Below are 55806 nucleotides of genomic sequence, written 5' to 3' on the forward strand. Positions count from 1 at the left end.
TTCATCGGCACCGGCGTGTCGGGCGGCGAAGAGGGCGCGCTGCGCGGCCCGTCGATCATGCCCGGCGGCCAGCGCGACGCGTACGACCTCGTCGAGCCGATCCTCAAGCAGATCGCCGCGAAGGCGCCGTCGGACGGCGAGCCGTGCGTCGCGTACATGGGCCCGGACGGCGCGGGCCACTACGTGAAGATGGTCCACAACGGCATCGAATACGGCGACATGCAGCTGATCGCCGAAAGCTACTCGGTGCTGAAGAACGTCGCGGGCCTGACCAACGACGAACTCGGCGCGGTGTACACCGAATGGAACCAGGGCGAGCTCGACAGCTACCTGATCGAGATCACGTCGAAGATCTTCGGCAAGAAGGATGAAGAGACCGGCAAGCACCTCGTCGACGTGATCCTCGATCGCGCCGCACAGAAGGGCACCGGCAAGTGGACGAGCCAGAACGCGCTGGATCTCGGCGTGCCGCTGCCGCTCATCACCGAGTCGGTGTTCGCGCGCGTGCTGTCGTCGCTGAAGACCGAGCGCGTCGCGGCCAGCAAGATCCTGTCGGGCCCGGCCGCCGCGCCGTTCGACGGCGATCGCGCCGCGTTCGTCGAAGCGGTGCGCCGCGCGCTGTACCTGAGCAAGGTGATCTCGTACGCACAGGGCTTCGCGCAACTGCGCACGGCGTCGGAAGAATACGGCTGGAACCTCGATCTCGGGACGATCGCGAAGATCTTCCGCGCGGGCTGCATCATCCGCGCGCGCTTCCTGCAGAAGATCACCGACGCGTATGCGAAGGATCCGGCGCTCGCGAACCTGTTGCTCGACCCGTACTTCAAGGACATCGCCGCGAACTACCAGACCGCGCTGCGCGACGTCGTGGTGGCCGCGGTGAAGGCCGGCGTGCCGGTCCCGGCGTTCGCATCGGCGGTCGCGTACTTCGACAGCTACCGTTCCGAGCGCCTGCCGGCGAACCTCGTGCAGGCGCAGCGCGACTTCTTCGGCGCGCATACGTTCGAGCGCACCGACAAGCCGGGCAGCTTCCACGCGAACTGGTCGTAACCGGCTGGCGGCGGCAGCATTGTTGCGAAAATCTATTCTTTGAATAGGGTTTTTCTATCCCGGATGCCGACATTGTTGGCTCCGGGGAAACAGTGTTTTCGTTCTTTCATGGTTTTCCCTAGGTGCCGTCGGGACTAAACTCTGTTCCATCGCTGCAGACATGGTGTGTGCGGCGGAGCAAAAAAATCCCGGAGGTAATCATGAAATCGCTGATCGCAACGTTCGCTGCTGCTGCTGTCCTCGCCGTCCCCGCCGTCTCGTTCGCCCAACAGAACGCGCCCGTCACCCGTGCACAGGTGAAGGCCGAGCTGGTCCAGCTGCAACAGGCCGGCTACAAGCTGGGCAGCGACCGGACCAACTACCCGGAAGGCATCCAGGCTGCTGAAGCGCGTGTGAACCCGCAACAGAACGTCGCTGCTGCCGACACGACCGGCTACGGCGCACAACCGGCCGCTGGCCAAGAATCGGGCGCTCCGGCTGCTGCGAAGACCGGCTGGCAAGTCAAGCGCATCTCGGACGGCGCACCGGTCTACAAGGGTCGTTAATGGTACGGCCGCGCTGGCGACCTGATCCGACCCCCTGTAGTACAACAGCCCGTCGCACCGCATAGCGGTACGACGGGCTGTTTTCATTGGCGGCGCGCCATGCGCCGGCGTTCAGTGCAGCGGGCGTCTGCCGCGCCCGATATCCCGGAACAGCGCTTCGGCCGGTTCCAGCACCTGCAGCCACGTTTCGTCGTAACCGCTCAGCGTATCGAGCGCGTCGCGCAGCCGTTCGATCGCGAGGACCGGCAGCTCGACGCTGTGGCGCGTGGCGCCGGTCAGGTGCGTGACGCTCGCCAGCTGGACGAGCGCATCGGCCGCTTCGGCGACGTCGGTCGCGAACAACAGGTGCCGGTTGAGCAATTCGACCAGACCGCTGGAACCGGCGAAATCGTCGGCGTCGAGCTGCACGGAAAGAAACGTCGCGTTATTCATTGTCATGCTCCTCGTTGTCGTTGGATCGCGTTGCGCATCACCGAGTATAGGCGGCGATCGAAGCGGACAATATGACGGCGCCGATACGGCTGGCGGGGGCGGCTGCCCCCGCAAAACCCCCCAAGCGCCCGCCGGGCGGCCCGCCTGGCACGGCTCACGGCCCACTGGCATACCCGCGCGATGCCGCAAGATTGTTTCCGGATCGGCCAACTGTCGGGGCCTCGACCGCGACAAATGGTATCTTTGCCGGTCGGGACGACGCGAAAAAGGGGCCGGTGAGCTCATTTACGCCGACGTTCCGCTGTGGAAACTGACGGCCGCGATAGCGGTCGGATACTGATTGATCCGGCCGTTCGGCCGGACATCGTGCGTCGCGCGCCGGGGGGCGGTGGGCGGCGCAACGACGCAAATCCGGGAGGACCCTTGAGAGAAACTATTCCCATCCACGATGCGCTCACGCGCTGGCTGCCGCAGGCGGCGCTCGTCGCCGCGGCCATCGCGCTGACGGGCTGCACGATGACGCCGTGGACCGACAGCTGGCAACCCACGCGCCAATCGGCGCCCATGTCGGCGGCGACGCCGGGCGTGATTGCCGGTTATTACCGCGTGAACCCGGGCGATACGCTGGCGGGCATCGCGAATGCCTACGGGCAGCGCGTGCAGGACGTGGCCAGCTGGAACCACATGGCGCCCACCGACGCCGTGTCGCCGGGCCAGGTGCTGCGGGTCGCGCCGCCGTCGGCTGCGACCTCGTACGGGCAGCCGCCCGCGGGGGCCGCCCAGCCGGGCTCGCTCGCATGGCCGGCCACGGGCGTCGTCGCAGCGCCGTTCTCGGCCGGCAAGACGCGCGGCGTCGTGATCGCCGCCTCCGGGCCCGACCATTCGGTGCGGGCCGCGGCGAACGGGCGTGTGGTGTACGCCGGCTCCGGCGTCAAGGCGTACGGTCCGCTCGTGATCCTCAAGCACGACAACGGGCTCATCACGGCCTACGGGCACAACGGCAAGCTGCTCGTCAACGAAGGCGACGCGGTGCGCCAGGGCCAGTCGATCGCCGAAATGGGCACCGATGCGAGCGGTCGTTCGACGTTCGAGTTCGAAGTCCGCCAGAACGGCAAGGTCGTCGATCCGATGAACTTCCTGCCGCGCAACGGCGGCTGATCGTCGGCATCGCCACGTGTGCGCCGGGCGGCGCACACGTTCCCGCCTGCTTCACTTTCCCACCTTCATCCTTCCTTCAGCGTCGCGCTGCCAGACTGTCTCGCATGATTGCCGAGCCAGCAAATACCCAGTGCGAGCGCCGCCGCGCCGAGCGCGATCAGCGAACACTGGATCGCGACGGGCAGGTAGCCGTGCGGCCGCGGATCGACGAACGGGTAGGGATACCAGTTCTCCACCGCGCCGCGCACGAGCGTATAGCCGAGATAGACGACCGGAAAGCCGAGCCACGCGACCGCACTGCGGCGCGGAATCGGCGAGCGCGGTTCGACATACAGCCAGTCGCACAGCATCACGAGCGGCACGATCCGGTGCAGTACCCAGTTGTTGAACGCCGGCGTGACGTGGCGCAGCGCATCGAGCCGCGCGAGCAGCAGCTCGTAGACGATCGCGGTGATCAGCACGTACAGCACCGCCGCGCCGCGCATCGATTCGTAGCGGGCCGAGCCGGGGCGCGCGATGCGCCATAGCCCCGCGGCCAGTATCGCGGCCGCGTAGAGGCTGCTCAGTTGCGTGAAGTAGCTGAGGTAGTTGCCGAGATGAAAGGTCGGCAGGCGCCAGTAGTCGGCGACGCTGTGCAGCGTGGTGGATACCGCGAGCAACGCGGCGATCAGCCGGTAGGCCGCAACGAAGAACGCTTTGCTCATGATGCCCGCGCACTGTCGCACCAAAGCTTCATCGTGCCACAGCCGCCCACGCGCGCGATGCGGATTTTCCATAGGGCGGCCTTGCGCGGCGCGCGTTGACGATACGTCGGATATTTGACCGCGTCGTGCAAAACCGGACGCCCGTGCGGCTACAATCGTCACTGCGTTGCCGGGCACAGGCCGGTTGCAGCTGGCGCCCTCCCCGAAAACAACACGAGACGAAGCATGAGAAACATCCTCGCGAAACAGACGCGCTACAGCTCGCCCGCGATCTTCTTCCACTGGGCCATCTTCCTGCTGGTCGCGCTGGCCTACCTCGCCATCGAGATCCGCGGACCGAAAGGCAGCGACAGCCGTGCGTTCTGGATGAACGTGCACCTGATGGCCGGTACGTTCGTCCTCGTGCTGTCGGTGCTGCGCGTGCTGTGGCGAGTCGTCAGCCGCGTGCCGGAAGCCATTCCGCAGGCGACGCTGCTGCGCTGGCTGTCGAAGCTCGCGCATGTCGCGCTCTATGTATTCATCATCGCGCAGCCGCTGCTCGGCATCATGATGGTCAACATGGGTGGCAAGCCGGTGTCGCTCGACTGGCTCGGCGTGTCGTTCACGCTGTTCGGCCCCGACAAGGCGCTGCGGCCGACGATCAAGGAAGCGCACGAGCTGATCGGCAACGCGTTCTACTTCGTGATCGGCCTGCATGCGCTGGCCGCGCTCTACCATCATTTCATCCGGCGCGACGGCGTGCTGCGGCGCATGGCGCCGTGATCGTCGCGCTTCCGGCGCGTGCAGCAGGCGGGGGCGCATGGTTGTGTTGACAACCATGCGCCCCCGGTTCGTTTACCGTCGCCCGCACTGGTCATCGCGTTGAACATTCTGTAACATCTCGGCTGTTTTTACATTCCGTTTACGCGTTGCCGTACATGCTGCACCGACATCGTCACCTGACTGCCTGGCTTGGCCTGCTCGCGATCTGGATCGCGATCGCGGCGCCGCTGGTGTCGCAGTGGCGTATCGCGCAGGCGGCCACGCCCGAGGCGATCGTCTGCAGTACCGAGCATGGTGCGCATCGTTCGTCCGATGCGGGCGGCATGCACGATCATGCGCTGCATCTCGATGCGTGCGGCTACTGCGGCTTCTTCGCGCATAGCCCGGCGATCGGCGCGCCTGCCGCCGCGTCGGTCGGCTTCAATCCCGTCGTTTCCGTTTCCGCCGCCGCGTCGCCTGTCGTCGCGGTGCGCAGCGACCGCTATCCGCGCGCCTATCCGCGTGCACCGCCCGAGCGCGCCTGACGCGTTTCCCGCCGTTCCTACCTCCGCCGATATCCGTGCGGCCCGTCGAGGCCGCGTGGAGGGCGTCACTCGGGCTTTCGATCATGACCAATTTCCAGTTGCGTGCGCCGCGGGCGCCACGCAATGCCTGTGCGCGGCCGCTGCCGCGCATGTTGAAACTTACCGTTCCCGCGCTGGCCGTCGGCGCGCTGGCCGCGAGCGCTGCCGCCGCCGAAACCACGCATGCGGCCGGCGCGACGGCGAACGACGCGGCCGTGCTCCTGCCGCCCGTCGAAGTCGTCGCGTCGCCGCTGTCGACGCCGCTCGTCGTCGTCACGGATCCGAAGGCGCCGCGCCAGCCGCTGCCCGCCAGCGACGGCGCCGATTACCTGAAGACGATTCCCGGCTTCACGTCGATCCGCAGCGGCGGCACGAACGGCGACCCCGTGCTGCGCGGAATGTTCGGGTCGCGGCTGAACATCCTGGCGAACGGGATGCCGACGCTCGGCGCGTGCCCGAACCGGATGGATGCGCCGACGTCGTACATCGCGCCGGAAAGCTATGACAAGGTCACCGTCGTGAAGGGGCCGCAGACCGTGCTGTACGGTCCGGGCGCGTCGGCCGGCACCGTGCTGTTCGAGCGCGTGACGCCGCGTTTCGAGCGCCCCGGCATGCGCTTCGACGGCAGTCTCGTCGGCGGATCGTTCGGCCGCAACGACCAGAACGTCGACCTGACCGCCGGCACGCCCGACGTCTATGGCCGCGTGACCGCGAACCACGCGCATTCGCAGGACTACCAGGACGGCAACGGCAACACGGTGCCGTCGCAGTGGGACAAGTGGAATGCCGATGCGGCGCTCGGCTGGACGCCCGACGACCATACGCGCGTCGAGCTGACCGCCGGCACCGGCGACGGCTATGCGCGCTATGCGGGCCGCGGGATGGACGGCGCGCATTTCCGCCGCGAGACGTTCGGCCTGTCGTTCGACAAGCGGCATCTCGGCGACGTGCTCGACCGGATCGAGGCACGCGTGTACTACAACGAAGCCGATCACGTGATGGACAACTATTCGTTGCGGCAGCCCGACCCGACGAGCAGCATGCCGATGCGGATGGCCGCGGACGTGCGGCGCCGCACGGTCGGCGCGCGTGCGGCCGCGACGTTGCGCTTCGGCGGCGACTTCAAGCTCGTCACGGGTGTCGATGCGCAATCGAACCGGCTCGATTCGCGTTCGTCGATGGGGCAGCAGAACTACCGCGACCAGCCATGGGATGCGCAGGCGACGATGTGGAACGCGGGCGTGTTCGGCGAGCTGACGTGGTACGCGAGCGACGTATCGCGCGTGATCGGCGGCGCGCGAATCGACTATGCGAGCGCACGCGACAAGCGCGCGATGAAGCGCGGCATGATGATGAGCAAGCCGAATCCGACTTTCGACGACGATCGGACGAAGGTGCTGCCGAGCGGCTTCGTACGCTACGAGCGCGATCTCGCGTCGCTGCCCGTCACGTGGTATGCGGGGATCGGCCACGCGGAGCGTTATCCCGACTACTGGGAACTGTTCTCCGCGACGCGCGGGCCGGCCGGTTCGGTCAATGCGTTCTCGGCGGTGCAGCCGGAGAAGACCACCCAGCTCGACATCGGCGCGCAATACAAGAGCGACCGGTTCGATGCATGGGTGTCGGCGTACGCGGGCTACGTACAGGACTTCATCCTGTTCAACTATGCGGCCGGCATGATGGGCCCGACCACGCAGGCCACCAACGTCAACGCGCAGATCATGGGCGGCGAAGCCGGCGTGTCGTGGCGGCCGGTCGCGCCGCTGCGCATCGAGACGTCGCTCGCGTATGCGTGGGGGCGTAACGTGGCGAGCGGCGATCCGCTGCCGCAGATGCCGCCGCTCGAGGCGCGCATCGGGCTCGAATATACGCGCGGCGCATGGTCGGCGGGCGGCCTGTGGCGCATCGTTGCGCCGCAGCATCGCTATGCGCTGAACGAGGGCAACGTGGTCGGCAAGGACTTCGGCCCGAGCGCCGGATTCGGCGTGCTGTCGCTGCATACGCAGTACAACGTCAGCAAGACCGTGCAGATCTCGGTCGGCGTCGACAACGTCCTGAACAAGGCCTACACCGAGCATCTGAACCTCGCTGGCAACGCGGGCTTCGGCTATCCGGCGAACGCGCCGGTGATGGAGCCGGGGCGTACCGCGTGGGTACGCGTGAGCGCGAAACTGTAGCGCGCAACGCGCGTGTGCGTCGCAGCATGCGCATGCGTGGACGCCGCACCGCCCGAACGGGCCGTGCGCGTCAACCGATTAGAGAACCGTATCTAGTCGGGGCGCAAACGTTCACGAGTCGTGCTTCACTCCCGCATTCGACACACGCGGCGCGCGCAATGCGGCGTGCGTGTCGATCCGGTGTCATTCGCACCGGCAGCACAATAACCAGGAGACATGCATGGCCAGATCGATGCGTTCCAGGGTAATGGCAGGGGCAGGGGCAGTGGCATGCGCGATGAGCGTCGCGCCGTTCGCGGGGACGGCCGCGCTGACGACGCTCGCGACGACGCACACGGCGATGGCGGCAACCGCGCCCGCCGACAACTATGCGACGACGCGCTATCCGATCATTCTCGTGCACGGGCTGACCGGCACCGACAAGTATGCGGGCGTACTCGAGTACTGGTACGGCATCCAGGAAGACCTGCAGCAGCATGGCGCGACCGTCTACGTCGCGAACCTGTCGGGCTTCCAGAGCGACGACGGCCCGAACGGGCGCGGCGAACAACTGCTGGCTTACGTGAAGACGGTGCTCGCCGCGACCGGCGCGACCAAGGTCAATCTCGTCGGCCACAGCCAGGGCGGGCTGACGTCGCGCTATGTCGCGGCCGTCGCGCCCGATCTTGTCGCGTCGGTGACGACGATCGGCACGCCGCATCGCGGCTCCGAGTTCGCCGACTTCGTGCAGGGCGTGCTCGCGTACGATCCGACCGGGTTGTCGTCGACGGTGATCGCCGCGTTCGTCAATGTGTTCGGGATCCTGACGAGCAGCAGCCACAACACGAACCAGGACGCCCTCGCGTCGCTGAAGACGCTGACGACCGCGCAGGCCGCCACCTACAACCAGAACTATCCGAGCGCGGGCCTCGGCGCGCCCGGAAGTTGCCAGACCGGCGCGCCGACGGAAACCGTCGGCGGCAACACGCACCTGCTGTATTCGTGGGCCGGCACGGCGATCCAGCCGACGCTTTCCGTGCTCGGCGTGACGGGCGCGACGGACACGAGCACCATTCCGCTCGTCGATCCGGCGAACGCGCTCGACCTGTCGACGCTCGCGCTGTACGGCACGGGCACGGTGATGATCAACCGCGGCTCGGGCCAGAACGACGGGCTCGTGTCGAAGTGCAGCGCGCTGTACGGCAAGGTGCTGAGCACGAGCTACAAGTGGAACCATATCGACGAGATCAACCAATTGCTCGGCGTGCGCGGCGCGTATGCGGAAGATCCGGTCGCGGTGATCCGCACGCATGCGAACCGGTTGAAACTCGCGGGCGCGTGATCGATGGCGGCACGTGAAGGGCGCGCGCCGCTGGCGCGGCGCGCTGCGATCTATGGTGTCGTGGGGCTGGCGGCGATTGCCGGCGTCGCGATGTGGGGCGGGGCGGGATCGCATCGCGGCATGGGCGCCGCGGGTGATGCGCCGGAGGCGGCCGCGGTGGGCGGCGTGGCGGCCGCCGCGCCGCAGCCCGCCGTGCCGGCGAGCGCGGGCCTGCCGCCGTCGCTGGCCGGTTCCAGCGCGCCGCGGTTGCCGCTCGATGCGGGCGGCCATCTCGCGAAGTCGCGCGCGGTGCGCGATTTCTTCGACTATTGCCTGACCGCGCAGAGCGACCTGAGCGCGGCCGCGCTCGATGCATTCGTCGTACGCGAGATCGCCGCGCAGCTCGACGGCACGGTCGCGCAGGCCGAGGCGCTCGACGTGTGGCACCGGTATCGCGCATATCTCGATGCACTCGCGACATTGCGCGATGCCGGTGCGGTCGACAAGTCCGACCTGGGCGTGTTGCAGCTCGCGCTGGATCAGCGCGCGTCGATCGCGTACCGCACGCTCGGCGACTGGAGCCAGCCGTTCTTCGGCGCGGAGCAGTGGCGGCAGCGCTATGACCTGGCACGGCTGAAGATCGTTCAGGATCGCTCACTGACGGATGCGCAGAAGGCCGAGCGGCTCGCGGCGCTCGAGCAGCAGATGCCGGCCGACGAACGCGCGGCGCAGCAGCGGGTGGACCGGCAGCGCGCCGCGATCGACCAGATCGCGCAATTGCAGAAGAGCGGCGCGACGCCCGATGCGATGCGCGCGCAACTGACGCAGACGCTCGGCGCCGAGGTGGCGGCACGCGTTGCGCAGATGCAGCAGGACGACGCGTCGTGGCAGGGCCGTTACGCGGATTATGCGGCGCAGCGTGCACAGATCGAATCGGCCGGCCTGTTGCCGCAGGATCGCGACGCGCAGATTGCCGCGCTGCGGCAGCGTGTGTTCACGAAGCCCGGCGAAGCCGTGCGCGCGGCGTCGCTCGATCGTGGCGCGGGAAGCGCGCATTGACGAACCGGGCGCCGCCGTGTGCGGCGGGCTTCACGCCGCGCGCGTGATGTCCCGCGGCAGATGGTGCTCGATGGTATTGGCGAGCGTATCGAACGCGGGGCGGATGCCTTCGTGCGCGACGCAGGCATAGCCGAGCAGCAGGCCCTGCCGCGCGGTGTCGAGGTGGCTGTAGTAGCTGGTGAGCGGGCGCACGATCACGCCGGCGTCGAATGCGCTCTGCGTGACCGCGCGATCGTCGCACGCATCGGGCAGGCCGAGCACCAGATGCAGGCCGGCCTCGTCGCCCATCACCGGCAGCGCGTCGCCGAAGCGCGCGCGGATCGCGTCGATCATCAGTTGCCGGCGCTCGCCGTACAGCGTGCGCATTCGTCTGACGTGCGAAGTGAGGTGGCCGTCCATGATGAATTCGGCGAGCACGGCCTGCTGCATCAGCTGGCCTTCCCGATACAGCTCGGACAATCCGGTGCGGAAGGTATCGACCAGATGCTCGGGCACGACCATGTAGCCCATCCGCAACCCCGGGAACAGCATCTTGCCGAGACTGCCGACGTAGATCACGCGGCCGCCGTCGTCGAGCCCCTGCAGCGACGCGAGCGGGCGGCTGCCGTAGCGGAATTCGCTGTCGTAGTCGTCCTCGATGATCCAGCAGCGGTGCTGGCGCGCATATTCGAGCAGCATGCGGCGCCGCGCGAGACTCATCACCATCCCGAGCGGGTACTGGTGCGACGGCGTGACGAGCGCGAGCCGCGGCGGATGCTGCATGTCGCTCGCGCGCGGGTCGAGCCCTTCCTGGTCGACCGGCACCGGCGCGAGCGTGAGGCCGGCTGCCTGCAGGACGCTGCGCACGCCCCAGTAGCAGGGCTCCTCGACCCACGCGCGATCGCCGATGTCGGACAGCAGCCGCACCGCGAGATCGATCGACTGATGAATGCCGGTCGTGATGATCACCTGGTCCGGCGAGCATTTGACCGAGCGCGCGACGCGCAGGTAGTCGGCGAGCGCGCGCCGCAGCGGCCGGTAGCCGCCGCCCGGCGCATAGGTCAGCAGCTCCGGATTGGCCTCCTTCCACAGCCGCGCCTGCAGGCGGCTCCACGTGCGGCTCGGGAATTCCGACACGTCCGGCACGCCCGGCATGAACGCCCCCCACTGGCGCCGCGAGACGCCCGCATGCTCGACCAGCTGCCGGCCGCGCATCGACAGGCTGCCCTGTGCGTCGGGCGGCGGCGGTTCGTCGGCCGCCGACGGCGGCGGCGCGGCGCCCGGCACGCGGATCGCGGCGGCGTCCGGCCGCGTGTCGGCCACGTAGGTGCCGCTGCCGGTCGTCGTCAGCACGTAGCCTTCGGCCGTCAGTTGGTCGTACACGTGCAGCACCGTATTGCGCGCGATCGACAGGTCGCCGGCGAGCGTGCGCGAACTCGGCAGCTTTGTCCCTGGCCCCAATTCCCCGGTCAGGATGGCCTGCTGCATCAGTTGCAGCAGTTGCCGGTACATCGGTTCGGGCGAGCTGCGGTCGATGCGGGCGGAGAGCCAGTCGGCGACGATCACGGTATCCAAAGTGGTCCTACTAGTAATATTGAAATGGTTCCCTATTGTAGAACCGTGCGCACCGTATAGTGGCTCGCATCTCAAAAAGCGATTGTCGCGGAGCAAGGGGACAGCACGATGAAGTCCGATGATGTGATCGTCAGCTTTCGCGGCGTGCGGAAGACCTACGACGGCGAGACGCTCGTCGTCAAATCGCTCGACCTCGATATCCACCGAGGGGAATTCCTGACGCTGCTCGGGCCGTCCGGCTCGGGGAAGACCACCTGCCTGATGATGCTGGCCGGCTTCGAGTTCCCGACCGGCGGCGAGATCCGCCTCGACGGCGAACTGCTGAACACCGTGCCGCCGCACAAGCGCAACATCGGCATGGTGTTCCAGAACTACGCGCTGTTTCCACACCTGACGGTCGAGCAGAACGTCGCGTATCCGCTGACGGTGCGCAAGCTGTCGGCCGCCGAGCGCACGGAGCGCGTCGCGCATGCGCTGAAGATGGTGCAGATGGAGCGCTTCGCGAAACGCTATCCGGCGCAACTGTCGGGCGGCCAGCAGCAGCGCATCGCGCTGGCGCGCGCGCTCGTGTTCGAGCCGAAGCTGGTGCTGATGGACGAGCCGCTCGGCGCGCTCGACAAGCAGCTGCGCGAACACATGCAGTACGAACTGAAGGCGCTGCACGAAAAGCTCGGCGTGACCTTCGTGTACGTGACGCACGACCAGGGCGAGGCGCTGACGATGTCCGATCGTGTCGCCGTGTTCGACAAGGGCATCGTGCAGCAGCTCGACACCGTCGACCGCCTGTACGAATCGCCGTGCAACGAGTTCGTCGCGAACTTCATCGGCGACAGCAACCGGTTGCGCGGCACCATCGCGCGCGTCGACGGCGAATTCTGCGAATTCCGGCTCGACGACGGCACGAAGCTCGTCGGCCGCCATATCGGCGAAGCCGCCGAGGGCGCGTCGGCCGTCGCGTGCATCCGCCCCGAGCGCATGAGTCTTGCCGCACACGGCGCGAATGGCGCGAACGGCGCCGCCGCCAATTGCGTGAGCGGCGAGGCGCGCAGCCTCATCTATTTCGGCGATCACGTGCGCATGCGCTGCGCCGTGCCGGGCCAGGACGAATGCTTCGTGAAGGTGCCGCTCGGCACCGGCGCGCTCGACGCGTTCTCGCCCGGCGCGCCGGTCTCGCTTGCATTCTCGCCCGAACACCTGCGCGTGTTCGCGTGAGCATGGTTTACCCGGTTTTCCGTAGTACGTCGTCAACAACAAAGCCCACTTCCACCACGAGAGGAGAGGAACCATCATGAAACGAGCAAGCTTTACGGCGCGCCGCACGGCGCTCGCGCTGGCACTGGTCGCGTTCGGTGCATCGGTATCGGCTGCGGAACTCACGGTCGTCAATTTCGGCGGCGCGAACGGCGACGCGCAGAAGGCCGCGTTCAACCAGCCGTTCGAGAAGGCGACCGGCAACAAGGTCACGGCCGTCGAATACAACGGCGAGCAGGCGAAGGTGAAGGCGATGGTCGAGGCGAAGCACGTCAACTGGGACGTGGTCGAAGTCGAATCCGGCGACCTGAACCGCGGCTGCGACGAAGGGCTGTACGAGAAGCTCGACTGGTCGAAGATCGCGAAGAAATCCGACCTGATTCCGGAATCGCCGCAGGTGTGCGGCGTCGGCTTCTTCGTGTGGTCGACCGCGCTGTCGTACAACGCGGACAAGCTGAAGTCGGCGCCGACCGGCTGGGCCGATTTCTGGAACGTGAAGAAATTCCCCGGCAAGCGCGGGATGCGCAAGGGCGCGCGCTACAACCTCGAATTCGCGCTGATGGCCGACGGCGTCGCGACGAAGGACGTCTACAAGGTGCTCGGCACGAAGGCCGGCCAGGATCGCGCGTTCAAGAAGCTCGACGAGCTGAAGCCGTACATCCAGTGGTGGGAAGCGGGTGCGCAGCCGCCGCAGTTCCTCGTCGCCGGCGACGTCGTGATGTCGACCGCGTACAACGGCCGCATCGACGCCGCGCAGAAGGAAGGCAAGAACCTGAAGGTCGTATGGAACGGCAGCATCTACGACCTCGACTACTGGGCGATTCCGAAGGGCTCGCCGAACAAGGCGCTGGCCGAGCAGTACATCGCGTACACGCTGACGCCGAAGCCGCAGCAGGCGTATGCGCAGCACATCGCGTACGGCCCGGCCAACGTCGCCGCGATCAAGTCGCTCGACGCGAAGACGCTCGCGAACCTGCCGAACTCGCCGGCCAACGGCAAGAACGCGGTACTGGAGGACATCGGCTTCTGGACCGACCACAGCGACGAGCTCGAACAGCGCTTCGCCGCGTGGGCAACGAAGTAACCGGTCAGGCATCCTCACGGGTGTCGTGATGCAACCGGCCGCGCGACGCGTCGATCGTGTCGCGCGGCATTCCGCCGGAACGTGCCCGGCCGGAGAGAGCCGTTGAATACGATGACGATCGCGCCTTCCTCGCAGTCGACTGCCGCGCTGAAACGCGAGCTGAAGGCTGCCGAGGCCCGCAAGCGCACGATGGCGCTGCTGCTGGTCGCGCCGCTCGCGATTTTCCTGCTGCTGATTTTCGTCGTGCCGATCGGCACGCTGCTCACGCGCGCGGTGCAGAACCCGGAGATCGCGACCGCGCTGCCGAACACGGTCGCCGCGTTGTCGGGCTGGGACCGCAAGACGCCGCCGGCGGACGCCGCGTATGTCGCGCTCGCGGCCGACATGACGAAGGTCGCCGACAGCGAGGCGATGGGCGCGCTCGCGCGGCGCCTGAACACCGAGATTCCCGGCTATCGCTCGCTCGTCGCGAAGACGGCGCGCGCGATGCCGCTGAAGGGCGACGGTAACGCGGGCGCCGCGCCGCTGACGCCCGCGCAGACCCGCGCGAGATTCGTCGACCTCGACTCGCGCTGGGGCGACGTTGCGTACTGGCAGGCGATCGCGAAGAACGGCAGCCAGGTGTCGCCGTTCTACCTGCTCGCGGCGCTCGATCACAAGCAGGACGGCTTCGGCCACATCGTGCAGGCCGCTCCCGACCAGTCGATCTACCTCGCGATCTTCGGGCGCACGCTCGTGATCGGCGTCGCCGTCACGCTGTTCGCGCTGCTGCTCGGCTATCCGCTCGCGTACTGGATCTCGACGCTGTCGGAACGGCGCGCGAACCTCGTGATGATCCTCGTGCTGATTCCGTTCTGGACCTCGGTGCTCGTGCGCGTCGCCGCGTGGATCGTGCTGCTGCAGAGCGAAGGGCTCATCAACACGGCGCTGATCGGCAGCGGGCTGATCTCCCATCCGCTGACACTGCTGTTCAACCGCGTCGGCGTGTATATCTCGATGACGCACATCCTGCTGCCGTTCATGATCCTGCCGCTCTACAGCGTGATGAAGTCGATTCCGCCGACCTACCAGCGCGCGGCCGTGTCGCTCGGCAGCCATCCGTTCGCCGCGTTCTGGCGCGTGTACGTGCCGCAGACCTATCCGGGTGTCGGCGCGGGCGCGCTGCTCGTGTTCATCCTCGCGATCGGCTACTACATCACGCCCGCGCTGCTCGGCGGGCCGAACGACCAGATGGTCAGCTACTACGTCGCGTACTTCACGAACGTGACGATCAACTGGGGCATGGCGTGTGCGCTCGGCGGGCTGCTGCTCGCGGCCACGCTCGTGCTGTACGCGGTGTACGGGCGCTTCACGCGCTCGAACGTGAGCCTCGGCTGAGCGCCGGGCACAGGGAAACGGGAAGGGGATGCCGACCATGAAACTCGCCAGGCCGCTGTTCGCGCCGCACATGTCGTTCGTCGAGCGCGCGTGGTACGTCGCGCTGCGCGTGCTCGTCGTGCTGACGCTGCTGTACCTGATCCTGCCGGTGCTCGCGATCGTGCCGCTGTCGTTCTCGTCGAGCACGTTCCTCGTCTATCCGATTCCAGGCTTCTCGACGCGTTGGTACGAGAACCTGATCGCCTCGGACGAGTGGCGGATGGCCGCGAAGAACAGCTTCATCGTCGCGCCGTCGGCGACCGTCGTCGCGACCGTGCTCGGCACGCTCGCGGCCATCGGCCTGACGAAGGCCGACTTCCGCGGCAAGGGGCTGCTGATGGCCGTGCTGCTGTCGCCGATGATCGTGCCCGTCGTCGTGGTCGGCGTCGGCATGTACCTGTTCTTCGCGCCGCTCGGGCTCGCGAATACCTACACGGGGCTGATCGCCGCGCACGCGGCGCTCGGCGTGCCGTTCGTCGTGACGACGGTGGCCGCGACGCTGCAGGGCTTCAACCAGAACCTGGTGCGCGCGAGCCTGTCGCTCGGCGCGAATCCGGTCACGACGTTCTTCCGCGTGACGCTGCCGGTGATCGCGCCGGGCGTGATGTCGGGCGCGCTGTTCGCCTTCGCGACGTCGTTCGACGAAGTGGTCGTCACGCTGTTTCTCGCGGGCGCGGACCAGACGACGCTGCCGCGCCAGATGTTCACGGGCATCCGGGAGAACATCAGCCCGACGATCGCTGCGCTCGCCACGATCCTGATCATCTTCTCGACGAGCCTGCTGCTCGCGCTCGAATGGTTGCGCGGCCGCAATGCGCGGCGTGCGGTGACCTGACCTGATCCGACTTGACGCGACGGCGCGACGGCGGTGCACGCATGCCACGCATCGGCGCATTGCCGATGCGTGGTGTCGCCGGCAGACGCGGCCGGGCCGGCCGCTGGCGCCGACACGACGAAGCTGGGCGCGAGCCCGAAAGGCCGCGCGGCAGCCGCCGGATCGTCGATCGTTGTGCGCTCAACGATGCCGCGCGCAAGGCACGGCATCTCACAAGCTTTCGTTTCGCTGACTGACGCGGCGGCCGCCTGCAGGTTTGATGCGGCTCTGCAACAATACGGATCGCGGTAACGCGCGCGCCGGTCTTGCCGTCCGGCACGCACGCCGCCGCGCCGCTCAATCCGCGACGCCGCGCGTCGCTCGTCAGCCGAGCCCATCTTGTCCGAATTCGCTTCCCCCGCCGGCGCGCACGAGCCGGCCGTCAACTGGCGCGCGATGTCCGCCGTGCTGCTGGCCGTCGCGCTCGCGACGCTCGACACCGCGATCGCGAACACCGCGCTGCCCGCGATCGCCGCCGACCTGCATGCGTCGCCGGCCGCGTCCGTGTGGATCATCAACGCATACCAGCTCGCGATGGTCGCGACGCTGCTGCCGTTCGCGTCGCTCGGCGACATCGTCGGCCACAAGCGCGTGTATGTCGCCGGGCTGGCCGTGTTCACGCTGGCGTCGCTCGGTTGTTCGCTCGCATCGACGCTGCCGATGCTGACGGCCGCACGCATCGTGCAGGGCTTCGGCGCGAGCGCGATCATGAGCGTCAACGTCGCGCTGATCCGCGGCCTGTTTCCCGCGCACCGGCTCGGGCGCGGCGTCGGCTTCAACGCGCTCGTCGTCGGCGTGTCGTTCGCGGTGGGGCCGACGATCGCGTCGCTGATCCTGTCGGTGGCCGCGTGGCCGTGGCTGTTCGCGGTGAACGTGCCGCTCGGCGTGTTCGCGCTCGCGGTGGCGATTCCGTCGCTGCCGCAGACGGCGCGCGGCAAGCATGCGTTCGATCCGGTTGCCGCGCTGTTCAACGTGATCACGTTCGCGTCGCTGATCTTCGCGCTCGGCGAATTCGCGCAGCGCGGGCCGCTCTCCGTCGTGTTCGCGGCGGCCGCGGTGGCATTCGCGTTCGGCTGGCTGCTGATCCGCCGCCAGGCCGGACACCCGGCGCCGATGCTGCCGGTCGACCTGTTCCGCCGGCCCGTGTTCACGCTGTCCGCGCTGACCGCCGTATGCGCGTTCGCCGCGCAGGGGCTCGCGTTCGTGTCGCTGCCGTTCTATTTCGAAACCGTCCTGCATCGCAGCGCGGTCGAAACGGGGTTCCTGATGACGCCGTGGTCGGCGGTCGTCGCGTTCGCCGCGCCGATCGCGGGGCGGCTGTCGGATCGTTATCCGCCCGGGCTGCTCGGCGCGATCGGCCTTGCGTTGCTGAGTGCGGGCATGGTGTCGCTCGCCGCGCTGCCGGTGTCGCCGGGCGTCATCGATATCGGCTGGCGGATGATGCTGTGCGGCGCGGGCTTCGGCTTCTTCCAGTCGCCGAACCTGAAGGCGTTGATGTCGAGCGCGCCGCCCGAGCGCAGCGGCGGCGCGAGCGGGATCATTGCGACCGCGCGGCTGATCGGGCAGGCAACGGGCGCGGCGCTGGTTGCGCTGTCGTTCGGGATCGCGGGGCGCCACGGGCCGACGCTTGCGTTGATGCTCGGTGCGGGTTTCGCGGGCGCGGCAAGCGTCGCGAGCGGGCTGCGGCTGTTCGCGCCGTCGCATCGGGCCGGTATGCCGGTCGTGCCGGAGCGCGCGAAGGAGCCGGCGACGGAGTAGCGCGCGGGACGGTCACCACCGGCGCGCGGCAAACCCTCGCCGCGCGCCGGTCTTCATGCATCGCTCAGAACCCGCCCGACTTGATCAGCTGGTTGAGGTTCGCGATGTTCAGGCTGCCGAAGCCGGTCGTCAGATCCCAGCCGGTGCCGGCCGTATAGCCATACCCCTGATAGCCGTTGTTGCCCGACACGACGTCATAGCGCACGAGCGACGGATGCGACGGAATGTCCGCATAGAAATTGGCGGCCGGGAAGCCGAGGCCCGTGCCGTTCGCCGCGAGCAGCCGCGCCCAGAAGCCCGTGAAGATCGGGGCGGCGAGGCTCGTGCCGCCGATCTGCTGCAACTGGCCGTAGTTGTAGATGTACGCGCCCGTGCTTTGCGCGGCATCGAACGCGACGTCCGGCAACCGGCGATTGCTGCCCGACTGCCATGACGGCGCAGGCAGGATCGTGCTGACGCCGCCGCCCGTGGCCCACAGCTTGCCGTTCGAATCGAGCCCTTCGTTCCACACCGTCTCGTTCGAGAACGCGCCGGCCGACGTCGTGTAGAGCGTCGTGCCGCCGATCGCGAGCACGTGCGGCGACGAAGCCGGCCACGACACCGTGTAGTTCGAGCCGTCCGGATAGCCGCGGTTGTTGCACTCGTACACGCCTTCGTCGCCCGACGATACCGAGAACGTCTGGCCTTGCGCGGCCGCCGTCGTGAAGATCTGCTCCTCGGCGTCGAGCGTGCCGTCCGCGTTCGCGTCGGTTTCGCACCAGCCGAGCGACACGTTGATCACCTTCGCGGTGTTGTCCGATACCGCGCGGTTGAACGCCTGCGTGAGGCCCGTGTTGCCGGCGGCGTTGAGGTCCGCCATGTAGAACACCAGCTTGCCGACCTGGCCGCCGGCCGAGCCGACGATCGACTGGCTGTCGAGATCCCATTCGCCCTGGCCGTCCTGGTCGTCGGTGTAGCTGCCGCCCGTGCCGTTGGTCTTTACGGTCTGCGTCGTGACCGTGCCGTAGCCGTTGCTCGACGTGAACTGCTTCAGGTCCTGCAGCGTCTGCGATACGCCGCCGATCGTGATGATGCCGACGGTCACGCCGGCTGCGGTCGGCACGCCGGTCGCGTTGTAGAGGCCCGGAAATTCCTTCGGATAGTGGCCCGTCGCCGTGCCGGCGGCGAGCGCCTGCGGCTTCGCCACGTTGCCGATGCGCAGCATCGGCTGCGCGCGCGCGACACTTTGCAGCCCGAGCACCGAGCCGACGACGTCGCCGAGTGCACGCGGCACCTGCGCGGTCGACGTGTTGGCGAAGCCCGAGCGGCCTGCGTACTGGAAGTGCACGAGCGACGTGTTGAACGCGGTCTTCACCGTGCCGGCCGTGCCGTGCGCGGAGATCAGCAGCCGGTTCGGCGCAACCTCGACGTTCACGAAGCCGCTCTTGTGCAGATAGTCGACGATCGACTTCACCTGCGCATCGGTCGGCGCGTAGTTCGCTAGGAACTGCTCGTGCGTCAGGTACTGGCGGTAATGCGCGCTGCCGGGCCGGTTCACGTCGCGCGCCAGTTGCTTGAGCTGCGCGGCGTTGCGCAGCTTCAGGCTGACGACGACGTCGGTCGTCTCGCCGGCCGCGAGTTCGAGCGACGGCGCCGCACTGCGCGCCAGCAACTGCGGGCCGGTCAGAAAGGCCTTCGTATGAGTATCGACCCAATCCGTCGCCGCGTGCGCCGCAGCGGCGGCGAACACGAGCGGTGCCACGCACGCCAGGCGGCGGGGCGACGGAAGGGGAAGGGCAAACCAGGCGTTCCTTTTCATCGGGAGTCCTTTTTTAGGAGAGGCGACGTTACTGGAACCCCCGGCCCTTGTGGGGCCGCGAGCGGTGACGAGCGTAGGGCGTCGGTGCCGTTCGGGTAGCTGCCAGTTTCCATAGCTGTCAGTTCTGACAACGGGGGCGCATGAGTGCGTGCGCCGCGCAGTACGTGCCGGTAGTGGCGGGGTTGGTGAGCGGAACCGGTTCGCGGTACGACGGCGCGGCAACGTGCGTCGCTCGCACGCACGAGTCGTTCGTTGCGGCATCGGAATGTGCGCGGTCGTGGACGGGCGCGCCGCGTGGATGCATGGCGTTTGCGTGTCAATGGCTGCACGCCGCATCGCACTATGTGGTCATTGGAAGCGACTCGTCAGGAACGGATTCGCGCATGCACAACAACGGGGCCGGCCGAACCCAAACGTTTCCCGAACTGTGGAACAGCGCATCGGCCAGTCTTGCAGGCTGCTTTCGGATCGCGCGTCGCAATCGCGGATTAGAGGAAATGCTCGAATCCGGCGTCGGCGCGCGCCGGTGCGGCGCACGCGCCCGTCGCGCCGGATCGACCGACGCGGTTCGCGAAATCCCGCCTTGACGCGCGCCGATCAGCGGATATCCTTCAATCCATAACCGTTCGGTTATGGATTTGGGCCGATATGCAAAACACTCACGACACGCTTTTCAGGACGCTTGCCGATCCCACGCGCCGCGCGCTTTTCGAGCGGCTGTGCGCGGAGGGCGAACTGACGGTTGCCGCGCTGACTGCCCATGCGGGCGTTTCGCAGCCGGCCGTGTCGAAGCATCTTGGCGTGCTGAAGCAGGCCGGGCTCGTGAATGACCGTCACGAAGGCCGGCAGACGCACTACAGCGCGCAGCCGCAAGCGCTGGCCCCGTTGATCGACTGGACGAGCCAGATGGCAGGCTTCTGGCAGAGCCGGTTCGATGCCCTCGAAGATCTGCTCAAAAGGATGGATCAGTAATGAACCAAGCCACTACCGAAACGCGCTCCGTCGTCGTCGACCGGGAGCTGCCGCATCCGCCGGAGAAGATCTGGCGCGCGCTCACGCAACCGCACCTGATCGAGGCGTGGTTGATGAAGAGCGACTTCGAGCCCGTCGCGGGCCGTGCGTTCAGTTTCCGTGCGGACTGGGGCTCGGTCGACTGCACGGTCCTCACGATCGAGCCGCACCGCGCGCTGTCCTATACGTGGGCGGCCCACGGCCTCGAAAGCGTCGTCACGTGGACGCTCACGCCGACGCCGGCCGGCACGCACCTGCGCATGGAGCAGGTCGGCTTCCGCCCCGACCAGGAGCAGGCGTACCGTGGTGCGCAGTACGGCTGGGTACGGTTCTTCGACTCGCTCGAACAGGTGCTGTCGCGTCCTGACGAAGGCACGGAGGCCCGCGCATGAGCTCAACGGACCTCACGCCGTCCGAGCGCATCGATGCGCTGATTGCAGGCATCGCCGACTGGCGCGGCAAGACCTTCGCCGAGCTTCGCCAGACGATCCTCGCTGCCGACGACGGCATCGTCGAGGAATGGAAATGGATGGGCAGCCCCGTCTGGTCATGCGACGGGATGATCGCGGTGGCGAACGCGCACAAGGGCAAGGTGAAAGTGACCTTCATGCACGGCGCGCAGCTCCCCGATCCGGACAAGCTGTTCAACGACGGCCTCGCCGGCAATGCGCGCCGCGCGATCGATCTGTTCGAAGGCGACAAGCTCGACAAGCGGGCGTTGAAGAATCTCGTGCGTGCGGCGATCGAATACAACCGCACGCACCTGAAGAAGAACGCGCGAGGGGCGGCCGCGAAGGCGCGCGCAGACAAGGCGGCGTAAGGCCGCATGAAGCACGGTCAAAAAAAAGCCCGACACGAGGTCGGGCATCCAAATCGGCCGCAACCGCCCGCGAGGCGGCTGCGGCACCTGCAACGGCCGCGCGCTTACGCTGCGAGCAGCGAGCGCAGCACGAACGGCAGGATCCCGCCGTGCTTGTAGTAGTCGACTTCGATCGGCGTATCGATGCGCAGCAGCACCGGCACGCGCTGCGTTTCGCCGTTCTTGCGATGGATCACGAGCGTGACGTCCTGCTGCGGCTTGAAGTCGTCGCCGAGGCCTTCGATGTCGTACGTCTCTTCACCGGTGATGCCGAGCGACTGGACGCTGTCCGCGCCCTTGAACTGCAGCGGCAGCACGCCCATGCCGACCAGGTTCGAACGGTGGATGCGCTCGAAGCTGCGTGCGATCACCGCCTTCACGCCGAGCAGCTGCGTGCCCTTCGCGGCCCAGTCGCGCGACGAGCCCGTGCCGTACTCCTCGCCCGCGAACACGATGGTCGGCGTGTCAGCCGCGATGTACTGCATGGCCGCGTCGTAGATCGACTGCTGTTCGCCGCTCGGCTGGTGGATCGTCAGGCCGCCTTCGACGCGCGTGCCGTCCGCCTTCGCCGGGATCATCAGGTTCTTGATCCGGACGTTCGCGAACGTGCCGCGCATCATCACGTCGTGGTTGCCGCGGCGCGAGCCGTAGCTGTTGAAGTCGGCCTTCTGCACGCCGTTCTCCTTCAGCCACTTGCCTGCCGGCGAATCTTCCTTGATCGAGCCTGCCGGGCTGATGTGGTCGGTCGTGACCGAGTCGCCGAAGATGCCCAGTGCGCGCGCGCCCTGGACCGTCGGGATCGATGCAGCCGGCTCCATCGAGAAGTCGTTGCCGAAGAACGGCGGCTCGGCGATGTAGGTCGACTTCGGCCAGTCGTAGACCTCGCCCGATTCGCCCTCGATCTTGCTCCAGAGGTCGCCCTTCTTGGTCAGCTTCGCGTAGTTGTCCTCGAACTTCTTCGGATCGAGCGCGAACTTGAGCAGCGCGTGGATTTCGTCGCTCGTCGGCCAGATGTCGCCGAGGTAGATGTCGCGGCCGCCCTTGCCCTTGCCGACCGGCTCGGTCATCAGGTCGCGCGTGATGTTGCCGGCGATCGCGTACGCGACGACGAGCGGCGGCGACGCGAGGAAGTTCGCGCGGATGTTCGGGTGGATACGCGCTTCGAAGTTACGGTTGCCGGACAGCACGGCCGCCGCGACGATGTCGTTCTTCGTGATCGCTTCGTTCAGTTCCGGCGTCAGGTCGCCCGCGTTGCCGATACAGGTCGTGCAGCCGTACGCCGCGACTTCGAAGCCGAGCTTCGACAGGTAGGGCAGCAGGCCCGTCTTCGTCAGGTACTCGGTGACGATGCGCGATCCCGGTGCGAGCGAAGTCTTGATCTTCGGATCGACCGTGAGGCCGGCCTCGACCGCCTTCTTCGCGAGCAGGCCCGCAGCCAGCAGCACGCTCGGGTTCGACGTGTTCGTGCACGACGTGATCGCGGCGATCAGCACGTCGCCGTTCTTCACGTCGACGCCGTTGCTCGTCGTGTACTGCGTGTTGAGATCGTCCGCCTTCTTCGCGAAGCCGTTCTCCGCGACCGGCTTCGAGAACAGGTCGGTGAACGTCGACTTGACGTGGCCGATCTCGATGCGGTCCTGCGGGCGCTTCGGGCCGGCCAGCGACGGGGCGACCGTCGCCAGGTCGAGCGTCACCGTCTTCGTGTAGTCGATGTCGCCGGCCTTCGGGATGCCGAACAGCTTCTGCGCCTTGAAGTAGTTTTCGAACGCGGCGATTTCGGCCTTCGTGCGGCCCGTGCCTTCGAAGTAGTCGATCGTTTTTTCGTCGACCGGGAAGAAGCCCATCGTCGCGCCGTATTCCGGCGCCATGTTGCCGATCGTCGCGCGGTCCGGCAGCGACAGCGACTTCGTGCCTTCGCCGAAGAATTCGACGAACTTGCCGACGACCTTCTCCTTGCGCAGCATTTCGGTGATCGTCAGCACCAGGTCGGTGGCCGTCACGCCTTCGCGCAGCTTGCCCTTCAGCTCGACGCCGACGACGTCCGGCGTCAGGAAGTACACCGGCTGGCCGAGCATGCCGGCTTCCGCCTCGATGCCGCCCACGCCCCAGCCGACCACGCCGATGCCGTTGATCATCGTCGTGTGGCTGTCCGTGCCGACGAGGGTGTCCGGGTAGTACACGGTGTCGGCGCCTTCCGTCTTCTTGTGGACGCCGCGTGCCAGATACTCAAGGTTCACCTGGTGGACGATGCCGACGCCCGGCGGCACGACCTTGAACGTGTCGAACGCCTGCATGCCCCACTTCATGAACTGGTAGCGCTCGTTGTTGCGCTGGAATTCCAGCTTCATGTTCAGGTCGAGCGCGTCCTTCTGGCGGAAGTAGTCGATCTGGACCGAGTGATCGACGACGAGATCGACCGGGACCAGCGGTTCGATCTTCTTCGGGTTCTTGCCCGTGCGCTCGGCGACGCCGCGCATGGCCGCGATGTCGGCGAGCAGCGGCACGCCCGTGAAATCCTGCAGCACGACGCGCGACACGACGAACGGAATCTCGTCGACGCGCTTCGCGGTCGGCTTCCAGTTCGCGAGCTGCTCGATGTGCTCCTCGGTGATCTTCTTGCCGTCGTAGTTGCGCAGCACGGACTCGAGCACGATGCGGATCGACACCGGCAGGCGTTCGATCTTCGTCTTCAGCTCCTTGCCGAGTTGCGGCAGCGAGTAGAACTTGCCTTTGCCGGAACCGCTGTCGAATTCCTTGAGGGTCTTGTGGAGATTGTGGGCCATGGTGATTTTCCTGGGTTTAAGGCTAGGAAACAAAGAGTCCTGTAGATGACGGCTATATCACATACAAGTCGACGTACTCATCGACCGGCATCGCTTCGAGCTTTGCCTGGTCCAGCGACACGTCGAGAATCGCTTGTTGCTGCTTGGCCGGGAAACGGCGGGCGAGGTTGGTCCTGAACTTATCGACCAGCAGCGGGATGCCGTCTGCACGGCGCCGCCGATGGCCGAGCGGGTACTCGACCGCCACTTCGGCAAGCTTCGATCCGTCGGTGAACTCGATCGTCAGCGCATTCGCGATCGATCGCTTGTCCGGATCGTGATAATCCTTCGTGAACTGCGGATCCTCGATGCACACGGTTTTCGCGCGCAGCGCGTCGATGCGCGGGTCCGCCGCGGCCGAGTCTTCATAGTCGGCCGCGGTCAGCCGGCCGAACAGCAGCGGCACGGCGACCATGTACTGGATGCAGTGGTCGCGGTCGGCCGGATTGGCGAGCGGGCCCTGCTTGTCGATGATGCGGATCGCGGCCGCATGCGTGCGGATCGTGATCCGGCTGATGTCGTCGGTCGTGCGGCCCGCCACGGCGAGCTGCGCGTGCAGCTGCAGCGCGGCCTCGGCGGCCGTCTGCGCATGGAATTCGGCGGGGAACGCGATCTTGAACAGCACGTTTTCCATCACGTACGTGCCGTACGGGCGCTGGAAGCGGAACGGCTTGCCGTCGAACAGCACGTCGTAGAAGCCCCAGGTCCTGGCGGTGAGCGCCGACGGATAGCCCATTTCACCCGTTTTCGCGATCAGCGCGAGGCGCACCGCGCGGGACGTGGCGTCGCCGGCCGCCCAGGACTTGCGCGAGCCGGTGTTCGGCGCATGGCGGTAGGTACGCAGCGCATGGCCGTCGACGAACGCGTTGGACACAGCGTTGATCAGCTCGTCGCGCGTGAGCCCGAGCAGCCGGCCGACGACGGCCGTCGACGCGACCTTCACGAGCAGCACGTGGTCGAGCCCGACCGCGTTGAACGAGTTCTCGAGCGCGAGGCAGCCCTGGATCTCGTGGGCCTGGATCATCGCGACCAGCACGTCGCGCATCGGGAGCGGCTTCCGGCCGGCCGCGCGGGCCGTGCGGGAGAGCCAATCGGCCGTCGCCAGGATTCCGCCGAGGTTGTCGGACGGATGACCCCATTCGGCGGCGAGCCAGGTGTCGTTGAAGTCCAGCCAGCGGATCATCGCGCCGATGCCGAACGCGGCCTGGACGGGATCGAGCTGGAAGGACGTGCCGGGCACCTTCGCGCCGTTCGGCACGATCGTGCCGGGCACGACGGGGCCGAGCAGCTTGGTGCAGGCAGGGTAGGACAGCGCCTCGAGTCCGCATCCGAGCGTGTCGATCAGGCAATGACGCGCCGTCTCCAGCGCGAGCGCGCTGTCGATACCGGCGTTCAGCACGTAGTCGACGATATCGACGAGTACCGTATCCGGAGCAGGGCGGACGTTGGAGACCGGGGCGGACATCGAGGGGCCGGGGGGAACGCGCTTAGTTCGTTGCCGGCTTCAGCTCGTTCGACTGCGTCGGTGCTGCCGTGCCTTGCGCCATTTCCGGCGTCACGCATTCGTCCGCGAGGCGCTCGCCGCCGTTTGCGTCGGAGAACAGCATCGCCTTGGTCGGGATCACGACCAGCTTGAAGCCTGCTGCCGGATCGTAGAACGTGTCGGCGCCCGTCGTCGTGGTCTGACGCGGCAGCTTGTAGTTCTTCTTCGCCCAGTGAACCGTGACGACCTGGTCGCGCTTCATGTCGCCGGCGAGGTCGAACGACAGACCTTCCTTACAGGACCACTTGACCGCGCCGTCCGGTACCGGATCGACCTTGGCCGCCGCGCGCGCCTGCGCCTTCTTGCTGCGCGGGATGATGCGCTTGGCCGGCGCCGGGCGCTTGGCCGTTGCCTTCTTCGCGGTCGTGGTGGCCGTACCCTGGGCAAACGCGCTCGGAGCCGACACCAGCATCGTGGCGGACAAGGCGCCGATGGCGGTAGCGATCAGGAGTTTCTTCATGGAGTCAGAACCTTTCGATAATCAGTTGACAAGGGCCGGCAATCGAAACTGCCGGCCGGTTTGAAACTGCACGCGCCCCGAAAGCGCGCAGCGGCCGCTATTTTCACCTATTTGGCCGCGCATATATCAGGTTTTCGGGCTCCGTTACGTTTTTTGTCGTTTCGCAAACCTCTGTCCGGCTTGCGTCCCGGCGAATGCACGAAACGCGTGTATCGGCCGGCGGCGCGCACTCAACGCGCAGCGCCCGCGGCGGCCGGGCCGAACAGCGGCGCGGCCTCGGCCGGTACGGGCTGGCCGGTGGCCTGCGCACGGCGCAGCACCGACCAGTAATAACGATAACTCGCGCGATCGTGCAGCGTATCACCGTGGCGCGTCGGGCCCCAGTCGGCGGCCTGCGCGGCCAGCAGGATCTCGGCGGCCAGCGTGACTTCGTCGGTGCGCGGTGCGAACGCGTCGACGATCGGGCGGATCTGCGCGGGGTGGATGCTCCACATCCGCGTGAAGGCGAACTCGTCGCGCGCGCGGCGTGCGTCGCCGGCGACGACGCTCATGTCGCGCACCTCGGTCGTCACGTTGTGCGACGGCGTCTTGCCGTGCGCGTGACAGGCCGCGGCGATTTCCAGCTTCGCGCGGCGTACGAGCGGGTGGTCGAACTGGCCGGGCGAGCGCATCGCGGCATCGGGAATCGCGCCGTGGTGCGCGGAGACGAAATCCATCAGCCCGAAGCTCAGCGTGCCGACCGTCGGCAGCGCGGCGAGGGCGGCCGCCTGCGCGAGCGCGCCGTGCGTCTCGACCAGCACGTCGGCCGGAATCGGCTGCGCGATGCCGAGCTCGCGGCGCGTGCCTTCGATGAATGCGGTCATTTCGGCCGCGTCGGCGGCGCTCGCGACCTTCGGCAGCGTGATGTAGGCCGGTGCGCGCGCGGCGCGCAGCACGATGCGCACGTCGTCGCGCCAGTGGGGATGGGAAAAGTCGTGGATGCGGACGCCGACGCGGCCGAAGCGGTTCTCGGCGCTGCCGAGCAGGTCGGCGACGAGCGCCGCGTGCGCGGCTTCCTGGCCGACGGCCGCGCCGTCCTCGCAGTCGAGCGTGAGGTCGAACACGGGACCCAGTTCGGCCTGCAGCGCGAGCGATTTGCGCATCAGCTTCTCGCTGCCCGCGTAGTGATCGCAGCAGGGCAGGATCGCGGGCGGTGACGCCCCGTCGTACAGCACTTGTGCAGGAGTGAGCGCGGCCATCTCTTCTACGTCAGGGAAGCGGGTCAACGTGGAGAAAATCGGATTCGGGCAGGTTCTGGGCCGGTGCGCGGCGGGCGCGGGGCGGCAAAACGTGCGCGGATCGGATCGATCGGCAGGGCCGGCGGCATGCCGGCCCGTGCCGAAGCCGGACGCCCCGAAGGCCGCCCGGCACGATGCGTGATGCTTAGTTCTTCAGCAGGTGGGCGACGCCATCGCGCTCTTCGAGCAGCTCGGCCAGCGTGCCGTCCATCTTCTCGCGCGAGAACGCGTCGATTTCCAGGCCTTCGACACGCTTGTACTCGCCGTTTTCGCAGGTGACCGGCACGCCGTAGATGATGTCTTCGGGGATGCCGTACGAGCCGTCCGACGGGATGCCCATCGTGACCCACTTGCCGTTCGTGCCGAGCACCCAGTCACGGACGTGGTCGATCGCCGCGTTGGCTGCCGATGCGGCCGACGACAGGCCGCGCGCTTCGATGATCGCCGCGCCGCGCTTGCCGACGGTCGGGATGAACGTGTCGCGGTTCCACACGTCGTCGTTGATCAGCTTCAGCAGCGACTCGCCTTCGGCGGTCGCGAAGCGGAAGTCGGGGTACATCGTCGGCGAGTGGTTGCCCCACACGGCGAGCTTCTCGATCGACGCGACCGGCTTGCCCGACTTGGCGGCGAGCTGCGACAGCGCGCGGTTGTGGTCGAGGCGCAGCATGGCCGTGAAGTTCTTCTTCGGCAGATCCGGCGCCGATTTCATCGCGATGTACGCGTTGGTGTTCGCCGGGTTGCCGACGACCAGCACCTTCACGTCGCGGCTGGCGACTTCGTTCAGCGCAGCGCCCTGAACCGTGAAGATTTCGGCGTTCGCCGACAGCAGGTCCTTGCGCTCCATGCCCTTCGAGCGCGGACGCGCACCGACCAGCAGCGCGACGTCTGCATCCTTGAATGCAACCTTCGGATCGTCGGTGATCACGACGCCGGCGAGCAGCGGGAACGCGCAGTCGTCGAGTTCCATCACGACGCCCTTGACGGCGCCTTGGGCTTGCGGGAGGTCGAGCAGTTGCAGGATGACCGGCTGGTCCTTGCCGAGCAGGTCGCCGTTCGCGATGCGGAACAGCAGGGAGTAAGCGATTTGACCTGCGGCGCCGGTGACGGCAACGCGCTTTGCGGGCTTAGCCATTGAAAATCTCCAGGACGGGTGAAGCGTTGGACGCGAGCGAAAACGCCATTCTATGCGCGTTGTGCGTAGCGTTGCATTGAAGCAGGGCGGAGGACTCGCGATGGCAGACGCGGTGAACCTGGAGACGGCCGTGGCACGTAGCCGGGGACGCGCTGTTGCACCCGCGAACCCTTGCTCGACCGGGAGTGTAGGAGCCGTCACGCGCAAAGTCAAACGGTATCATATGTCTTATATAAGACAGATGTTTTGCGGAAATTGAGTGGACGAAAAAGTGCGGTTTGTGATGAAATGCGCGCCATGACATCGAACCAGGCGAACACCGCGAATCAGACCGGCGCAGGCGGCCCAGGGCAGCCGGGCGCGGGCGATCCCGCAGCCTCGCCCGCGGCGTCCGCGTCGCCGACGTTCAGCCCGTTATACCAGCAGATCAAGTCATTGATCACGCAAAGTCTCGAATCCGGCGAATGGAAGCCGGGCGAGATCATCCCCAGCGAAGTGGAGCTCGCGGCCCGTTACAAGGTCAGCCAGGGCACCGTGCGCAAGGCGATCGACGAGCTGGCCGCCGAAAACCTCGTGGTCCGGCGGCAGGGCAAGGGTACTTTTGTTGCAACGCACAACGAGGATCGCGCGCAATTCCGCTTCCTGCGTCTGCTGGCCGACGACGGCGCCGAGCACCCGCACGTGAGCCGCCTGCTCGAATGCCGGCGCCTGCGCGCGCCGGCCGAGATCGCGCGGCAGCTCGACCTGAAGCCCGCCGATCCCGTCGTGCAGGTGCGCCGCCTGCTGGAATTCGACAGCGAAGTGACGGTGCTCGACGAGATCTGGCTGCCGGGCGCGATGTTCCGCGGGCTCACGTTCGAGCGCCTGAGCGAGTACAAGGGGCCGCTCTACGCGATGTTCGAGACGGAGTTCGGTACGCGGATGATCCGCGCGACGGAGAAGATCCGCGCGGTCGCGGCGGAGCCGGCGGTGGCCGACCTGCTGCACGTGCCGGCCGGCTTCCCGCTGCTGTCGGTCGAGCGCGTGTCCTATACGTACGGGGACCGGCCGGTGGAAGTGCGTCGCGGCTGGTATGTCACAACCGGGTACTACTATCAGAATGACTTGAGCTGACGACGTTCGGCTCAACCGCGTGCATTCGCGTTTCCCACGCTCGCGAAGCACGTTTCGGGCCGCCTTTGTTCTTGTTCGCGCAATTATCCAGAGCAGACTTTCGCTGCAGCGCGATATAAAAAGGCGCTAAAATCGCGGATTAGTGTGACAACATAGTAGGGGTCTAGCATGACTGACGCAGTAAGAAAGCCGAGGCCGGAATACCGGAACATCGGAATCGGCGACATCACGTTGAAATATCGCATGCCGCTGGCTGCGACATTGTCGATTCTCCATCGAGTCAGCGGCGCGCTGCTGTTCCTGTTCCTGCCGTTCCTGCTGTTCCTCTTCGACCAGAGTCTCACCTCCGAGCTCAGCTTCGAAGTCTTCAAGGCTTTCCTCTCCAACATCGTCGTCAAGCTGATCGTCCTCGCATTGTCGTGGGCCTTCTTCCACCATTTCTGCGCCGGCATTCGCCACCTGCTGATGGACGTCAACCACGACGCCGTCACGAAGGAAGGCGGCAAGCGGACGGCCGTCGTCGTCTTTGTCGTCTCGATCGCGCTGACGATCGCCATGGCACTCAAACTGTTCGGAGCATTCTAAGAAAATGGCAGCCAACAACCGAATCGGCTCGAAGCGCCTCGTCGTCGGCGCACACTACGGCCTGCGCGACTGGCTCGCGCAGCGCGTCACCGCCACGATCATGGCGGTCTACACGGTCATTCTGCTCGTCCTGTTCTTCGGCGCGCACGATTTTTCGTACGAAGGCTGGGCATCGATCTTCGCCGCGCAATGGATGAAGCTCGCGACCTTCGTGATGCTGCTTTCCCTCTTCTACCACGCATGGGTCGGCGTGCGCGACATCTGGATGGACTACGTGAAGCCCGTCGGTGTGCGCCTGCTGCTGCAATCGCTGACCATCGTCTGGCTGCTCGCATGTGCGGGCTACGCCGCGCAGATTCTCTGGAGAGTGTAAAGAATGGCTGCAATCAAAACTTCCCTCCCGCGCCGCAAGTTTGACGTCGTGATCGTCGGCGCAGGCGGCTCCGGCTTGCGCGCAGCGCTGCAACTGTCGCGCGCGGGCCTGTCGGTCGGCGTGCTGTCGAAGGTGTTCCCGACGCGTTCGCACACGGTGGCTGCGCAAGGCGGTATCGGTGCGTCGCTCGGCAACATGAGCGAAGACAACTGGCACTTCCACTTCTACGACACGATCAAGGGTTCCGACTGGCTCGGCGACCAGGACGCGATCGAGTTCATGTGCCGTGAAGCGCCGAACGTCGTGTACGAACTCGAACACTTCGGCATGCCGTTCGACCGCAACGCGGACGGCACGATCTATCAGCGCCCGTTCGGCGGCCACACCGCGAACTACGGCGAGAAGCCGGTCCAGCGCGCTTGCGCGGCCGCCGACCGTACCGGTCACGCGCTGCTGCACACGCTGTACCAGCAGAACGTCGAAGCGAAGACGCAGTTCTTCGTCGAATGGATGGCGCTCGACCTGATCCGCGACGCGGACGGCGACGTGCTCGGCGTGACGGCCCTCGAGATGGAGACGGGCGACGTCTACATCATGGAAGGCAAGACGACGCTGTTCGCGACGGGCGGCGCAGGCCGGATCTTCGCGGCATCGACCAACGCGTTCATCAACACCGGCGACGGCCTCGGCATGGCGGCCCGCTCGGGCATCGCGCTGCAGGACATGGAGTTCTGGCAGTTCCACCCGACCGGCGTGGCCGGCGCGGGCGTGCTGATCACCGAAGGCGTGCGCGGCGAAGGCGGTATCCTGCGCAACGCGAACGGCGAGCGCTTCATGGAACGCTACGCACCGACGCTGAAGGATCTGGCGCCGCGTGACTTCGTGTCGCGTTCGATGGACCAGGAAATCAAGGAAGGCCGCGGCGTCGGTCCGAACAAGGATCACGTGCTGCTCGACCTGTCGCACATCGGCGCCGAGACGATCATGAAGCGTCTGCCGTCGATCCGCGAAATCGCGCTGAAGTTCGCGAACGTCGATGCGATCAAGGAACCGATCCCGGTCGTCCCGACGATCCACTACCAGATGGGCGGCATCCCGACCAACATCCACGGTCAGGTCGTCGGCACGTCGCGCGATCACAAGGAACCGGTCAACGGCTTCTACGCAGTGGGCGAATGCTCGTGCGTGTCCGTGCACGGCGCGAACCGCCTCGGCACGAACTCGCTGCTGGACCTCGTGGTGTTCGGCCGTGCGGCCGGCAACCACATCGTCGAGCACGTGAAGAGCCAGAAGGAACACAAGCCGCTGCCGGCCGATGCAGGCGAATACTCGCTGGCGCGCCTCGCGAAGCTCGACAAGTCGACGTCGGGTGAATACACGCAGGACGTCGCGAACGACATCCGCGCGACGATGCAGAAGCACGCAGGCGTGTTCCGCACGTCGGAATTGCTGAAGGAAGGCGTCGACCAGATGGCCGGCCTGGCGGCCCGCGTGGAAAACATCCACCTGAAGGACAAGTCGAAGGTGTTCAACACCGCGCGCGTCGAAGCGCTCGAGCTGGAGAACCTGATCGAAGTGGCCCGCGCGACGATGGTGTCGGCGGAAGCGCGCAAGGAAAGCCGCGGCGCGCACGCGCACAGCGACTACGAACACCGCGACGACGACAACTGGCTGCGCCACACGCTGTGGTACAGCGAAGGCGATCGCCTCGACTACAAGCCGGTTCAAATGAAGCCGCTGACGGTCGAATCCGTGCCGCCGAAGCCGCGCACGTTCTAAGCCGAGTCAAAGGAATCCGAAATGGCAAAACGCATTTTTGAAGTCTACCGCTACGATCCGGACAAGGACGCAGCGCCGCGCATGCAGACGTACGAGCTCGATATCCAGCATGAGCGCATGCTGCTCGACGCACTGGTCAAGCTGAAGGCCCTGGACGAGACGCTGTCGTTCCGCCGTTCGTGCCGTGAAGGCGTGTGCGGTTCGGACGCGATGAACATCAACGGCAAGAACGGTCTCGCGTGCCTGACGAACCTGAACGACCTGCCGCAGAAGATCGTGCTGCGCCCGCTGCCGGGCCTGCCCGTCGTGCGCGACCTGATCGTCGACATGACGCACTTCTTCAACCAGTACCACTCGATCAAGCCGTACCTGATCAACGACGCGCCGCCGCCGGAGAAGGAACGCCTCCAGTCGCCGGAAGAGCGCGACGAGCTCGACGGCGTGTACGAGTGCATTCTGTGTGCGAGCTGCTCGACGTCGTGCCCGAGCTTCTGGTGGAACCCGGACAAGTTCGTCGGCCCGGCCGGCCTGCTGCAGGCTTACCGCTTCATCGCGGATAGCCGCGACACCGCCACCGGCGAGCGTCTCGACAACCTGGAAGACCCGTACCGTCTGTTCCGTTGCCATACGATCATGAACTGCGTCGACGTTTGCCCGAAGGGCCTGAACCCGACGAAGGCGATCGGCAAGATCAAGGAACTGATGGTCCGCCGCGCGGTTTAAGGCCGGGTGCAATGAGCGACGATTCGCATCAATCCGACCCGCACCGCCGCGCGCGCCTTCGCTGGCGCGCGCGGCGGGGTCTGCTGGAAAACGACATCATTTTCGAGCGTTTCTTCGGCAGATACGAGCATGACCTCACCGATGCAGACGTAGGCGCGTTGTCGCGCCTGCTCGATCTGAGCGACAACGACCTGATGGACTTGCTCCTCGCGCGCAAGGAACCAGAGGGCGACCTAGACAGCCCGGAGATTCACCGGCTGTTGGAGATGCTGCGCAACGTGTAACGCCAATGTGTAACCCGTTGTGCCCGTTATCGAATCCCGTTTCTTTATTTCGATTGAGGATGTGCCATGACTCCGTCTGATGTTAAAGCCACGCTATCGTTCAGCGACAACTCGCCGAGCGTCGAACTGCCGATCTACAAGGGCACGATGGGCCCGGACGTAATCGACATCCGCAAGCTGTACGGCCAGACCGGCAAGTTCACGTACGACCCGGGCTTCATGTCGACGGCAGCTTGTAATTCGGCGATCACGTACATCGACGGCGACAAGGGCGAACTGCTGTACCGCGGCTACCCGATCGACAACCTCGCGCAAAACGCGGACTTCCTCGAAAGCTGCTACCTGCTGCTGAAGGGCGAACTGCCGAACGCCGCGCAGAAGAAGGAATTCGTCGACACCGTCACGAAGCACACGATGGTGCACGAGCAGATGCACTTCTTCTTCCGTGGCTTCCGTCGCGACGCGCACCCGATGGCGGTGCTGGTGGCGGCCGTCGGCGCGCTGTCGGCGTTCTATCACGACTCGCTCGACATCAACGACCCGCGTCACCGCGAAGTGTCGGCGATCCGCATGATCGCGAAGCTGCCGACGCTCGTCGCGATGGCGTACAAGTTCAGCATCGGCCAGCCGTTCGTCTATCCGAAGAACGAACTGTCGTACAGCGCGAACTTCATGCACATGATGTTCTCGAACCCGTGCGAAGAGTACAAGGTCAACGACGTGCTGGTCCGCGCACTCGACCGCATCCTGATCCTGCACGCCGATCACGAGCAGAACGCATCGACGTCGACGGTCCGCCTGGCCGGTTCGTCGGGCGCGAACCCGTTCGCGTGTATCGCGGCCGGTATCGCGTGCCTGTGGGGCCCGGCGCACGGTGGTGCGAACGAAGCCGCGCTGAACATGCTCGAGCAGATCGGTTCGCCGGACAACATCCCCGAATTCATCAAGCAGGTGAAGGACAAGAATTCGGGCGTGAAGCTGATGGGCTTCGGTCACCGCGTATACAAGAACTACGACCCCCGTGCGAAGCTGATGCGCGAAACGTGCTACGAAGTGCTGAACGAACTGGGCCTGCACGACGACCCGCTGTTCAAGCTCGCGATGCAGCTCGAGAAGATCGCGCTGGAAGACGAATACTTCGTGTCGCGCAAGCTGTACCCGAACGTCGACTTCTACTCGGGCATCGTCCAGCGCGCGCTGGGCATCCCGACGTCGATGTTCACGTGTATCTTCGCGATGGCACGTACGGTCGGCTGGATCGCACAGTGGAACGAAATGATTGCCGATCCGGAACAGAAGATCGGCCGTCCGCGCCAGCTGTTCGTCGGCGACACGCCGCGCGAAGCGAAGCCGCTCAACGCACGTTAAACCGTGTGCGGCGCGACCGGCCGGCAGGCCGCTCGCGTCGGGCAACCGCAACGCCACGACACCCCGACGGGTCAGCCCGTCGGGGTGTTTTCATTTGCGCGGCCGGCGTTGGCCCGATCCGGCGCGGCGCTCCAGCGACGGCGGCCGGGTGCCGAGCGCCGGCGCATCGTCGTCGGGTGCGTGGCCGTGCTGCTTGAAGAACTGCCGGTACGCGCCGGGCGTCGTGCCGCGCGCGGCGAGGAACTGGCGATTGAAGTTCGCGGCATTCGGAATGCCGCAGCGGGCGGCCACCGTCGCGATCGGCCAGTCGGTGCCGACGAGATGGCGGCAGGCGTGCGCGAGTCGCAGCCGCTGCACGTAGCGGCCGACGCTTTCGCCGAGATGCCGGACGAACAGCCGCTGCAGCGTGCGTTCGGACAGGTGCGCGACGGCGGCGAGTGCGTCGATGCGCAGCGGTTCGTGGAAATGCCGGTCGATCGCGTCGAGCACGCGATCGAGGCGTTCGGCTTCGGGCGCGGCCGGGTCGGCGGGCGATGGGGCGCCGTCGGGCCGGTCGTACGCCTGCGCGGTGGCGAGCGGTTCGCCGCCGGCTTCCGCGAGATCGGCAAGCGTGTCGAGCGTGGCCGCGAGCCGCACGCGCGGCGACGGATCGAGCAACCGCGGCAGTCGCGCACGCATCGCGCGAGCCGTCTCCACGTCGAAGCGCAGGCCCGGCGCCGCGCGCCGCAGCAGCGAGCGCAGCGGCGCGTATTCGGGACAGCAGTCGGCCAGCCGCCGCACCCAGTCTCCGTCGAACCAGACGACGAGCGCGACCTCGGGCGCGTCGCGATCGATGCGCGCGTTCGACGACCACGTATGCGGCAGGTTGGGCGGCACGAGCACGAGATCGTCGTCCGCGTAACGCGCGACGTGATCGCCGATGAAGCGCTGGCCGCGGCTGTTGAGCGTCAGCGTCAGTTCGTATTCGGGATGGCGGTGCCATTCGAACGGAATGCGCGCGAGCTGGCGGTGATAGACGCGGATCGAACAGCCGGACGCGAACGTCACGTGCTCGTATTGCGGTTTCATCGCGGCCTCCGGTAGGGGCGGGCAGCGCGTCGTGGCATGATCGTGAGCAATCGTCACCACGGAGCGATGCCATGTTTTCACATGTTTGCGTGGGCGTCAGCGATACGGCGCGCGCCTACGATTTCTACGCGCCGCTGTTCGCTGAACTCGGGCTGCGCCTGAAATTCCGCGAGCCGGACGGCTGGTCGGGCTGGATGCCGGCCGACGCCGAGCGGCCGCTGTTCTTCTTCGGCAAGCCGCTCGACGGCCGCGCGCCCGAACCGGGCAACGGCCACACGATCGCGTTCGATGCGCCGACCCGTGCGCACGTCGATCGCTGTCACGCGCTCGCGCTGCGACAGGGCGGCACCTGCGAAGGGCCGCCGGGCCTGCGGCCGCACTATCACCGCGACTACTACGGCGCCTATTTTCGCGACCCGGACGGCAACAAGCTCTGCGTGGTCTGCCATCGTCGCGAGTGACGCATGATTGTCAGGATTGTATCGATCATTGACCGGATAGTGGTGATAGCGGCGATGTGCCGGCCGTACGCTGACAGCACATCACGACACGCTTCAGCGAGGAGACGACGATGCAACTGACGATTGACGATCTGCCGGCCGCGATCCGCGCGGCCAAACGGGCGCTGCGCGCCGACTTGCCCGGTTACGCGGCCATGTTCCGCGAGCTGGAGGGCGACATCGCGCGGCAGGTCGACGCGATCCGCCGCGCGCACGCGCATGGCCATGACGTGATTCCGGTCGTGCCGTTCGCGGATATCGCGGGCGGAAAGGTCGATCCGCACGCGATTGCCGCGATCCGCACGCATGGCGCGGTCGTGATCCGCGGTGTGTTCGATGCGCGGCAGGCGCACGACTGGAACGACGAGATCGGCGCGTATCTGGATGCGAACCGTTTCACCGAGCGGCTGCAGGCGCGCGCGGAAGACCGCTATTTCGGCAACCTCGCGTCGGGCAAGCCGCAGATCTACGGCGTCTACTGGTCGAAGCCGCAGGTGGCCGCGCGCCAGTCGCCGGCGCTCACGCAGGCGCGGGTGTTCCTGAATCGCCTGTGGCGGCATGCGGACGGCGCACGGACGCATTTCGATCCCGACCAGGTGCCCGCGTATGCGGACCGGATTCGTCGCCGGCCGCCTGGTTCGACGTCGCTCGGTTTGTCGCCGCACGTCGACGGCGGCTCCGTCGAGCGCTGGCTCGGCGCGAATTTTCGCCAGGTCTATCGCCATGTGCTGGCCGGCCGCTGGCGCGATTACGATCCGTTCGATGCGGCGTTCCGCCCCGACGTCGAGGAGATTCCGTCGCCGGCCGTATGCTCGATGTTCCGCACGTTCCAGGGCTGGACCGCGCTGACGCCGCAGGGGCCCGGCGACGGCACGCTGCAACTGATCCCGGTCGCGAACGCGATGGCCTATGTCGTGCTGCGTGCGCTGCAGGACGACGTCGCCGATGACGACCTGTGCGGCGCGCGTCCCGGCCGCGCGCTGTCGATCCGCCCCGAATGGCACGCGCTGCTGCTCGACGCGCTGGTGCCGATCCCGCACATGGCGCCGGGCGACGCGGTGTTCTGGCACGGCGACGTCGTGCATGCGGTCGAGGATGCGCATCGCGGCAGAGGCGACAGCAACGTGATGTATATCGCGGCCGCGCCCGGTTGCGCGAAGAACGACGCGTACCTGCAACGCCAGCGTTCCGCGTTCCTGCGTGGCGACAGCCCGCCCGATTTCCCGGCCGACCATTTCGAGGTCGATTTCGACGGTCGCGCGGGGGAGGGCGATCTCACGGCGCTCGGCCGTTCACAGATGGGATTCGAGCCCGGCGCGTAACGTGCATGCGGCGGGCGAAACGGCCGTTCGCGACACGGCGGGCGGCTCGTCCGCCGATTGCGCTGCGTGGTGCGCGCAATTCGACGCAATCGGCTGTCGGCGCCGCCGAAATCGACGCGAATTGCGCAATTTGGCTTCCGATAATGGTCCGGACACAACGCCGCCGGCCCGTGCGCCGCACGGAGGCGGCGCAGACCATGGAGGAGTCGATGCAATTCACGCAAGCGATCGTTCGCCGTCCCGCGCCGTCCTGCGGCGCGGGCCTGACCACCGCAGAACTCGGCGCACCGGATTACGACAAGACGCTCACGCAGTTCCACGCGTATTGCGACGCGCTGCGCACGCTCGGCGTCGAGCTGACCGAATTGCCGCCGCTGGATGCGTTTCCCGATTCGCATTTCGTCGAGGACGTCGCCGTCGTCACGCCGGAATTCGCGGTGATCACGCGCCCCGGCGCGCCCGCCCGGCGCGGCGAGACGGTTCATATCGAAGCGGCGCTCGCCGCCCATCGCGACCTGCTGCCGATGCAGTCCGGCCGGCTCGACGGCGGCGACGTGATGCTGGTCGGCAAGCGCTTCTTCATCGGCCTGACGAGCCGCACCGATGCGGAAGGCATCGCCGCGTTCGACGCGCTGGTGTCGCGCCATGGCTATTCGGTCGTCGCGGTGCCTGTCGGCGCCGGCCTGCACCTGAAATCGGTCGTCAACGCGCTCGGTGACGACACGCTGCTCGTGACCGACGCGCTGGCCGCGCATCCGGCGTTCGCCGACTATCGCCGGATCGCGATCGCGGCCGCCGACGAATACGCGGGCAATACGCTGCGCGTGAACGGTACGCTGATCACGCCGGCCGGCTATCCGCGCGTGCATGACGCGATCGCGTCGCTCGGCATGCCGCTGCACGTGATCGACACGAGCGAGTTCCACAAGATGGACGGCGGCCTGACCTGCCTGTCGCTGCGGTTCTAGCCGATTGGCGCGCGGCCGCTTCGGCCGGATAATGTGGCCCCCGCGCGGTACGGCAGACGTTCCGCGCATGAGCCACGACCCGACCGGAGCGAACGCGGATGACCGACAAGAAGATGCAGCTCGACAAGATCGATCTCCGGATCCTCGACATCCTGCGTACCGACGGGCGAATTTCCTACCGGAAGCTGTCGGAGCGCGTGAACCTCACGCCGCGGCCGTGCCAGGCGCGCGTGGAGCGGCTCGAGGCGCTCGGCGTGATCGAAGGGTACCGCGCGGTGATCAAGGCGCCGCGTGCGACCAAGCCGATCGTCGTGATCGCGCAGATCGTGCTGGCCGACCACGGGCGTTCGCAGGCGCCGTTCGAAGAGGAAATGCGCGCGAATCCGGCCGTGCTCGATTGCTGGCTCGTCAGCGGCACGTTCGACTTTCTCGTGCGGCTCGCGTGCGAGGATCTCGACGAGTACCGGCGGATCGCGAACGCGTGGCTGGAAAGTCCGCGGTTCCGGATCGAGAAGATCGTGACGACGGCCGAACTGCAGGCGATCAAGCGCAGCGTCGTGTGATACGACCGGCCCGGCAGGGCCGGCTTCAACGCGAATGACCGGGTCAATCGATTTGCATTCCAAACCAAATCGGCGGCCCGGATCACAATCAGGGTGAACACTATGGATGCTATGCAAGCGGCAGCGGAGACGGCCGCGCCGTCCGGGGCGACGCTGAAGCGCCGTCTGCAGGGCCGCCACATCGCGATGATCGCGATCGGCGGTTCGATCGGCACGGGGCTGTTCGTCGCGTCGGGCGCGTCGGTCGCGCAGGCGGGGCCGGGCGGGGCGATCGCCGCGTATCTCGCGATCGGGATCATGGTCTACTTCGTCGTCACCGGGCTCGGCGAGATGGCCGCGCTGATGCCGGTATCGGGCTCGTTCGCGATCTACGGCAAGAAGTACGTCGACGAAGGTTTCGGCGTCGCGCTCGGCTGGACCTACTGGTACAGCTGGGCGGTGACGATCGCGATCGAGCTGGTCGCCGCGCAGATCGTGATGCGCTACTGGTTTCCATCGGTGCCGGGCGTGTGGTGGGGCGCGGGCTTCCTGGTGCTGATCTTCCTGCTCAATACGCTGTCGGTGCGCGGCTTCGGCGAATCGGAATACTGGTTCTCGCTGATCAAGGTCGTCACCGTGATCGCGTTCATCGCGGCCGGGCTGCTGATCGCGGCCGGCGTGCTGGGCAACGGGCATGCCGGCACCGGGGATCCGGTCGGCTGGCGCAATTTCACGACCGGCGACGCGCCGTTCGTCGGCGGCGTGCACGCGATGATGAGCGTCGCGCTGATCGCAGGTTTTTCGTTTCTCGGCACCGAGCTGGTCGGGATCACGGCCGGCGAATCGGAAAACCCGCGCAAGACGATTCCGCGCGCGGTGAAGCAGATTTTCTGGCGGATCATGCTGTTCTACGTGCTCGCGATCTTCGTGATCGGATTGCTGGTGCCATACACCGATCCGAACCTGCTGAAGAGCGACGTGACCGACATCGGCGTGAGCCCGTTCACGCTCGTGTTCAGCCACGCGGGGTTCCCGCTCGCGGCCGGCGCGATGAATCTGGTGATCCTGACGGCCGTGCTGTCGGCCGGCAATTCCGGCACCTACGCGGCGACGCGGATGCTGTACAACCTCGCATCGGAAGGGCGCGCGCCGGCCATGTTCGCGACGCTGTCGCCGGGCGGCGTGCCGCGCAACGCGCTGTACGCGACGATGGCCGTCGGCGGGTTGTGCTTCCTCACGTCGTTGACCAACAACCAGCGCATCTATTTGTGGCTGCTCAATACGGTCGGCATCACCGGCTTTATCGCGTGGCTCGGCATCGCGGTCTGCCATTACCGGTTCCGCAAGGGGTTCTTGAAGCAGGGCTATCGGCTCGATCAGCTGCCGTATCGCGCGAAATGGTTTCCGTTCGGGCCGCTGTTCGCGATCGCGGTCTGCATCGTGATTTCGCTCGGCCAGGATTACCAGGCGTTCTTCGCGGCGCGCATCGACTGGATGGAAGTGCTGTCGATCTATGTGTGGATTCCGCTGTTCGTCGTGATCTGGTGGGCGTATCGCCGTGCGCGCAAGAGCCGGCTCGTGCGCTACGAGGAGATGGACATCGGGCCGTGGCTCACGCGCTCGGTCGAGGCCGTCGACGCGGCCGCCGCGCAGCACGGGCAGCCGCACTGATCGCCGGCGGGCGATAGCGCGGTAACGGGAGCCGGCCGCATCGCACGGTCGGCTCCGTTGAACCGAGCCGCGCGGCAACGCACGTTCAGCCCGCCTGCTGCAACTGCGCCTTCATGAAATCCACCCACGCGCGCACTTTCTGCGGCACGTGCCGCGTCGCGACGTACAGCGCATAGACGTTCTGTTGCGGAAACCGGTACGCGGGCAGCGCGTCGACCAGCGCGCCGCTGGCGAGATCGTCGTGCACGAGCCATTCGGGCAGCAGCGCGACACCGCTGCCCTGGCGCGCCAGTTCGCGCAGCACCGACGCGTTGTCGACGACGATGCGCGGCTTCGCGTGCGGCCGGAACGCATGCTCATGGCCCGCGCGATCGGTGAGCGTCCATTCCGCGATTCGCTCGAGCCGGCTGTGGCCGAGCTGCGGCAGGCGCGCGAGGCCGTCCGGCGACGCCGGTTGCGGAACGCCGGCCCGCGCGGGCAGGTCGGGCGCCATCACGGGCAGCACGTCGTACGTGCCGAGGCAGACGCCGCGATACGGCAACTCGCGAAAGTGCTCGTGGCGCCCGAGCCGGATGGCGACGTCGAAGCGGTCGCGCACGAGGTCGGCCTGCGACGTATGCGTTTCGAGCCGCACGCGCAGTGCGGGATGCCGCGCGGTAAACGCATGCAGCGCCGGCGCGAGTACACGTGCCGCGTATTCGACCGTCGACGTCACGCGCAGGATGCCCTCCATCCCGCCATGCTCGCCGCGCACTTCGTCGATCGCGCCTTCGGCTTCGTCGAGCACGCGCAGGCAGCGCCGGTAGAAGCGCTCGCCGGCATCGGTCAGCTCGACGCGCCGCGTGGTCCGCGTGAGCAGCGTGACGCCGAGCTCGGCCTCGAGCTGCTTGATGTTGAAGCTGACGGCCGCGCGCGCCTGGTTCAGCGCGGTCGCGGCGGCCGTGAACGAGCCCGCGTCGACCACGGCGCGGAAGACGACGAAACGATCGAGGCTCACCATGGTCGGGGCGCGGTCCTGTCTGTGCGTGGAATCGCCCGAAGGGTACCCGAATGCGCGGCCGCGTGCGACGTGTCGAGCGTCGCGGCGGGGCCGGCGCGTGAGCCGATTGTCAAAATTTTTCGACCGGACTGGTCGAATCCGGCCGCTTACCGGCCCGGCCGCCGGCCTCTACACTGCGGCGTTTCGTGATGCCCCGGCCGCCGCCATGACAGACCGTTCCAGAATCGCCGCCGTCTATCTGCTCGGCTTCGCGATCGATCTCGCGAACATGTTCATGCTGAACGCCGCATATCCGGCGCTGCAGCGCGAACTGCACGCATCGGTCGCGCAGCTTGCGTGGGTCGGCAACATGTACGTGCTCGGCCTGACCGTCGTGATTCCGTTCGGCACGTGGCTCGCGCGGCGCTGCGGCGAGCGGCGCGTGTTCGGCGCATCGTTGTTGCTGTTCGGGGTCGGCTGCGCGGGCGTCGGCGCGTCGCCGTCGATCGACGCGCTGCTCGCGTGGCGGCTGGTCCAGGGGCTCGGCGGCGGGCTGCTGATTCCGGTCGGACAGACGATCGCCTATCGCGCGTATCCGCCGCACGCGCATGCGCGGCTCACGTCGGTCGTGATGATGGTCGCGCTGCTCGTGCCAGCATTGTCGCCCGCGATCGGCGGCGCGATCGTCGATCGCGGATCGTGGCGTGCCATCTTCTTCGCGATGGTGCCGCTCGCGGCCGCGGCCGGCGTGCTCGCGTTGGCATGGCTGCCGCGCGACGGCGCGCGCGAGCGGCCTCCGCGGCTCGACTGGCGTGGGCTCGGGCTGAGCGCGGCGGCGCTCGTCGCGTTGCTGCTCGGGCTGAGCGCGGCGGGACAACCGGGCGGCGCGGCATTTCCGCTGGCGATGCTGGCGGTCGCGGTGGCAGCGGGCATCGGTTACGTGCGGCATGCGCGCCATGCAGCCGCTCCGGTGCTCGACCTGCGCCTGCTCGCGCAGCCGTTGTTGCGGACTGGTGCGGTGGTTTATCTGTGCGTGCCGGGCATCTTCACCGGCGTCAATCTCGTCGCGTCGCTCTACCTGCAGAACGCCCTCGGGTTGAGCGCCGCGCATGTCGGCGCGCTGATGCTGCCGTGGGCGATCGCGGCGTTCTTCGCGATCGCGACGACACGCCGCTGTTTTCCGCGCCATGGCGCGAAGCCATTGTTCGCGTGCGGAATCGCGCTCGATTGTGCCGGCATCGCGCTGCTCGCGACGCCGTGGGCGAGCGTCGAAGCCGTGCGCATCGCGGCGTTCGTCGCGATGGGGTTCGGCGCGAGCCTGTGCACGAGCACGTCGCAAAGCGCGGCGTTCGTCGACGTGCCGACCGACCGGATGGGAGATGCGAGCGCGCTCTGGAACATCAACCGCCAATTGAGCTTTTGCGTCGGCGTGGCCGTGCTCGGCAGTGTGCTGAATGCATTGCTGGCGTTCGATGCGGGCACGCCGTCGCCGGCCCCGTACCGCTGGTGCTTCGGGCTGGCAGTGCTGCTGACGTTGCTGCCGCTCGGCTTCATCGTGCGGCTTCCCGCGCATCGCCGGCCGGCCGTGCAACCCGTTTCACCCCGCCGTTGAGAACCTGAGAGACCCATGAATCTGCCGAATCCGTTTTTCACTGAAGTCGTTGACGCGCACGTCGACATCGAGCGCTGGCTGTCGGGCCGCGCGGAGCCTGGGCGGCTCGCGACGCTGATGGCGCGCTTTTCGCCGGGATTTTCGATGATCACGCCGTCGGGCACGGTGCTCGATTACGCGGGTGTCGATGCGCTGTTTTCACACGGGCACGGCGCGCGGCCCGGGCTCGTGATCGGCATCGACGAATTGCGCGCGCTTGCCGTGTGGTCCGACGGTGCGACGGTCGGCTATCGCGAGACGCAGACCGACGCACAAGGGCGGCGCACGGTGCGGCGCTCGACGGCGTTGTTGCGGCGCGAAGCGGACGGCGTGATCGTGTGGCGCCATCTGCACGAGACGCTGGTGGCCGCGTGAACGGCGAGCGCACCGGCGGCCGTTACGTGTCCAGCTCCGGATAGTGCCGGAAGATCCCCATGTCGTTGAACGGGATGCGGCGCTCCGACTCGAGGTAGCGCGCGACCGGCGGGTGCTGCGCGACGCGATCGTGCAGCGCGACGAGCGCCGCGCCCTTGCGCTCCGCGCGCTTCATCGCTTTCGGGAACGCATAGCGCAGGCCCTCGATCAACTGGAACATCGTCAGGTCCGCATAGCTGAGCGCGCTGCCCGCGATATAGCCGCTCTTGTGCGGGTTCTGTTCGAGCACGCGATCGAAGTAGCCGAGGAATTTCGGCAGCCGGTTCTCGAGGAAATCGGCCGCGCGCTCGGCGGCTTCCGCTTTCTGGTCCTCGTAGTACAGGCCGCTGCCGATCGGATGGTGCGTGTCGTGGATCTCGGTGATGAAATCGGCGGCGGTCAGCTGGATCTGATGGACCCACAGCCGGCCGGCTTCGTCGTCGGGCGCGAGCCCGAGCCGCGCGCCGAGAAACAGCAGGATGTTCGCGGTCTGCCCGACGACCACGTCGCCCGCCTTCAGGAACGGCGGCGCGAACGGCACGCATTCGGCCTTCGAGCTGTCCATCATGCGCATCATGGCCGATACGCCCATCCCGCGCCCCGATTCGCGCGCGACGTCGACGTAGTCGGCTTCGGCTGCTTCGAGCGCGAGCCGTACGTATTCGCCGCGGCCCTGGATCTCGGGCCAGTAATAGAGTTCATATCGCATGCTGTTCTCCTGTTCGTTGCACCGAATGCCGCCGGCTGCGTGACGGCGGGCGGCCGTGCGGCGCCCGCTGCGAATAGACAGTCTAGGAGATCGCCGGAAAAGTTCCGTGTGCGTTGTGTGTCGTGCGTCACACGCCGCGTTCGCCGCCTTCGGGGCCGTAGAAGAACACCCACGTCGAGAAATCGTCGGAGAAGCCGGTGAAGCGATGCTCCGCGTGCGCGGGGACGAACAGCGCGTCGCCGGCCGCGACGTCGCATTCGCGCCCATCGACGACGAAGCGCGACGTGCCGGCGGCGATCACGTAGACCTCGTCGCGCGCGTGCGGCGTTTGCCGGTCCTCGATGCGCGGCCGGTACAGCTCGACGTCGAGCGTGCCGTGGCGAAACAGCGTCGTGAACGGCGTGCCTGCGTCGTCGAGGCGCGCAAGCGATTCCTTCAGGCCGAGTTTCATCGGAGCCTCCGGGTCCGGATCACGGGAACGTGCGTTGCGCCATCGTAGCGCGCGCGTCGATACGTCGACACCCCGCGCTGGCCACCGGCGAAACAAAAGTGCGATGCGCTCGCCACGGATGAAACGAATTCGTCCATCGGCGAAACGAGGCGGCGGCCGAACGGATTCGACCGGCGTTTTCACCGCAATTTAACCAACGCCGCCTACCATCGCGCTTCACCAGCCGGCGATGCGTCGCGATGCCGATGCGTGGGTGGTTGCCCGATGGCCTTTCCCCTTGACCCCGCGAAATCCGGCGGTCGTGCCTGTCGTCAGGCGCGTTCGTCGTTCGCATCCTTTCGTCTCGCACTCATGAGTCAACATGCCCCGGCTTCGTCCCGCAGAACGTTCCTCTCCGTCGCGCCGGCCGCCGCGGCGGCTTCATTGCTCGGCGCATGCGGCGGTGGCGACGACGTCACGTCGGCGCCGATCGGCGACGCCGCGCTCGCCGCGCAGATGTCCGCGAAACTGAACGCCCAGCTCGGCGATGCGGCGACGGTCGATGCGATCGTGCCGGCGATGACCGATGTCGGCTTCACGTGGGCGCTGCCGACGGTGCCGGCCGCACAGATCGGCGCGATCGTCGCGTACAGCTTCGGCAACCGACCGAACGCGGCGAGCGGCAATACGTCGAGCAGCGGCGGCAACCAGTCGGCGCTGCCCGATCCGGGGCCCGTCAACGAAGCGCTCGCGGACGCCGTGTACCGCATCCGCCAGCTGAAACCCGCCAAGGTCTACGCGCAGTGGGAAATCGCGCGCTTTCTCGTGTCGAAATACGGGCTGGGCGCCGATGTGCTGTCGTCGATCGAACCGGTGATCGCGAGCGACGGCTCGATCGTGTACCTGAGCACCGCGGGCGTCGCGGCCGTGGCCGTCTCGCGCGCGGGCGGCGCGGCGGCGATGGGCACCGTCGCGGTGGTCGGCCATCGCGATCATGCGAAGCGCTGCATCCAGACCTCGCAGCAGGCGGGCATGCACGCCGCTGCGGTCGCCGAGGTGCCGCTGCCGACGACGTACGACCCGCAGTCGGGCCAGCCGTGGACGCGCAACCGCAGCCTCTACCTCGTGCACGACATGTATGCGCAGATGCTGACGCGCGCGATGACCGCGACGATGCAGGCGTTCCCGAAGGGCTGAGGCCTTCCGTTGTTTCTCATTCGAATCCCGTGACCATGACGAACCGCCGCCATTTCCTGGCTTCTACTTCATTGCTCGCCGCATCGTGCGCCGCCGCTGCACCCGCTTTCGCTGCCGACGCTCCCGTTTCCGACGCGGAACTGCAGCGCCAGATGCTCGGCAAGCTGACCAACGAACTGAACGATCGCGCGACCGCCGCCGACGAAACCGGTTACCTGCTCGACACGTTTTTCTCGTGGACGCCGCCGACCGTCGACGCGGCCGCCATCAACACGATTGCCGCGTTCGGCTTCGGCAGTCGCGTCGGCGCATCGGCCGCTGCACCGGTGCCGGGGCCCGTGAACGAGGCGATCGCCGATGCGGTGTTCCAGCTCCGGCAGAAAGTCGCGGCGCCGATCTTCGCGCAGCAGGAAGTCGCGAGCGTGCTCGCGTCGAAGTACGGACTGACGGCCGGCGTGACGTCGATCGCGACGCCCGCCGCGGCCGCCGGCAGCCCGATACCGACGCCCGACGGCGTGGCCGCCGCGATCGTCAGGCAGGCCGGTTCGGCCGCGGCGCTCGGCAAGGTCGGCGTGGTCACGCATCGCGATCAGGCGTCGATCGCCGTGCGCGTGTCGAACGCGGCGGGGATGCAGGCCGCGGTGCCGGCCGGACTGTCGCTGCCGGGCGCCTACGATGCATCGGCGCAGCAGCCGGCGATGCGACGGCGCGATCTTTACCTGATGAGCAACGCCGGCATGCAGCTCGCGATGCTGCGGCTCGACCTGATCAATCGCGAATATCCGAACGGTTAGGGCCTGTTCACGCTAATAACGGGCTTGCGCTGGCCCCACGAATGAATTTTTCCAAACAGGGGAACGTGCCTTTGCGCCCGCATGGCGGCGTCGTTCGTCGTTGCAATAGCTACGGCTATTGCGCCTCCTCTCTCCTTGCCTGCGCCCGAAGGAAGTCCCCTTGGGGGACGGGCGCAAAGGCACGTTCGCAAGCCCGTTATTAGCGTGAACAGGCCCTAGGCGAGGGCACACCGCACGCGCGATCGTCGCGTGCCCCGTTTTGCCGGGTAATGCCGATACAGGTATTGGCACTACCAGCCAAACCACTGTTTTTAATGGGTTTTTTCGCGTCCGGGCTGCGCCGTGGCACGTTCTGCGTGGCATAATCGACCGCATCCGCAAGGCTTGTAGTCACAACGACCCCGCATACCCATGGCACAGACTCTCTACGACAAACTGTGGAACACCCACGTGGTCCACACCGAGGAAGACGGCACGACCCTGCTCTACATCGACCGTCAGCTGCTGCATGAAGTCACGAGCCCGCAGGCATTCGAAGGGCTGAATGTCGCGCATCGCCCGGTGTGGCGCATCAGCGCGAACCTGGCCGTATCGGACCACAACGTGCCGACGACGGACCGCAGCCACGGCATCGCCGATCCCGTCTCGAAGCTGCAGGTCGACACGCTCGACGCGAACTGCGACGCATTCGGCATCACGCAGTTCAAGATGAACGACGTGCGCCAGGGCATCGTCCACATCATCGGGCCGGAACAGGGCGCGACGCTGCCGGGCATGACGATCGTGTGCGGCGATTCGCATACGTCGACGCACGGCGCGTTCGGCGCGCTCGCGCACGGCATCGGCACGTCGGAAGTCGAGCACGTGCTCGCGACCCAAACCCTGCTGCAGAAGAAGAGCAAGAACATGCTCGTGAAGGTCGAGGGCGACCTGCCGCGCGGCTGTACCGCGAAGGACATCGTGCTCGCGATCATCGGCAAGATCGGCACCGCGGGCGGCACGGGCTACGCGATCGAATTCGGCGGCTCGACCATTCGCGCGCTGACGATGGAAGGCCGCATGACCGTCTGCAATATGGCGATCGAGGCCGGCGCGCGCGCGGGCATGGTCGCGGTGGACGACACGACGATCGACTACCTGAAGGGCCGTCCGTTCGTGCCGACCGGCGCGGAATGGGATCAGGCCGTCGCATACTGGCGCCAGTTCAAGTCGGACGACGGCGCGCAATTCGACCGCGTGGTCGAGCTGAACGCCGCCGAGATCGTCCCGCAGGTCACGTGGGGCACGTCGCCGGAAATGGTCACGTCGATCGACGGTCGCGTGCCCGATCCCGAGCGCGAGAAGGATCCGGTCAAGCGCGACGCGATGGAGCGCGCGCTGGCCTACATGGCGCTCGAGCCGAACACGCCGATCGAATCGATCAAGGTCGACAAGATCTTCATCGGCTCGTGCACGAACGCACGCATCGAGGACATCCGCGCGGCCGCGTACGTCGTGAAGAAGCTGAACCGCCGCGTCGCATCGAACGTGCGGCTCGCAATGGTCGTGCCGGGCTCGGGCCTCGTGAAGGCGCAGGCCGAGCGCGAAGGGCTCGACAAGGTGTTCACCGATGCGGGCTTCGAATGGCGCGAGCCGGGTTGCTCGATGTGCCTCGCGATGAACGCCGACCGGCTCGATCCGGGCGAGCGTTGCGCGTCGACGTCGAACCGCAACTTCGAAGGCCGGCAGGGCGCGGGCGGTCGCACGCACCTCGTGAGCCCCGCGATGGCGGCGGCCGCGGCGATCGAAGGTCACTTCGTCGACATTCGCCAGCTGGGGTAACGCGTGACGGCATCGAAGCTCATCGCGCGGCTGGTTGCCGCGCTGGCGCTGGCGGGGTTGGGCTTCGGCCTGGCCGGCTGCAATACCGTCCGAGGCTTCGGCGAGGACGTCCATGCCGCCGGCAATGCGCTGCAGCGCGCCGCGGACTGACGCCGCCCCGAGAATTTGTCGATGTGTGCCGGCCGCGTGCCGGCCCTTCAACCGGATAGACGGATCATGGAAAAATTCACTGTACATACCGGCGTCGTGGCGCCGCTCGATCGCGAGAACGTCGACACCGACGCGATCATCCCGAAGCAGTTCCTGAAGTCGATCAAGCGCACGGGCTTCGGTCCGAACGCGTTCGACGAATGGCGCTACCTCGATCACGGCGAGCCGGGCCAGGACAACTCGAAGCGTCCGCTGAACCCGGACTTCGTGCTGAACCAACCGCGCTACCAGGGCGCATCGGTGCTGCTGGCACGCAAGAATTTCGGCTGCGGCAGCTCGCGCGAGCACGCGCCGTGGGCGCTGCAGCAGTACGGCTTCCGCGTGATCATCGCGCCGAGCTTCGCGGATATCTTCTTCAACAACTGCTACAAGAACGGTCTGCTGCCGATCGTGCTGACCGAGCAGCAGGTCGATCACCTGTTCAACGAGACGGTCGCGTTCAACGGCTATCAGCTGACGATCGACCTCGACGCGCAGGTCGTGCGCGCGGGCGACGGCCGCGAGTATCCGTTCGAGATCACCGCGTTCCGCAAGTACTGCCTGCTGAACGGCTTCGACGACATCGGCCTCACGCTGCGCCACGCGGACAAGATCCGCCAGTTCGAAGCGGAGCGGCTCGTGAAGCAGCCGTGGCTCAACACCAAGCTGGTCGGCTGATCGCGCGTTGCGGGCGGGCGCGCCGTGAGCGCGCTCGCCGGCCTGCCTCCATAACAATCTACCCAGTCAGGAATTTCGCATGAAGATTGCAGTGCTGCCCGGCGACGGCATCGGTCCGGAAATCGTCAATGAAGCGGTGAAGGTGCTGAACGCACTCGACGAGAAGTTCGAACTCGAACAGGCGCCGGTCGGCGGCGCGGGCTACGAGGCGAGCGGCCATCCGCTGCCCGACGCGACGCTGGCGCTCGCGAAGCAGGCCGACGCGATCCTGTTCGGCGCGGTCGGCGACTGGAAGTACGACTCGCTCGAGCGCGCGCTGCGTCCCGAGCAGGCGATCCTCGGGCTGCGCAAGCACCTCGAGCTGTTCGCGAACTTCCGCCCGGCGATCTGCTATCCGCAGCTCGTCGATGCATCGCCGTTGAAGCCGGAGCTCGTCGCGGGCCTCGACATCCTGATCGTGCGCGAACTGAACGGCGACATCTACTTCGGCCAGCCGCGCGGCGTGCGTGCGGCGCCGGACGGCCCGTTCGCCGGCGAGCGCGAAGGCTTCGACACGATGCGCTACTCGGAGCCGGAAGTGCGCCGCATCGCGCACGTCGCGTTCCAGGCCGCGCAAAAGCGCGCGAAGAAGCTGCTGTCGGTCGACAAGTCGAACGTGCTGGAGACGTCGCAGTTCTGGCGCGACATCATGATCGACGTGTCGAAGGAATACGCGGACGTCGAGCTGTCGCACATGTACGTCGACAACGCGGCGATGCAGCTCGCGAAGGCGCCGAAGCAGTTCGACGTGATCGTCACCGGCAACATGTTCGGCGACATCCTGTCGGATGAAGCGTCGATGCTGACGGGCTCGATCGGCATGCTGCCGTCGGCGTCGCTCGACAAGCACAACAAGGGCCTGTACGAACCGTCGCACGGTTCGGCGCCGGACATCGCGGGCAAGGGCATCGCGAACCCGCTCGCGACGATCCTGTCGGCCGCGATGCTGCTGCGCTACTCGCTGAATCGCGCGGAGCAGGCCGATCGCATCGAGCGCGCGGTGAAAACGGTGCTCGAACAGGGTTACCGCACCGGCGACATCGCGACGCCGGGCTGCAAGCAGGTCGGCACGGCGGCGATGGGCGATGCGGTGGTCGCCGCGCTGTAAGCGGACGGAAATGAAGTGCGGTAATTAATGTGGAAAAGGGCGCGAACGGGCCGCAAAATCGGCCGGTTCGCGCGCGGTTGGCCGTTGTGCGGGCCACCGGCTTTGTGTAGACTCGAACGATGGCGCTGATTTCCCTGATCTCCCCGGTCCTGAAACTCCACGGCAACACTGCCCGTGCGGGTGCGCGCGCCATCGTCATCACGAAAACCATTACCACGAAAACGATCATTAAACGCTGATCGCCGTCGTGCCCGCCTGTTTCCCCGCGCGGTCACGCGGGGACGGAAATGGCGGGGAAGCTCCATTCAAAGCAAAGGGTTAGTCATGAACGTAGGTCTCGTAGGTTGGCGCGGCATGGTCGGCAGCGTCCTGATGCAGCGCATGCAGGAAGAGGGCGATTTCGACCTGATCGAACCGGTGTTTTTCAGCACCAGCAATACGGGCGGCAAGGCGCCGTCGTTCGCGAAAAACGAGACCACGCTCAAGGACGCGACCAACGTCGACGAGCTGAAGAAGTGCGACGTGATCATCACGTGCCAGGGCGGCGACTACACGAACGACGTGTTCCCGAAGCTGCGCGCGGCCGGCTGGAACGGCTACTGGATCGACGCGGCATCGTCGCTGCGGATGCAGGACGACGCGGTCATCATCCTCGATCCGGTCAACCTCGACGTGATCAAGGACGCGCTCGTCAAGGGCACGAAGAACTTCATCGGCGGCAACTGCACGGTCAGCCTGATGCTGATGGCGCTCGGCGGCCTGTTCCGCGAGAACCTCGTCGACTGGATCACCGCGATGACGTACCAGGCCGCATCGGGCGCGGGCGCGCAGAACATGCGCGAGCTGCTGTCGCAGATGGGCACGCTGAACGGCGCGGTGCAGGAACAGCTCGCCGATCCGGCTTCCGCGATCCTCGACATCGACCGCCGCGTGCTGGCCGCGATGAACAGCGACGCGATGCCGACGAGCCACTTCGGCGTGCCGCTCGCCGGTTCGCTGATTCCGTGGATCGACAAGGATCTCGGCAACGGGATGTCGAAGGAAGAGTGGAAGGGCGGCGCGGAAACCAACAAGATCCTCGGCAAGCCGGCGATGGGCGAGCCGGGTTCGATTCCGGTCGACGGCCTGTGCGTGCGGATCGGCGCGATGCGCTGCCACTCGCAGGCGCTGACGATCAAGCTGAAGAAGGACGTGCCGCTCGACGAGATCAACGGCATTCTCGCATCGGCGAACGACTGGGTGAAGGTCGTGCCGAACGAGCGTGAAGCGTCGATGCGCGACCTGTCGCCGGCGAAGATCACCGGCACGCTGTCGGTGCCGGTCGGCCGCCTGCGCAAGCTCGCGATGGGCGGCGAATACCTGTCGGCGTTCACGGTCGGCGATCAGCTGCTGTGGGGCGCGGCCGAGCCGCTGCGCCGCATGCTGCGCATCCTGCTCGACAAGTAAGCACGTTGCCTGTCCGGCCCGCGGGCCGGGCTGCACGACATGACGCGCCGCGTCGGCCTTGGGATTCAGGGCCGGCGCGGCGCGTTTTTCATGCGTGGTTCAACGCAGGTTCAGCAGCGTCTGGTCGACGGCCTGCTGGGTCTTGATCGTCTGCGCATTCGCCTGGTAATTGCGCTGCGCGGTGATCAGGTTCACGAGCTCGGTCGTCAGGTTGACGTTCGAGTTTTCCAGCGCGCTGCCCTGCAGCGTGCCGTGGTTCGTGCTGCCCGGCGCGGCGATCTGCGGCACGCCCGACGCGGCCGTTTCCGCATACTGGTTGCCGCCGATGTTCACGAGCCCGTTCGGGTTGTTGAAGTTCGCGAGCGCGATCAGGCCGAGCACCGCGCTCTGGCCGTTCGAGTAATTGCCGGTCAGCTTGCCGTCGGTGCCGATCGAGAACGTCGTCAGCGTGCCGCTCGCGAAGCCGTCCTGCGCGAGATTGTTCACGCCGTCCTTGCCGCCGTACTGCGTCGTGCCGCCCAGGTCGAGCGTCAGGTTCTGCGGATTGGCGCCGCCCGTCGTGTTCGGGATCGAGAACGCGAACTGGCCGAGGCTCGCGGTCGGCTGGCCGGTCGCGGCCGACGTCGTCGAGCTGATCCGGCCCGATGCGTCGAACGTGACGGTGCCGAGATTCGTCGGCGTCTGGCCTTGCACGCCCGCGTAGGCTTGCCACGCGCCGGCCGCGCTCTTCGCGAAGTACATCGTGACCTGCTGCGAGCCGCCGAGCGTGTCGTAGACCTGGATCGACGTGTTGTAGTTGTAGGTCGTGTTGTCGTTCGCGTTGAAGGGCGTCTTGGTCGGCACCTTGTCCTGCGCGTTCAGGTTGAACTGGCCGGTGATCCGGCTCGTCGCGCGCGGCGCGATGTTGCTGGTCGGCGCCTGCAGCGGCACGGTCTGCGCGGTGTTGATCACGCCGCCGGCACCTGCCGCATAGCCCATCAGGTTGCGGCCTTGCGCGTCGACGATCGCGCCGTTCTTGTCGCGATGGAACGTGCCGTCGCGCGAGTACGTGGTCGAGCCGTTGCTCGACATCTGGAAGAAGCCGTTGCCGTTGATCGCGACGTCGAGCGACGACTTCGTCGAATTGATCGTCCCCTGGCCGAAATTCTGCTGCACCGACGCGAGCCGCGTGCCGATGCCGATCTGCGTGTTGACCGACGTCGCGACCGAATTCGCGTACATGTCGGCGAAGTTCGCGCGTCCCTGCTTGAAGCCAACCGTGTTTGCGTTCGCGATGTTGTTGCCGATCACGTCGAGATTGCTCGACGCGCCGGCCAACCCGCTCAAACCCTGCTGATAGCCCATGTTCGTCCCCGTAACGAGCTGGTGAGTGAATGCAGTCGTGCGACTGCGCGATGACCCTCCGGTACTTCACGGCATCAGCCTGGCCAAGCGCGCGCCCGCCTTTCCGGCATGGGCAAGCGCGAGGTCGAAACGTGCCGATTTCTGTTTGAAGACGATCGTATCGGCGGTAATTATTTAATCTGTGTAATTTTGTGTAATGGAATTGAATTGATGCAGAAACGATCGCTTTTGTATGAGCAATGGATCGTGTGGAAGGCGGCGAAAGCCTTACAGGGCGGGGATTTGGCGGTGTAAATTTTCATTTCTCCGATAAGAGAGGGAAATTGCCTTCTTATCGACGAATTGGTATTGATTGGAGCGGGATTGATCGCCGGTCGGGATTTGCTTTGATTTCCGGCTGTTAATTCATTAACGGCGGGCGGGGTGGATTGTTGAGGGCGCGCTTGCGATTCTGTCGTCGCGATCCTGCGGCGTACACGCGGTGAACATCAGAAAGCCGCATCATTCGAACGGTGGGGCGATGCTGCTGCGAGACGGCTTGGGACTGCGCGAGCAGGTTCGCTTTGATCGATCGGATGAGTGGGCTGCGGCAGGCGGACCCGCGCGACACGCGCGCCGGCCCGCGCCCGGTTGCACCTGCCGGCGACGAATTCGGCCGGAACCCGATCGCGTGAAGTAAACTACGCGGTTACGACGCACAGACCCGCCGAAAGCGTCGCGTTCCGCGCGACGCTTTTGCATTTCTGCAGCCACTTTATTGACGCTTCCAACCGCGAATCCGAGCCGCGCCCGCGCGCGGCGATAGAGCCAACGATGTCCCGAATTTTCTTGTTTCCGCGTCAGTCCCGTCTGTCGCGCGCCGTGCGTGGCGCGCTGGCGATCCTGGCGCTCGGCGCAGCCGCATCGGCGTGGGCAGTCGGCACCGGCGAACTGCCGGCGTCTGCTGTCGGCGCCGCTGCTCCGCTTACCGTGACGGTCCAGCCGGGCCAGTCGCTGAACGACATCGCGAAAGCGGCCACGCAATCGCACGACCCGGCCGTGCTCGCGCGCGCCGGTCGCGCGCTGTTCGACGCCAATCCGCAGGCGTTCATGAAGCGCGACGCGAGCCGCCTGAAAGTCGGCGCGACGCTGACCGTGCCCGCGCTCGACGCCACCGGCGCGGCGCTCGTGCCGGCCGGCGCGTCCGCTGCGTCCGGTGCGACGGCCGCTTCCGCGCCCGCCGCCGCATCGGGCGGGGCGGCGAGCGCGCCGCATGGCGCATCCGCGCCGTATCCCGGCTCGGCCGTGCAGTCCGCGCCGGTGGCGCCGGCCGTGCACGCGGCTCCGGTGAGCAGTGCGAGTGCCGCGACGGCGACGGCGGCGGGAGCGTCGGCTTCGAGCGGTGCTTCGGCTTCGATCGGTGGGTCGGCTGCCCATGGCGCGTCGGCTGTCGACGGCATGCAGCCGGCGGCGCCCACCGCCGGTGCAAGCGGCCCGCATGTGTGGAGCGGTGCGATCCAGTCGGCGCCGTCGTTCGCGAGCGAGGCTGCGGGGGCGTCGGCGCCGGGCGGCCCGGTTTCCGGCGTGCACGAACCGGGCGGCGCGGCGCCCGCCGTGGGTGCGTCGCAGCCGCGGCCGTCGAGCCTGCAGCAATTGCTGGCGTTGAAGAATCGCGTGCTGATGGAGTTGCAGAAGCACGGCATCGGCAAGCCGGCGACGACGACCGGCGTCGCACCTGCGCCTGCTCCGGCGCCCGCCGCGCCGCGTCCGGCCGCGAATGACGCTGGTGCGTCGGCCGCTGCATCGACGGCAGACGAAACCGCGTCGGGGGTGGCAGCCAGTGCGCCGCAACCGGCATCGGCTTCCGTGCAACCGGTCGCGCCCGTCGCGACACCGGCACGTCGTACCGAGCAAATGGACTGGCGACCGGCCGCCGTGGCCGGCGCTGCCGTGATCGTGCTCGCGGCCGGCTTCGCATGGCGCAAACGCCGGAAAGGTCGCCGCGCGGACGATGCGGGTCCCGCTGCGACTGCGGCCGCAGCAGGCGGCGCCGCGACTGCAGAAGCGGAAGCCGCGCCGTCCGTCGAACACGAACTGCCGATCACGCCCGAGATGCCGGTCGCACGCGATGCGGCGTCCGACA

Annotated in this window: 53 protein-coding genes (2 of these 53 only partly in view); 39 read left to right on the plus strand and 14 right to left on the minus strand. The window is 66.9% G+C overall.

Going from position 1 to position 55806, the window contains the following annotated elements; all coding sequences use genetic code 11:
• Both gndA and HWW87_RS03080 read left to right on the plus strand, forming a co-directional pair.
• A protein-coding gene (gene gndA / locus HWW87_RS03075) for an NADP-dependent phosphogluconate dehydrogenase (protein ID WP_175819190.1) crosses the window boundary here: on the plus strand, window positions 1-1050 show its 3' portion. 363 nt of this gene lie to the left of the window's left edge; the window shows 1050 of its 1413 coding nt (coding positions 364-1413); the start codon falls outside the window, past its left edge; it ends in the stop codon at window positions 1048-1050.
• A gap of 200 nt (window positions 1051-1250) precedes the next feature.
• Window positions 1251-1595: a DUF4148 domain-containing protein gene (locus tag HWW87_RS03080; RefSeq protein ID WP_034205207.1), complete on the plus strand. Its 345-nt coding sequence runs from the start codon at window positions 1251-1253 to the stop codon at window positions 1593-1595.
• Window positions 1596-1706: 111 nt separating this feature from the next.
• On the opposite strand, the gene HWW87_RS03085 is transcribed toward HWW87_RS03080, so the two are convergent.
• A complete protein-coding gene (locus tag HWW87_RS03085) occupies window positions 1707-2027 on the minus strand; it encodes a hypothetical protein (protein ID WP_011694691.1) in 321 nt (106 codons plus the stop codon).
• Window positions 2028-2450: 423 nt separating this feature from the next.
• On the opposite strand from HWW87_RS03085, the gene HWW87_RS03090 reads away from it, so the two are divergent.
• The gene (locus HWW87_RS03090; protein ID WP_175819191.1) at window positions 2451-3185 is read left to right on the plus strand and encodes a M23 family metallopeptidase; all 735 of its coding nucleotides are present in this window, start codon (window positions 2451-2453) and stop codon (window positions 3183-3185) included.
• Window positions 3186-3250: 65 nt separating this feature from the next.
• Here the strand turns inward: HWW87_RS03090 and HWW87_RS03095 are convergent, their stop codons facing one another.
• Entirely contained in the window at window positions 3251-3889 is a 639-nt protein-coding gene (locus HWW87_RS03095) for a Pr6Pr family membrane protein (RefSeq protein ID WP_174432005.1), read from the minus strand.
• Between the two features lie 225 nt (window positions 3890-4114).
• Here HWW87_RS03095 and HWW87_RS03100 point away from each other — a divergent pair, with 225 nt between their 5' ends.
• The 5 genes from HWW87_RS03100 to HWW87_RS03120 all read left to right on the plus strand — a co-directional run bounded on the left by HWW87_RS03100 (window position 4115) and on the right by HWW87_RS03120 (window position 9750).
• Window positions 4115-4651 (plus strand): cytochrome b, encoded by a 537-nt coding sequence (locus tag HWW87_RS03100; RefSeq protein WP_175819192.1) that lies wholly within the window; start codon window positions 4115-4117, stop codon window positions 4649-4651.
• Window positions 4652-4806: 155 nt separating this feature from the next.
• The gene (locus HWW87_RS03105) at window positions 4807-5175 is read left to right on the plus strand and encodes a DUF2946 domain-containing protein (RefSeq protein ID WP_175819193.1); all 369 of its coding nucleotides are present in this window, start codon (window positions 4807-4809) and stop codon (window positions 5173-5175) included.
• 83 nt (window positions 5176-5258) lie between these two features.
• On the plus strand, window positions 5259-7391 hold the full coding sequence (locus HWW87_RS03110; RefSeq protein WP_175819194.1) for a TonB-dependent copper receptor: 2133 nt from the start codon (window positions 5259-5261) through the stop codon (window positions 7389-7391).
• Window positions 7392-7611: 220 nt separating this feature from the next.
• A complete protein-coding gene (locus HWW87_RS03115) occupies window positions 7612-8712 on the plus strand; it encodes a triacylglycerol lipase (RefSeq protein ID WP_175819195.1) in 1101 nt (366 codons plus the stop codon).
• A 3-nt stretch (window positions 8713-8715) separates the two neighbouring features.
• Window positions 8716-9750 carry a lipase secretion chaperone gene (locus HWW87_RS03120; RefSeq protein ID WP_175819196.1) on the plus strand — a complete coding sequence of 345 codons (1035 nt, stop codon included), beginning with the start codon at window positions 8716-8718 and terminating at the stop codon, window positions 9748-9750.
• A gap of 30 nt (window positions 9751-9780) precedes the next feature.
• On the opposite strand, the gene HWW87_RS03125 is transcribed toward HWW87_RS03120, so the two are convergent.
• Window positions 9781-11304, minus strand: a complete 1524-nt coding sequence (locus tag HWW87_RS03125; protein WP_175819197.1) for a PLP-dependent aminotransferase family protein — start codon at window positions 11302-11304, stop codon at window positions 9781-9783.
• Between the two features lie 108 nt (window positions 11305-11412).
• Between HWW87_RS03125 and HWW87_RS03130 the strand changes: the two genes are divergently transcribed.
• The 5 genes from HWW87_RS03130 to HWW87_RS03150 all read left to right on the plus strand — a co-directional run bounded on the left by HWW87_RS03130 (window position 11413) and on the right by HWW87_RS03150 (window position 17687).
• A complete protein-coding gene (locus tag HWW87_RS03130; RefSeq protein ID WP_175819198.1) occupies window positions 11413-12516 on the plus strand; it encodes an ABC transporter ATP-binding protein in 1104 nt (367 codons plus the stop codon).
• Window positions 12517-12592: 76 nt separating this feature from the next.
• Window positions 12593-13639, plus strand: coding sequence for an ABC transporter substrate-binding protein (locus HWW87_RS03135; protein WP_175819199.1), 1047 nt, complete (start codon window positions 12593-12595; stop codon window positions 13637-13639).
• Between the two features lie 102 nt (window positions 13640-13741).
• A complete protein-coding gene (locus tag HWW87_RS03140; protein WP_347879276.1) occupies window positions 13742-15016 on the plus strand; it encodes an ABC transporter permease in 1275 nt (424 codons plus the stop codon).
• A 37-nt stretch (window positions 15017-15053) separates the two neighbouring features.
• Window positions 15054-15890 (plus strand): ABC transporter permease, encoded by an 837-nt coding sequence (locus tag HWW87_RS03145; protein WP_165752767.1) that lies wholly within the window; start codon window positions 15054-15056, stop codon window positions 15888-15890.
• Window positions 15891-16268: 378 nt separating this feature from the next.
• On the plus strand, window positions 16269-17687 hold the full coding sequence (locus HWW87_RS03150; protein ID WP_175819200.1) for an MFS transporter: 1419 nt from the start codon (window positions 16269-16271) through the stop codon (window positions 17685-17687).
• Between the two features lie 64 nt (window positions 17688-17751).
• Here the strand turns inward: HWW87_RS03150 and HWW87_RS03155 are convergent, their stop codons facing one another.
• Window positions 17752-19485 carry a S53 family peptidase gene (locus HWW87_RS03155; RefSeq protein WP_175819201.1) on the minus strand — a complete coding sequence of 578 codons (1734 nt, stop codon included), beginning with the start codon at window positions 19483-19485 and terminating at the stop codon, window positions 17752-17754.
• A gap of 648 nt (window positions 19486-20133) precedes the next feature.
• Between HWW87_RS03155 and HWW87_RS03160 the strand changes: the two genes are divergently transcribed.
• The 3 genes from HWW87_RS03160 to HWW87_RS03170 are packed head-to-tail and all read left to right on the plus strand — an operon-like array spanning window position 20134 to window position 21316.
• Window positions 20134-20457, plus strand: coding sequence for a metalloregulator ArsR/SmtB family transcription factor (locus tag HWW87_RS03160; RefSeq protein WP_023474459.1), 324 nt, complete (start codon window positions 20134-20136; stop codon window positions 20455-20457).
• Window positions 20457-20888, plus strand: a complete 432-nt coding sequence (locus HWW87_RS03165; RefSeq protein ID WP_175819202.1) for an SRPBCC domain-containing protein — start codon at window positions 20457-20459, stop codon at window positions 20886-20888. Before HWW87_RS03160 ends, HWW87_RS03165 begins: the two co-directional genes overlap by 1 nt.
• Window positions 20885-21316, plus strand: coding sequence for a DUF1801 domain-containing protein (locus tag HWW87_RS03170; RefSeq protein ID WP_175819203.1), 432 nt, complete (start codon window positions 20885-20887; stop codon window positions 21314-21316). The genes HWW87_RS03165 and HWW87_RS03170 overlap by 4 nt, the downstream gene beginning before the upstream one ends.
• A 104-nt stretch (window positions 21317-21420) precedes the next feature.
• On the opposite strand, the gene acnA is transcribed toward HWW87_RS03170, so the two are convergent.
• From acnA to HWW87_RS03195, 5 genes are all read right to left on the minus strand, one after another.
• Window positions 21421-24138: an aconitate hydratase AcnA gene (gene acnA / locus HWW87_RS03175; protein ID WP_175819204.1), complete on the minus strand. Its 2718-nt coding sequence runs from the start codon at window positions 24136-24138 to the stop codon at window positions 21421-21423.
• A 52-nt stretch (window positions 24139-24190) separates the two neighbouring features.
• A complete protein-coding gene (locus HWW87_RS03180) occupies window positions 24191-25642 on the minus strand; it encodes a bifunctional 2-methylcitrate dehydratase/aconitate hydratase (protein WP_175819205.1) in 1452 nt (483 codons plus the stop codon).
• A gap of 22 nt (window positions 25643-25664) precedes the next feature.
• The gene (locus HWW87_RS03185) at window positions 25665-26180 is read right to left on the minus strand and encodes a hypothetical protein (protein ID WP_089427962.1); all 516 of its coding nucleotides are present in this window, start codon (window positions 26178-26180) and stop codon (window positions 25665-25667) included.
• A gap of 230 nt (window positions 26181-26410) precedes the next feature.
• Complete coding sequence (locus HWW87_RS03190) at window positions 26411-27418, minus strand: aldolase/citrate lyase family protein (RefSeq protein ID WP_174433528.1); 1008 nt, start codon at window positions 27416-27418, stop codon at window positions 26411-26413.
• Window positions 27419-27602: 184 nt separating this feature from the next.
• Window positions 27603-28589 carry a malate dehydrogenase gene (locus HWW87_RS03195; protein WP_006479357.1) on the minus strand — a complete coding sequence of 329 codons (987 nt, stop codon included), beginning with the start codon at window positions 28587-28589 and terminating at the stop codon, window positions 27603-27605.
• 288 nt (window positions 28590-28877) lie between these two features.
• On the opposite strand from HWW87_RS03195, the gene HWW87_RS03200 reads away from it, so the two are divergent.
• From HWW87_RS03200 to gltA, 7 genes are all read left to right on the plus strand, one after another.
• A complete protein-coding gene (locus tag HWW87_RS03200; protein WP_174390595.1) occupies window positions 28878-29702 on the plus strand; it encodes a GntR family transcriptional regulator in 825 nt (274 codons plus the stop codon).
• A gap of 168 nt (window positions 29703-29870) precedes the next feature.
• Window positions 29871-30287: a succinate dehydrogenase, cytochrome b556 subunit gene (gene sdhC, locus HWW87_RS03205; protein ID WP_175819206.1), complete on the plus strand. Its 417-nt coding sequence runs from the start codon at window positions 29871-29873 to the stop codon at window positions 30285-30287.
• 4 nt (window positions 30288-30291) lie between these two features.
• A complete protein-coding gene (gene sdhD / locus HWW87_RS03210; protein ID WP_006487767.1) occupies window positions 30292-30660 on the plus strand; it encodes a succinate dehydrogenase, hydrophobic membrane anchor protein in 369 nt (122 codons plus the stop codon).
• A 3-nt stretch (window positions 30661-30663) separates the two neighbouring features.
• On the plus strand, window positions 30664-32439 hold the full coding sequence (sdhA, locus tag HWW87_RS03215; RefSeq protein ID WP_175819207.1) for a succinate dehydrogenase flavoprotein subunit: 1776 nt from the start codon (window positions 30664-30666) through the stop codon (window positions 32437-32439).
• Window positions 32440-32460: 21 nt separating this feature from the next.
• A complete protein-coding gene (locus HWW87_RS03220; protein ID WP_059237255.1) occupies window positions 32461-33162 on the plus strand; it encodes a succinate dehydrogenase iron-sulfur subunit in 702 nt (233 codons plus the stop codon).
• 11 nt (window positions 33163-33173) lie between these two features.
• Window positions 33174-33446, plus strand: a complete 273-nt coding sequence (locus HWW87_RS03225; protein ID WP_006754979.1) for a succinate dehydrogenase assembly factor 2 — start codon at window positions 33174-33176, stop codon at window positions 33444-33446.
• Between the two features lie 66 nt (window positions 33447-33512).
• The gene (gene gltA, locus HWW87_RS03230) at window positions 33513-34814 is read left to right on the plus strand and encodes a citrate synthase (protein ID WP_174433532.1); all 1302 of its coding nucleotides are present in this window, start codon (window positions 33513-33515) and stop codon (window positions 34812-34814) included.
• Between the two features lie 90 nt (window positions 34815-34904).
• Here gltA and HWW87_RS03235 read toward each other — a convergent pair whose 3' ends face one another.
• A complete protein-coding gene (locus HWW87_RS03235; RefSeq protein ID WP_175819208.1) occupies window positions 34905-35882 on the minus strand; it encodes an AraC family transcriptional regulator in 978 nt (325 codons plus the stop codon).
• 71 nt (window positions 35883-35953) lie between these two features.
• Here HWW87_RS03235 and HWW87_RS03240 point away from each other — a divergent pair, with 71 nt between their 5' ends.
• The 5 genes from HWW87_RS03240 (at window position 35954) to HWW87_RS03260 (ending at window position 40885) form a co-directional block, all read left to right on the plus strand.
• On the plus strand, window positions 35954-36343 hold the full coding sequence (locus tag HWW87_RS03240) for a VOC family protein (protein ID WP_174390590.1): 390 nt from the start codon (window positions 35954-35956) through the stop codon (window positions 36341-36343).
• 110 nt (window positions 36344-36453) lie between these two features.
• Window positions 36454-37704: a DUF1479 domain-containing protein gene (locus HWW87_RS03245; protein ID WP_175819209.1), complete on the plus strand. Its 1251-nt coding sequence runs from the start codon at window positions 36454-36456 to the stop codon at window positions 37702-37704.
• 209 nt (window positions 37705-37913) lie between these two features.
• Entirely contained in the window at window positions 37914-38672 is a 759-nt protein-coding gene (locus tag HWW87_RS03250; protein ID WP_175819210.1) for an arginine deiminase family protein, read from the plus strand.
• 98 nt (window positions 38673-38770) lie between these two features.
• Complete coding sequence (locus HWW87_RS03255) at window positions 38771-39235, plus strand: Lrp/AsnC family transcriptional regulator (RefSeq protein WP_027782612.1); 465 nt, start codon at window positions 38771-38773, stop codon at window positions 39233-39235.
• Between the two features lie 102 nt (window positions 39236-39337).
• The gene (locus tag HWW87_RS03260) at window positions 39338-40885 is read left to right on the plus strand and encodes an amino acid permease (protein ID WP_175819211.1); all 1548 of its coding nucleotides are present in this window, start codon (window positions 39338-39340) and stop codon (window positions 40883-40885) included.
• An 85-nt stretch (window positions 40886-40970) separates the two neighbouring features.
• On the opposite strand, the gene HWW87_RS03265 is transcribed toward HWW87_RS03260, so the two are convergent.
• Window positions 40971-41885 (minus strand): LysR family transcriptional regulator, encoded by a 915-nt coding sequence (locus HWW87_RS03265; RefSeq protein WP_175819212.1) that lies wholly within the window; start codon window positions 41883-41885, stop codon window positions 40971-40973.
• Between the two features lie 205 nt (window positions 41886-42090).
• Here HWW87_RS03265 and HWW87_RS03270 point away from each other — a divergent pair, with 205 nt between their 5' ends.
• Both HWW87_RS03270 and HWW87_RS03275 read left to right on the plus strand, forming a co-directional pair.
• Entirely contained in the window at window positions 42091-43476 is a 1386-nt protein-coding gene (locus tag HWW87_RS03270; protein WP_175819213.1) for an MFS transporter, read from the plus strand.
• Window positions 43477-43491: 15 nt separating this feature from the next.
• Window positions 43492-43890: a DUF4440 domain-containing protein gene (locus HWW87_RS03275; protein WP_175819214.1), complete on the plus strand. Its 399-nt coding sequence runs from the start codon at window positions 43492-43494 to the stop codon at window positions 43888-43890.
• A gap of 22 nt (window positions 43891-43912) precedes the next feature.
• Here the strand turns inward: HWW87_RS03275 and HWW87_RS03280 are convergent, their stop codons facing one another.
• Both HWW87_RS03280 and HWW87_RS03285 read right to left on the minus strand, forming a co-directional pair.
• Window positions 43913-44638, minus strand: a complete 726-nt coding sequence (locus HWW87_RS03280) for a glutathione S-transferase (RefSeq protein ID WP_175819215.1) — start codon at window positions 44636-44638, stop codon at window positions 43913-43915.
• A 127-nt stretch (window positions 44639-44765) separates the two neighbouring features.
• A complete protein-coding gene (locus tag HWW87_RS03285) occupies window positions 44766-45089 on the minus strand; it encodes a cupin domain-containing protein (protein WP_175819216.1) in 324 nt (107 codons plus the stop codon).
• Window positions 45090-45440: 351 nt separating this feature from the next.
• Between HWW87_RS03285 and HWW87_RS03290 the strand changes: the two genes are divergently transcribed.
• The 8 genes from HWW87_RS03290 to asd all read left to right on the plus strand — a co-directional run bounded on the left by HWW87_RS03290 (window position 45441) and on the right by asd (window position 52340).
• The gene (locus HWW87_RS03290; RefSeq protein ID WP_175819217.1) at window positions 45441-46265 is read left to right on the plus strand and encodes a hypothetical protein; all 825 of its coding nucleotides are present in this window, start codon (window positions 45441-45443) and stop codon (window positions 46263-46265) included.
• A 35-nt stretch (window positions 46266-46300) separates the two neighbouring features.
• Entirely contained in the window at window positions 46301-47059 is a 759-nt protein-coding gene (locus tag HWW87_RS03295) for a Tat pathway signal protein (protein WP_175819218.1), read from the plus strand.
• A gap of 411 nt (window positions 47060-47470) precedes the next feature.
• On the plus strand, window positions 47471-48880 hold the full coding sequence (leuC, locus tag HWW87_RS03300; protein ID WP_175819219.1) for a 3-isopropylmalate dehydratase large subunit: 1410 nt from the start codon (window positions 47471-47473) through the stop codon (window positions 48878-48880).
• A 3-nt stretch (window positions 48881-48883) separates the two neighbouring features.
• Window positions 48884-49030: an entericidin A/B family lipoprotein gene (locus tag HWW87_RS03305; RefSeq protein ID WP_174390580.1), complete on the plus strand. Its 147-nt coding sequence runs from the start codon at window positions 48884-48886 to the stop codon at window positions 49028-49030.
• A gap of 66 nt (window positions 49031-49096) precedes the next feature.
• On the plus strand, window positions 49097-49747 hold the full coding sequence (leuD, locus tag HWW87_RS03310) for a 3-isopropylmalate dehydratase small subunit (RefSeq protein ID WP_175819220.1): 651 nt from the start codon (window positions 49097-49099) through the stop codon (window positions 49745-49747).
• A 79-nt stretch (window positions 49748-49826) separates the two neighbouring features.
• On the plus strand, window positions 49827-50894 hold the full coding sequence (leuB, locus tag HWW87_RS03315; protein WP_011548096.1) for a 3-isopropylmalate dehydrogenase: 1068 nt from the start codon (window positions 49827-49829) through the stop codon (window positions 50892-50894).
• Window positions 50895-51013: 119 nt separating this feature from the next.
• Window positions 51014-51133, plus strand: coding sequence for a hypothetical protein (locus tag HWW87_RS03320; RefSeq protein ID WP_006756675.1), 120 nt, complete (start codon window positions 51014-51016; stop codon window positions 51131-51133).
• 85 nt (window positions 51134-51218) lie between these two features.
• A complete protein-coding gene (gene asd / locus HWW87_RS03325) occupies window positions 51219-52340 on the plus strand; it encodes an aspartate-semialdehyde dehydrogenase (protein WP_012338485.1) in 1122 nt (373 codons plus the stop codon).
• 99 nt (window positions 52341-52439) lie between these two features.
• Here the strand turns inward: asd and flgE are convergent, their stop codons facing one another.
• Entirely contained in the window at window positions 52440-53684 is a 1245-nt protein-coding gene (flgE, locus tag HWW87_RS03330) for a flagellar hook protein FlgE (protein ID WP_175819221.1), read from the minus strand.
• Between the two features lie 813 nt (window positions 53685-54497).
• On the opposite strand from flgE, the gene HWW87_RS03335 reads away from it, so the two are divergent.
• Window positions 54498-55806: the 5' portion of a FimV/HubP family polar landmark protein gene (locus tag HWW87_RS03335; RefSeq protein WP_175819222.1), read on the plus strand. 986 nt of this gene lie beyond the right edge of the window; only the first 1309 of its 2295 coding nucleotides appear in the window; its start codon is at window positions 54498-54500; its stop codon lies off the right edge, out of view.

This window comes from Burkholderia sp. BCC0419 (assembly GCF_902830285.1).
GTDB lineage: Bacteria > Pseudomonadota > Gammaproteobacteria > Burkholderiales > Burkholderiaceae > Burkholderia.

What these genes read in the sequence shown, in the direction of transcription:
- HWW87_RS03080 (WP_034205207.1), top strand. Translation starts at nt 1,251, where the DNA reads ATGAAATCGCTGATCGCAACGTTCGCTGCTGCTGCTGTCCTCGCCGTC.
- HWW87_RS03085 (WP_011694691.1), bottom strand. Translation starts at nt 2,027, where the DNA reads ATGAATAACGCGACGTTTCTTTCCGTGCAGCTCGACGCCGACGATTTC.
- HWW87_RS03095 (WP_174432005.1), bottom strand. Translation starts at nt 3,889, where the DNA reads ATGAGCAAAGCGTTCTTCGTTGCGGCCTACCGGCTGATCGCCGCGTTG.
- HWW87_RS03100 (WP_175819192.1), top strand. Translation starts at nt 4,115, where the DNA reads ATGAGAAACATCCTCGCGAAACAGACGCGCTACAGCTCGCCCGCGATC.
- HWW87_RS03105 (WP_175819193.1), top strand. Translation starts at nt 4,807, where the DNA reads ATGCTGCACCGACATCGTCACCTGACTGCCTGGCTTGGCCTGCTCGCG.
- HWW87_RS03110 (WP_175819194.1), top strand. Translation starts at nt 5,259, where the DNA reads ATGACCAATTTCCAGTTGCGTGCGCCGCGGGCGCCACGCAATGCCTGT.
- HWW87_RS03115 (WP_175819195.1), top strand. Translation starts at nt 7,612, where the DNA reads ATGGCCAGATCGATGCGTTCCAGGGTAATGGCAGGGGCAGGGGCAGTG.
- HWW87_RS03120 (WP_175819196.1), top strand. Translation starts at nt 8,716, where the DNA reads ATGGCGGCACGTGAAGGGCGCGCGCCGCTGGCGCGGCGCGCTGCGATC.
- HWW87_RS03130 (WP_175819198.1), top strand. Translation starts at nt 11,413, where the DNA reads ATGAAGTCCGATGATGTGATCGTCAGCTTTCGCGGCGTGCGGAAGACC.
- HWW87_RS03135 (WP_175819199.1), top strand. Translation starts at nt 12,593, where the DNA reads ATGAAACGAGCAAGCTTTACGGCGCGCCGCACGGCGCTCGCGCTGGCA.
- HWW87_RS03145 (WP_165752767.1), top strand. Translation starts at nt 15,054, where the DNA reads ATGAAACTCGCCAGGCCGCTGTTCGCGCCGCACATGTCGTTCGTCGAG.
- HWW87_RS03155 (WP_175819201.1), bottom strand. Translation starts at nt 19,485, where the DNA reads ATGAAAAGGAACGCCTGGTTTGCCCTTCCCCTTCCGTCGCCCCGCCGC.
- HWW87_RS03160 (WP_023474459.1), top strand. Translation starts at nt 20,134, where the DNA reads ATGCAAAACACTCACGACACGCTTTTCAGGACGCTTGCCGATCCCACG.
- HWW87_RS03165 (WP_175819202.1), top strand. Translation starts at nt 20,457, where the DNA reads ATGAACCAAGCCACTACCGAAACGCGCTCCGTCGTCGTCGACCGGGAG.
- HWW87_RS03170 (WP_175819203.1), top strand. Translation starts at nt 20,885, where the DNA reads ATGAGCTCAACGGACCTCACGCCGTCCGAGCGCATCGATGCGCTGATT.
- acnA (WP_175819204.1), bottom strand. Translation starts at nt 24,138, where the DNA reads ATGGCCCACAATCTCCACAAGACCCTCAAGGAATTCGACAGCGGTTCC.
- HWW87_RS03180 (WP_175819205.1), bottom strand. Translation starts at nt 25,642, where the DNA reads ATGTCCGCCCCGGTCTCCAACGTCCGCCCTGCTCCGGATACGGTACTC.
- HWW87_RS03185 (WP_089427962.1), bottom strand. Translation starts at nt 26,180, where the DNA reads ATGAAGAAACTCCTGATCGCTACCGCCATCGGCGCCTTGTCCGCCACG.
- HWW87_RS03190 (WP_174433528.1), bottom strand. Translation starts at nt 27,418, where the DNA reads ATGGCCGCGCTCACTCCTGCACAAGTGCTGTACGACGGGGCGTCACCG.
- HWW87_RS03195 (WP_006479357.1), bottom strand. Translation starts at nt 28,589, where the DNA reads ATGGCTAAGCCCGCAAAGCGCGTTGCCGTCACCGGCGCCGCAGGTCAA.
- HWW87_RS03200 (WP_174390595.1), top strand. Translation starts at nt 28,878, where the DNA reads ATGCGCGCCATGACATCGAACCAGGCGAACACCGCGAATCAGACCGGC.
- sdhC (WP_175819206.1), top strand. Translation starts at nt 29,871, where the DNA reads ATGACTGACGCAGTAAGAAAGCCGAGGCCGGAATACCGGAACATCGGA.
- sdhD (WP_006487767.1), top strand. Translation starts at nt 30,292, where the DNA reads ATGGCAGCCAACAACCGAATCGGCTCGAAGCGCCTCGTCGTCGGCGCA.
- sdhA (WP_175819207.1), top strand. Translation starts at nt 30,664, where the DNA reads ATGGCTGCAATCAAAACTTCCCTCCCGCGCCGCAAGTTTGACGTCGTG.
- HWW87_RS03220 (WP_059237255.1), top strand. Translation starts at nt 32,461, where the DNA reads ATGGCAAAACGCATTTTTGAAGTCTACCGCTACGATCCGGACAAGGAC.
- HWW87_RS03225 (WP_006754979.1), top strand. Translation starts at nt 33,174, where the DNA reads ATGAGCGACGATTCGCATCAATCCGACCCGCACCGCCGCGCGCGCCTT.
- gltA (WP_174433532.1), top strand. Translation starts at nt 33,513, where the DNA reads ATGACTCCGTCTGATGTTAAAGCCACGCTATCGTTCAGCGACAACTCG.
- HWW87_RS03235 (WP_175819208.1), bottom strand. Translation starts at nt 35,882, where the DNA reads ATGAAACCGCAATACGAGCACGTGACGTTCGCGTCCGGCTGTTCGATC.
- HWW87_RS03240 (WP_174390590.1), top strand. Translation starts at nt 35,954, where the DNA reads ATGTTTTCACATGTTTGCGTGGGCGTCAGCGATACGGCGCGCGCCTAC.
- HWW87_RS03245 (WP_175819209.1), top strand. Translation starts at nt 36,454, where the DNA reads ATGCAACTGACGATTGACGATCTGCCGGCCGCGATCCGCGCGGCCAAA.
- HWW87_RS03250 (WP_175819210.1), top strand. Translation starts at nt 37,914, where the DNA reads ATGCAATTCACGCAAGCGATCGTTCGCCGTCCCGCGCCGTCCTGCGGC.
- HWW87_RS03255 (WP_027782612.1), top strand. Translation starts at nt 38,771, where the DNA reads ATGACCGACAAGAAGATGCAGCTCGACAAGATCGATCTCCGGATCCTC.
- HWW87_RS03260 (WP_175819211.1), top strand. Translation starts at nt 39,338, where the DNA reads ATGGATGCTATGCAAGCGGCAGCGGAGACGGCCGCGCCGTCCGGGGCG.
- HWW87_RS03265 (WP_175819212.1), bottom strand. Translation starts at nt 41,885, where the DNA reads ATGGTGAGCCTCGATCGTTTCGTCGTCTTCCGCGCCGTGGTCGACGCG.
- HWW87_RS03270 (WP_175819213.1), top strand. Translation starts at nt 42,091, where the DNA reads ATGACAGACCGTTCCAGAATCGCCGCCGTCTATCTGCTCGGCTTCGCG.
- HWW87_RS03275 (WP_175819214.1), top strand. Translation starts at nt 43,492, where the DNA reads ATGAATCTGCCGAATCCGTTTTTCACTGAAGTCGTTGACGCGCACGTC.
- HWW87_RS03280 (WP_175819215.1), bottom strand. Translation starts at nt 44,638, where the DNA reads ATGCGATATGAACTCTATTACTGGCCCGAGATCCAGGGCCGCGGCGAA.
- HWW87_RS03285 (WP_175819216.1), bottom strand. Translation starts at nt 45,089, where the DNA reads ATGAAACTCGGCCTGAAGGAATCGCTTGCGCGCCTCGACGACGCAGGC.
- HWW87_RS03290 (WP_175819217.1), top strand. Translation starts at nt 45,441, where the DNA reads ATGAGTCAACATGCCCCGGCTTCGTCCCGCAGAACGTTCCTCTCCGTC.
- HWW87_RS03295 (WP_175819218.1), top strand. Translation starts at nt 46,301, where the DNA reads ATGACGAACCGCCGCCATTTCCTGGCTTCTACTTCATTGCTCGCCGCA.
- leuC (WP_175819219.1), top strand. Translation starts at nt 47,471, where the DNA reads ATGGCACAGACTCTCTACGACAAACTGTGGAACACCCACGTGGTCCAC.
- leuD (WP_175819220.1), top strand. Translation starts at nt 49,097, where the DNA reads ATGGAAAAATTCACTGTACATACCGGCGTCGTGGCGCCGCTCGATCGC.
- leuB (WP_011548096.1), top strand. Translation starts at nt 49,827, where the DNA reads ATGAAGATTGCAGTGCTGCCCGGCGACGGCATCGGTCCGGAAATCGTC.
- HWW87_RS03320 (WP_006756675.1), top strand. Translation starts at nt 51,014, where the DNA reads ATGGCGCTGATTTCCCTGATCTCCCCGGTCCTGAAACTCCACGGCAAC.
- asd (WP_012338485.1), top strand. Translation starts at nt 51,219, where the DNA reads ATGAACGTAGGTCTCGTAGGTTGGCGCGGCATGGTCGGCAGCGTCCTG.
- flgE (WP_175819221.1), bottom strand. Translation starts at nt 53,684, where the DNA reads ATGGGCTATCAGCAGGGTTTGAGCGGGTTGGCCGGCGCGTCGAGCAAT.